Source organism: Autumnicola tepida, from assembly GCF_031846485.1.
In the GTDB taxonomy this organism is placed as follows: Bacteria; Bacteroidota; Bacteroidia; order Flavobacteriales; family Flavobacteriaceae; genus Autumnicola; species Autumnicola tepida.
This window is the reverse complement of sequence record NZ_JAVRHQ010000006.1, coordinates 1-57,671: the sequence shown is the minus strand read 5'-3', so window position 1 is coordinate 57,671 and position 57,671 is coordinate 1. Positions and strand designations below refer to the sequence as shown.

Annotated in this window: 55 protein-coding genes and 1 pseudogene (1 of these 56 running past the window's edge); 18 read left to right on the top strand and 38 right to left on the bottom strand. The window is 39.6% G+C overall.

Annotated elements, in window-relative coordinates; all coding sequences use genetic code 11:
* The 32 genes and pseudogenes from RM553_RS06945 to RM553_RS06800 form a co-directional block, all read right to left on the bottom strand.
* Positions 1 to 154 carry the start of a DUF2231 domain-containing protein gene (locus RM553_RS06945; protein ID WP_311534227.1) on the bottom strand. The gene continues 521 nt to the left of window position 1, outside the view, so only the first 154 of its 675 coding nucleotides appear in the window; the start codon lies at positions 152 to 154; its stop codon lies beyond the left edge, outside the window.
* Positions 155 to 487: 333 nt separating this feature from the next.
* Positions 488 to 940 (bottom strand): heme-binding domain-containing protein, encoded by a 453-nt coding sequence (locus RM553_RS06940; protein WP_311534226.1) that lies wholly within the window; start codon positions 938 to 940, stop codon positions 488 to 490.
* Positions 941 to 1,546 carry a DUF3347 domain-containing protein gene (locus tag RM553_RS06935; RefSeq protein ID WP_311534225.1) on the bottom strand — a complete coding sequence of 202 codons (606 nt, stop codon included), beginning with the start codon at positions 1,544 to 1,546 and terminating at the stop codon, positions 941 to 943.
* A 70-nt stretch (positions 1,547 to 1,616) separates the two neighbouring features.
* A complete protein-coding gene (locus RM553_RS06930) occupies positions 1,617 to 1,994 on the bottom strand; it encodes a hypothetical protein (protein ID WP_311534224.1) in 378 nt (125 codons plus the stop codon).
* An 80-nt stretch (positions 1,995 to 2,074) separates the two neighbouring features.
* Positions 2,075 to 2,164 (bottom strand): annotated as a pseudogene (locus RM553_RS19720) (four-helix bundle copper-binding protein); the annotation flags it as partial.
* Between the two features lie 86 nt (positions 2,165 to 2,250).
* Positions 2,251 to 2,442 carry an LPXTG cell wall anchor domain-containing protein gene (locus tag RM553_RS06925; protein WP_311534223.1) on the bottom strand — a complete coding sequence of 64 codons (192 nt, stop codon included), beginning with the start codon at positions 2,440 to 2,442 and terminating at the stop codon, positions 2,251 to 2,253.
* Positions 2,443 to 2,453: 11 nt separating this feature from the next.
* On the bottom strand, positions 2,454 to 4,847 hold the full coding sequence (locus tag RM553_RS06920) for a multicopper oxidase domain-containing protein (protein WP_311534222.1): 2,394 nt from the start codon (positions 4,845 to 4,847) through the stop codon (positions 2,454 to 2,456).
* Between the two features lie 337 nt (positions 4,848 to 5,184).
* Positions 5,185 to 5,616 carry an HYC_CC_PP family protein gene (locus tag RM553_RS06915; protein ID WP_432271452.1) on the bottom strand — a complete coding sequence of 144 codons (432 nt, stop codon included), beginning with the start codon at positions 5,614 to 5,616 and terminating at the stop codon, positions 5,185 to 5,187.
* A gap of 755 nt (positions 5,617 to 6,371) precedes the next feature.
* Positions 6,372 to 7,217 carry a universal stress protein gene (locus tag RM553_RS06910; protein ID WP_311534220.1) on the bottom strand — a complete coding sequence of 282 codons (846 nt, stop codon included), beginning with the start codon at positions 7,215 to 7,217 and terminating at the stop codon, positions 6,372 to 6,374.
* 116 nt (positions 7,218 to 7,333) lie between these two features.
* On the bottom strand, positions 7,334 to 7,537 hold the full coding sequence (locus RM553_RS06905; protein ID WP_311534219.1) for a hypothetical protein: 204 nt from the start codon (positions 7,535 to 7,537) through the stop codon (positions 7,334 to 7,336).
* Positions 7,534 to 7,704, bottom strand: coding sequence for a hypothetical protein (locus RM553_RS06900; protein ID WP_158091610.1), 171 nt, complete (start codon positions 7,702 to 7,704; stop codon positions 7,534 to 7,536). The genes RM553_RS06905 and RM553_RS06900 overlap by 4 nt, the downstream gene beginning before the upstream one ends.
* Positions 7,705 to 7,709: 5 nt before the next feature.
* A complete protein-coding gene (locus RM553_RS06895; RefSeq protein WP_311534218.1) occupies positions 7,710 to 8,708 on the bottom strand; it encodes a sodium:calcium antiporter in 999 nt (332 codons plus the stop codon).
* 53 nt (positions 8,709 to 8,761) lie between these two features.
* A complete protein-coding gene (locus tag RM553_RS06890; protein ID WP_432271451.1) occupies positions 8,762 to 9,433 on the bottom strand; it encodes a lipoprotein signal peptidase in 672 nt (223 codons plus the stop codon).
* Between the two features lies 1 nt (position 9,434).
* Positions 9,435 to 10,226, bottom strand: coding sequence for a cation efflux transmembrane domain-containing protein (locus tag RM553_RS06885; RefSeq protein WP_311534217.1), 792 nt, complete (start codon positions 10,224 to 10,226; stop codon positions 9,435 to 9,437).
* Positions 10,227 to 10,236: 10 nt separating this feature from the next.
* Positions 10,237 to 11,607 carry a Na+/H+ antiporter NhaA gene (gene nhaA / locus RM553_RS06880; protein ID WP_311534308.1) on the bottom strand — a complete coding sequence of 457 codons (1,371 nt, stop codon included), beginning with the start codon at positions 11,605 to 11,607 and terminating at the stop codon, positions 10,237 to 10,239.
* A gap of 35 nt (positions 11,608 to 11,642) precedes the next feature.
* Positions 11,643 to 13,046 (bottom strand): dihydrolipoyl dehydrogenase, encoded by a 1,404-nt coding sequence (gene lpdA, locus RM553_RS06875; RefSeq protein ID WP_311534216.1) that lies wholly within the window; start codon positions 13,044 to 13,046, stop codon positions 11,643 to 11,645.
* Between the two features lie 87 nt (positions 13,047 to 13,133).
* Positions 13,134 to 13,568, bottom strand: coding sequence for a Fur family transcriptional regulator (locus tag RM553_RS06870; RefSeq protein ID WP_311534215.1), 435 nt, complete (start codon positions 13,566 to 13,568; stop codon positions 13,134 to 13,136).
* 38 nt (positions 13,569 to 13,606) lie between these two features.
* Positions 13,607 to 15,595 carry a heavy metal translocating P-type ATPase gene (locus tag RM553_RS06865; RefSeq protein ID WP_311534214.1) on the bottom strand — a complete coding sequence of 663 codons (1,989 nt, stop codon included), beginning with the start codon at positions 15,593 to 15,595 and terminating at the stop codon, positions 13,607 to 13,609.
* 2 nt (positions 15,596 to 15,597) lie between these two features.
* Positions 15,598 to 15,972 (bottom strand): SpoIIAA family protein, encoded by a 375-nt coding sequence (locus tag RM553_RS06860; RefSeq protein ID WP_311534213.1) that lies wholly within the window; start codon positions 15,970 to 15,972, stop codon positions 15,598 to 15,600.
* Positions 15,973 to 16,129: 157 nt separating this feature from the next.
* Positions 16,130 to 16,552, bottom strand: coding sequence for an MgtC/SapB family protein (locus tag RM553_RS06855; protein ID WP_083645710.1), 423 nt, complete (start codon positions 16,550 to 16,552; stop codon positions 16,130 to 16,132).
* A 1-nt stretch (position 16,553) separates the two neighbouring features.
* Positions 16,554 to 17,444, bottom strand: coding sequence for a bestrophin family protein (locus RM553_RS06850; RefSeq protein ID WP_083645711.1), 891 nt, complete (start codon positions 17,442 to 17,444; stop codon positions 16,554 to 16,556).
* 199 nt (positions 17,445 to 17,643) lie between these two features.
* A complete protein-coding gene (locus tag RM553_RS06845) occupies positions 17,644 to 18,183 on the bottom strand; it encodes a hypothetical protein (RefSeq protein WP_083645712.1) in 540 nt (179 codons plus the stop codon).
* Positions 18,184 to 18,196: 13 nt separating this feature from the next.
* A complete protein-coding gene (locus tag RM553_RS19715) occupies positions 18,197 to 18,355 on the bottom strand; it encodes a double zinc ribbon domain-containing protein (protein ID WP_432271453.1) in 159 nt (52 codons plus the stop codon).
* 164 nt (positions 18,356 to 18,519) lie between these two features.
* Positions 18,520 to 18,879, bottom strand: a complete 360-nt coding sequence (locus RM553_RS06840; protein ID WP_311534212.1) for a SpoIIAA family protein — start codon at positions 18,877 to 18,879, stop codon at positions 18,520 to 18,522.
* A gap of 157 nt (positions 18,880 to 19,036) precedes the next feature.
* On the bottom strand, positions 19,037 to 19,255 hold the full coding sequence (locus RM553_RS06835; protein WP_083645715.1) for an SHOCT domain-containing protein: 219 nt from the start codon (positions 19,253 to 19,255) through the stop codon (positions 19,037 to 19,039).
* 27 nt (positions 19,256 to 19,282) lie between these two features.
* On the bottom strand, positions 19,283 to 19,657 hold the full coding sequence (locus RM553_RS06830) for a SpoIIAA family protein (protein WP_311534211.1): 375 nt from the start codon (positions 19,655 to 19,657) through the stop codon (positions 19,283 to 19,285).
* A gap of 18 nt (positions 19,658 to 19,675) precedes the next feature.
* Positions 19,676 to 20,113 (bottom strand): Fur family transcriptional regulator, encoded by a 438-nt coding sequence (locus tag RM553_RS06825; RefSeq protein ID WP_083646241.1) that lies wholly within the window; start codon positions 20,111 to 20,113, stop codon positions 19,676 to 19,678.
* Positions 20,106 to 20,462 carry a P-II family nitrogen regulator gene (locus RM553_RS06820; protein ID WP_083646243.1) on the bottom strand — a complete coding sequence of 119 codons (357 nt, stop codon included), beginning with the start codon at positions 20,460 to 20,462 and terminating at the stop codon, positions 20,106 to 20,108. Before RM553_RS06820 ends, RM553_RS06825 begins: the two co-directional genes overlap by 8 nt.
* Positions 20,463 to 20,558: 96 nt before the next feature.
* Positions 20,559 to 21,815: an efflux RND transporter periplasmic adaptor subunit gene (locus RM553_RS06815; RefSeq protein WP_236995831.1), complete on the bottom strand. Its 1,257-nt coding sequence runs from the start codon at positions 21,813 to 21,815 to the stop codon at positions 20,559 to 20,561.
* A gap of 21 nt (positions 21,816 to 21,836) precedes the next feature.
* On the bottom strand, positions 21,837 to 26,270 hold the full coding sequence (locus tag RM553_RS06810; protein WP_311534210.1) for a CusA/CzcA family heavy metal efflux RND transporter: 4,434 nt from the start codon (positions 26,268 to 26,270) through the stop codon (positions 21,837 to 21,839).
* 129 nt (positions 26,271 to 26,399) lie between these two features.
* Positions 26,400 to 26,726 (bottom strand): DUF6660 family protein, encoded by a 327-nt coding sequence (locus RM553_RS06805; protein WP_311534209.1) that lies wholly within the window; start codon positions 26,724 to 26,726, stop codon positions 26,400 to 26,402.
* A 299-nt stretch (positions 26,727 to 27,025) separates the two neighbouring features.
* Entirely contained in the window at positions 27,026 to 28,291 is a 1,266-nt protein-coding gene (locus RM553_RS06800) for a thiolase family protein (protein WP_311534208.1), read from the bottom strand.
* Positions 28,292 to 28,426: 135 nt separating this feature from the next.
* Here RM553_RS06800 and RM553_RS06795 point away from each other — a divergent pair, with 135 nt between their 5' ends.
* From RM553_RS06795 to RM553_RS06710, 18 genes are all read left to right on the top strand, one after another.
* Positions 28,427 to 28,843 (top strand): HYC_CC_PP family protein, encoded by a 417-nt coding sequence (locus tag RM553_RS06795; RefSeq protein WP_311534207.1) that lies wholly within the window; start codon positions 28,427 to 28,429, stop codon positions 28,841 to 28,843.
* A 108-nt stretch (positions 28,844 to 28,951) separates the two neighbouring features.
* Positions 28,952 to 32,692, top strand: coding sequence for an efflux RND transporter permease subunit (locus RM553_RS06790; RefSeq protein ID WP_311534206.1), 3,741 nt, complete (start codon positions 28,952 to 28,954; stop codon positions 32,690 to 32,692).
* A complete protein-coding gene (locus tag RM553_RS06785) occupies positions 32,689 to 33,909 on the top strand; it encodes a TolC family protein (protein WP_311534205.1) in 1,221 nt (406 codons plus the stop codon). Before RM553_RS06790 ends, RM553_RS06785 begins: the two co-directional genes overlap by 4 nt.
* 28 nt (positions 33,910 to 33,937) lie before the next feature.
* Positions 33,938 to 35,797, top strand: coding sequence for an efflux RND transporter periplasmic adaptor subunit (locus tag RM553_RS06780; RefSeq protein ID WP_311534204.1), 1,860 nt, complete (start codon positions 33,938 to 33,940; stop codon positions 35,795 to 35,797).
* A 25-nt stretch (positions 35,798 to 35,822) separates the two neighbouring features.
* A complete protein-coding gene (locus tag RM553_RS06775; protein WP_311534203.1) occupies positions 35,823 to 36,395 on the top strand; it encodes a helix-turn-helix domain-containing protein in 573 nt (190 codons plus the stop codon).
* A gap of 81 nt (positions 36,396 to 36,476) precedes the next feature.
* Positions 36,477 to 37,001: a DUF3347 domain-containing protein gene (locus tag RM553_RS06770; protein ID WP_311534202.1), complete on the top strand. Its 525-nt coding sequence runs from the start codon at positions 36,477 to 36,479 to the stop codon at positions 36,999 to 37,001.
* A gap of 78 nt (positions 37,002 to 37,079) precedes the next feature.
* On the top strand, positions 37,080 to 38,423 hold the full coding sequence (locus tag RM553_RS06765; RefSeq protein WP_311534201.1) for an MBL fold metallo-hydrolase: 1,344 nt from the start codon (positions 37,080 to 37,082) through the stop codon (positions 38,421 to 38,423).
* 68 nt (positions 38,424 to 38,491) lie between these two features.
* Positions 38,492 to 38,944: a hypothetical protein gene (locus RM553_RS06760; RefSeq protein WP_311534200.1), complete on the top strand. Its 453-nt coding sequence runs from the start codon at positions 38,492 to 38,494 to the stop codon at positions 38,942 to 38,944.
* Positions 38,945 to 39,128: 184 nt separating this feature from the next.
* Complete coding sequence (locus RM553_RS06755; protein WP_311534199.1) at positions 39,129 to 39,464, top strand: P-II family nitrogen regulator; 336 nt, start codon at positions 39,129 to 39,131, stop codon at positions 39,462 to 39,464.
* A 10-nt stretch (positions 39,465 to 39,474) separates the two neighbouring features.
* Entirely contained in the window at positions 39,475 to 40,563 is a 1,089-nt protein-coding gene (locus RM553_RS06750) for an NAD-dependent epimerase/dehydratase family protein (protein ID WP_311534198.1), read from the top strand.
* Positions 40,564 to 40,659: 96 nt separating this feature from the next.
* Positions 40,660 to 42,132 (top strand): vitamin K epoxide reductase family protein, encoded by a 1,473-nt coding sequence (locus RM553_RS06745; RefSeq protein WP_311534197.1) that lies wholly within the window; start codon positions 40,660 to 40,662, stop codon positions 42,130 to 42,132.
* A 21-nt stretch (positions 42,133 to 42,153) separates the two neighbouring features.
* Positions 42,154 to 43,773: a multicopper oxidase family protein gene (locus RM553_RS06740; RefSeq protein ID WP_311534196.1), complete on the top strand. Its 1,620-nt coding sequence runs from the start codon at positions 42,154 to 42,156 to the stop codon at positions 43,771 to 43,773.
* A 144-nt stretch (positions 43,774 to 43,917) separates the two neighbouring features.
* A complete protein-coding gene (locus RM553_RS06735) occupies positions 43,918 to 44,451 on the top strand; it encodes a hypothetical protein (RefSeq protein WP_311534195.1) in 534 nt (177 codons plus the stop codon).
* Positions 44,452 to 44,467: 16 nt separating this feature from the next.
* A complete protein-coding gene (locus RM553_RS06730) occupies positions 44,468 to 44,950 on the top strand; it encodes a hypothetical protein (RefSeq protein ID WP_311534194.1) in 483 nt (160 codons plus the stop codon).
* A 56-nt stretch (positions 44,951 to 45,006) separates the two neighbouring features.
* A complete protein-coding gene (locus tag RM553_RS06725) occupies positions 45,007 to 45,636 on the top strand; it encodes an SCO family protein (RefSeq protein WP_311534193.1) in 630 nt (209 codons plus the stop codon).
* 239 nt (positions 45,637 to 45,875) lie between these two features.
* Complete coding sequence (locus RM553_RS06720; RefSeq protein ID WP_311534192.1) at positions 45,876 to 46,406, top strand: PH domain-containing protein; 531 nt, start codon at positions 45,876 to 45,878, stop codon at positions 46,404 to 46,406.
* A gap of 112 nt (positions 46,407 to 46,518) precedes the next feature.
* Entirely contained in the window at positions 46,519 to 47,889 is a 1,371-nt protein-coding gene (locus RM553_RS06715) for a PH domain-containing protein (RefSeq protein WP_311534191.1), read from the top strand.
* An 81-nt stretch (positions 47,890 to 47,970) separates the two neighbouring features.
* Positions 47,971 to 50,484, top strand: a complete 2,514-nt coding sequence (locus tag RM553_RS06710) for a heavy metal translocating P-type ATPase (RefSeq protein ID WP_311534190.1) — start codon at positions 47,971 to 47,973, stop codon at positions 50,482 to 50,484.
* A 507-nt stretch (positions 50,485 to 50,991) separates the two neighbouring features.
* Here the strand turns inward: RM553_RS06710 and RM553_RS06705 are convergent.
* The 6 genes from RM553_RS06705 to RM553_RS06680 form a co-directional block, all read right to left on the bottom strand.
* Positions 50,992 to 51,999, bottom strand: a complete 1,008-nt coding sequence (locus RM553_RS06705; RefSeq protein WP_311534189.1) for an SDR family oxidoreductase — start codon at positions 51,997 to 51,999, stop codon at positions 50,992 to 50,994.
* A 7-nt stretch (positions 52,000 to 52,006) separates the two neighbouring features.
* Positions 52,007 to 52,627 (bottom strand): hypothetical protein, encoded by a 621-nt coding sequence (locus RM553_RS06700; protein WP_311534188.1) that lies wholly within the window; start codon positions 52,625 to 52,627, stop codon positions 52,007 to 52,009.
* The gene (locus tag RM553_RS06695; protein WP_311534187.1) at positions 52,628 to 53,905 is read right to left on the bottom strand and encodes an amylo-alpha-1,6-glucosidase; all 1,278 of its coding nucleotides are present in this window, start codon (positions 53,903 to 53,905) and stop codon (positions 52,628 to 52,630) included.
* A gap of 26 nt (positions 53,906 to 53,931) precedes the next feature.
* Positions 53,932 to 55,461: a vitamin K epoxide reductase family protein gene (locus RM553_RS06690; RefSeq protein WP_311534186.1), complete on the bottom strand. Its 1,530-nt coding sequence runs from the start codon at positions 55,459 to 55,461 to the stop codon at positions 53,932 to 53,934.
* A 135-nt stretch (positions 55,462 to 55,596) separates the two neighbouring features.
* A complete protein-coding gene (locus RM553_RS06685; RefSeq protein WP_311534185.1) occupies positions 55,597 to 55,917 on the bottom strand; it encodes a four-helix bundle copper-binding protein in 321 nt (106 codons plus the stop codon).
* Between the two features lie 222 nt (positions 55,918 to 56,139).
* Positions 56,140 to 57,393, bottom strand: coding sequence for a tyrosine-type recombinase/integrase (locus tag RM553_RS06680; RefSeq protein WP_311534184.1), 1,254 nt, complete (start codon positions 57,391 to 57,393; stop codon positions 56,140 to 56,142).
* Positions 57,394 to 57,671 lie beyond the last annotated feature (278 nt).

The following is a 57,671-nucleotide window of genomic DNA, read 5'->3' as shown; positions in this document are numbered from 1 at the left end:
CAGAGTTACTTGCAGCCACAGTTACATCGGCTTCCTCATTTTTTATTTCTGTCGTTGTATTAGAACTTGTAGAATTATTTGCGGCAAACGCAATCGATAAAATGCCAGTGTACGCAAAAATTAATAAAGTGAAAAATAGTTGTGTTGGTTTCATTCCTATAGTTTTTAATTAGTTTCCGGTTAATTGCAGCCATAAAGCCGCCATAATTATAAGGGCTATAATTCCATAAATGATATAGTTGAACCATTTTTTAAAACCACTTTTTTTTTGTTCTTTTTCATTTCTTATTTTGCAGCAATCTTTCATAGGCTTACTTTTTTTTGTGCCTGTCAAGGGAAGGGGTTTTTTCAACTAACTTAATTAAGAAGACCCTTCCCTTACAGGACTTTTATACTACCTTCAATTGGAAAAGATTAACCAACTAACCAATCAATGAAAAAAATTCCTTTCCTATTTTCAGGTAGGCATCTACATGGTAAAAGTTTCTTATAAACTTTTTTTAAGTTGGGTCATATATTCTATGATCTCTTTTTTTTCCGATTTTGAAAATTTTGCGTCCCTATGAATAAACGTATAGGAGGCCAGTGGCATTTGATCATCTTCTATCTGACTGATGATCGACCGCAGTTTGCTGGTTTTTCTTCGGTCGGAAAAATCTCCCCATTCATTGAAATTTAATTCCTTTTTTCCTTCTTCAATATGGTTTTCTAGAAACCAGGCCACTGGCTGTATTTTGTTGTACCAGGGATAATTGGTATTGTTACTATGACAATCATAGCAGGAAACCCGCAACGATTTTTCGACCGTTGCGGGTACATTGTTCACAAACATAAAATCGGTTGGCGGCACCGTTTCGCCCTGGTTGTAATCCACAGGAAAAAATTGAATAGCCAATAAAGCCACCAATGCTATCCACGCTATTGTCTTAAAGATTTTCAATTAGTTAATCTCTTTTTGCATTTTTCCACATCCCGGCATTCTGCTGCCCATATATGGGTTTTTGATTTCTTCGGTACTACTTAACCATTGTGCACCTTTATTATCGTTGTACATCGGACAATAATCCTGATATAATTTTATATTGGTACCAGTTATAGCAATCATATCTATCATATCTTTGCTTAAAATATCGAAATGCTCCCTTTGATGAGCTATAGGGCTTTCTGCTATATGTTCTGCGTGTTCCTTTGCATCCTCAATAATATCAGTTAATTCCTGTTGTTCTTCCGAGGAATAACCATTCTTATCGAAATTTTCAAAGTCGGTCACCAACATTCCTCCTGCTTCTGCAGCATCTTCTTGGTTGTCTGCTACAAGTGCATTTTTGATTTTAAGGTAGTTATTTATAATTGCGGATGACGCGTCCTTACCTGAATTCTCACCTCTCATTCTTTCTGATCCATTGTGATCCTGTTCATTTTCCTGATGCATTTCATTGCTCATTGGCTTTGACTTTTCGGGGTCGTTCTTGTTTGCGTCCTTACAGGAAACTGTTATCATCATTACGGCAGCGAGTGCGATTGTGTACATTGTGCTTTTAATCATTTCTGTTTTCATTTTATTGTGTTTTATTTTTTGGGTTATTTATTAATTTTTTTCTTTACCAATCCACATTTTAGCATTTTTTCGCCAAAATAATGGTTAAATTTCTTTGACATTGGCATACCAATAGGCAGTTCATTGCTAAAGGCCAACGGGCAGAATTTTTTGTAAATCGCACCTCCAGACAGGGCGTCTTCAAACATAGGCCCCTCCTTTTCCGTAAACTGAAAAACTTTCTGACTTCTTCTATATTTTCAGCTTCGGCTATCTGTTGTACGAGCTTTTTCATTTCCATTCGTTCCTCCCCAAACGATCCTGCCATATCCTTGCTAATAGATTTTGCTTGGCTCTTATCGCTTTCTGTCAATGCCATTTTTTCCAGATAGTTATGCCATGTTCTACCGGTCATCACATCTACAATAAAATCTTGGTCTGCAAAGTCGGTAGTCATTTTTTCTTCTTTCCTCACCTATTAAGGTGTATCAATTATGACAGTCTGCTTTTCCTTACATCCTCTAAATGCTATTAGCACATGTCATCTTCATCCAGACAGGCATCTGCACAATAATTGCAATGTAATACGCAGTTGTTCAATGCTTCAATCAATTTTGAACTTTTCATAGGTTCCATATTTAAATTAATAATAAATTACTTTGTTGAAATTAGAAAATGGTATTAGTTATAGACAAGCTTTGATACTTGCGCTCTTAGTGTTTTCCATCATATATCATTGTTTTACTTTTCTCATATTCTTCCTCTCTTATTTCTCCTTTGGCATATCTTTCATCCAAAATTTTAATAGCCTCCTTACGCTTTTTCTTCTTTCTGCCCGCGTAAATAAAAATAGAAAGAACTATAACCCCAATTAAAATCAGCCAATCCCATTTGTTGTAAACCATTCCCTTTACTTTTAAAATCTTAGAGAAAGCCCACCACCCGGACCAAAGCGGTTATCATAACTTCCCATTAGCGAAAAATTCTTGGATAAGAAATATTCTATACCGGTACTCCAGGTAATTTCTTTTTTAAAATTATCCCCTTGTGGCAACTCATCTACCCATCCAAAATCGGCCTGGTACTCGTAGGTTCCAAACAGAATGGTCCTTGGGAAGATCGCTATGGCACGACTTAAACTTATCTGTGGCCGCAACTTACTGTCCATACGAACATCAAGGGTAAAAAGGTAAGGGGTAAGGTAGCGTATACCTGCAATGGCGGTCGTATTTATTTCCTCCAGGCTGTCCTCCATTCCATTTTCAATATTCACACCACCAAAAACGGTCAAATAATCATATAGATACCTGTCATAAGCCGCTTCTACTTCCAAATTTTTGTTCCATCCGTATTCAGCTCTCAGGGAAAACTGGTTGCGTATGTTTGAACTTACCAAGTTCAATGCGGTCATATTGGATGCGGCATCCACCATCCCCCAAGAGTAGTACTGATCGGTCTCATCAATAAGTTTGGACACAGGATATTCTTCCATCCTAGGGTCACGTGGCGTACCATAGCTTACTATGCGGGACATTCCGCCCACCAAATGGTATAGAATATGGCAATGGAAAAACCAGTCGCCGTATTCATTGCCATAGAATTCAATGGTTATCCTTTGCATAGGCGGTACATTCACCGTGTGTTTCAGGGGGGAATATTCACCGTTCTCGTTGATGACCCTAAAGAAATGCCCATGCAGGTGCATAGGGTGGTGCATCATGGTCAGGTTATTGAAGGTAATCCGGGTTACCTCGTCCCCCTTTATCTTGATTTTATCCGCTTCGGAAAGGGGCACACCGTTCATACTCCAGACATACCGTTGCATATTCCCTGTAAGATTCAACAGGATTTCGGTTACCGGCACATCGGGATCATAGTTAGTCTTTTCAGGTGATTTTAGGTAATCATAGTTGTATTCTGAAAACATACCCATGCCCTGCATACCGTTCTTTTTATCCATTTTCATACCATCCATTCCAGTCTGTTTCTTCATTTCGGAATCCTTTTCCATATCCATTTTTGCCATTTTGGAATGGTCCATCTGCATGGAATCCTTTTCCATACCCATTATATTTGACTTCTCCCTGTTCATATTGCCCATACCTTCCGATCCGGCATTGGGAGCCATATCGTTCATACCTTCCATCTTCATGGTACCGTCCATTTGCATTCCCCAATCCTCGGCCATTTTATAGGGGTCTATCTTACCGGGCCTAAATTTTAATGCCGGGGCGCCCATTCTCATCTTCATCTTTGCCATTTGCTGCATCATCCCTATTTTATCCGGCTTGGGAACGTCCGGGGCAGCAACGATCGGGCCCTGACCCAGATAGGCGGTTGCGGTACCGGAACCATCCTGGGCCATAATCTTGAATTCCAACTTGCCAGTTTCCGGTATGGTCACGATATAATCGTAGGTTTCTGCAACCGCAATAAAAGTTTTGTTCTTTCTTAAGGGAACAACGTCCTTGCCATCGGCTGAAACCAATTGTGGGTCTTCCCCACCAAAGGTCATCCAGAACGAGGTGGATGCAGAACCATCGATAATGCGCAGACGGACTTTCTCCCCGGGCTTGAACTCGGGATATTCGACCTTTTCCTTTCCATTGATCAGAAACGCGGGATAGTAAATATCCGCTATATCCGCACTTTCCATGCGTTGCCTCCAGAAATTAAATTGGGCGCCCAGAGCACCTCTTTTGATGACCTGGTTCAACGGTGTGGCCGTTCCCTTCCTGATGTTGTACCATTCCGTGCCACGTTTTAAAAATCGCATTACATCCCTGGGTTTCTCATTGGTCCAATCTGAAAGAAGTAGTACCAGTTCCTTGTCATACTCCAAATCTGTTTCTTCCTTTGGCTGGATAACAATAGGGCCATAAACACCACTTTGTTCCTGAAGCATGGTATGGGAATGGTACCAATAAGTACCGTTTTGCTTAATTTCAAATTCATATTTCAGGGTTTCTCCGGCTTCAATGGGGGGTGTGGACAGATAAGGCACCCCATCGTAGAAATTGGGCAAAAGAAGGCCGTGCCAGTGTATCGATGATTCTACGCTCATCTCGTTCTTGACATAGATTACTGCGTATTCACCTTCATTAAATTCAAGTGTCGGCCCTGGTATCTGACCATTTATGGTCATTCCCATAACCTCTTTGCCCGCCTTGTTTACGGCTTCTTCCCGCAGTGTAAGGGTATATTCCCTTATGGGTAGGTTATCTACATTCCCTTCTAACGAAGGTTCAGTTTGGGCTATTCCTAAACTTGTAGTCAGAAACACAACAAGCAAAGTGATTTGTCTAATCATAAAGTGCATTTTTATTGATTTAGTAGCTTATTGTGATTAATCCTCATACATTTAAGTATTTTACATACTTTTTTTATACTGGTATATTGTGTTTTCATTTATTTGAATTTATCAAAGAATATTAATTAGAAAATCTTGGACAGCTTTTAGAATAATCCAAACCAAAAAAGGTGTGAATTGATTGGAGCGAGATTATCTCCTCTATGATATAATTAGATTGTTAAATAAAGAGATTGGTTTAGTGGATTCTATTACGAGAATACAGTAATATAAGCACATCCCGGAAATCCAGAAGTGCTTAAAAAACCCAGATAGTTTTCGGGCTCTTTTCTAAAAATCAAATTAAATAAGTCTCGTAGAGTATCTGAACGTCCCGTTCAATAAAGGGGGGCGAGTAATCCTTGAAGGGAACGATGTTTTCATCAAGTCCCTCGAAAAGATTTACATAAGTATAGAAGAATGTGGCAAAAAAGGTCTGTTGCTCAAAAATAAGGTTGTTGAATGCTATTTTAAGGTCATCGCTGCCTTCCTTCACGATTTTTTGGTCAGAGCAACATGATTTTTTATCAATAGAAGGGTTCTGACAAGGCTTACTAAGCTGGTTACGATAGCTATCGACCTCCATTCCACAGCTTTCCGCCTTGGAAAAGAAACTAAAATCAATCAAAGAGTTTCCGCAATAATGTATATTTAGCGTAAAGGACATTATAGTTGATACAACCACAAATGCCATCAAAACAGATATTATTTTGTAAAAAACTTTTTTCACAAATGTAAAATTACGAAATTTTAACAGTAACTACTCGGTTTAACAAAATTTTAATGGGACCTCACATCCTTCAGGAGACGAACATTTAGAAAACTCAAATAATACCCGGGTATTGTAACCTATTTCTTTACTAAGTATGACTAACTCATTAGAAACAACCTAAAACTGAAAATCATCGTTGATCGAGGTTTACCTAACCAATTTCCCTGTATCAAAACTTTAAGAAATTTCTCCCTTTGTTGTTTGAATCCGATTGCCAGGGTTGAACAAGATCCTGCTACAACAGAAATCTCAAAATCCTACATCTATCTACGAGAAAATTTTTTGCAAAGCATCCCTTATCCCTGGCGTAAATTCATAATAAATAGCGCTAACTTATAGGTAGAAAATTTTGCAAGTATCCCAATATCCCGGTTGTCTGTGACAATTTTAGTTTAGGTCTTAAAATTACTAAGATCGCGTTCTACACCATATCCAGGGTGCAGATAATTAAACTGTATTTAAATTTCTTTGTGGTTTCAATTCTATCATCTCGAAAAGGTTTGTAGTCCCTGCAAACACCTATTAAATTTATGCTTATAGTGTTCCTCTTCAAACTCTTCTGTACTTTGCCTGCAGGACTATTTACATTACAATGCTTAACTATCGAATCTCTTTCAGGCTCAGGCTTTAGTCATTACTTTTTCATTCAAATAGGGCAACAATTTAGCCTCTAAAAAGACTTGTGCTTACAGGTGTTTTAAAACGGTGCAATCTTACTTCAAAATTAACAGAGGAAGGTTTGAATGAAAAACCAACTCTTTCCTGAATCCTTTATTAAACAACTTTTCAAAAAATCCGTGGTCGCGATAAATCAGCGTCAAAACATCGATTGAATTTTGCCAATAAAATTTGGAAATCTTTTCTTGAGGATCAGCATCGTTAAAACAATGGAATGCAACGATCTCCGTATTGAGGATTTTCGAGTAATATTCATTAACTTCCTTTTCATTAATTTCCTTTTCATCGTTTTCTGAAAAATGAATCAGGGAAATACAGGCATCCAAAGTTTTTAAAAGTTTGGCAAAGAAATCCGGTTTAAAAGAAATTTCAAAAAAATTGTCCTTATCCAGGGCCAAGCCAATATTCTTAATATTATATGACTCTATCGTTTCAGGAATAACCAATACCGGACAAGGGGCATTACGACTAACTTTTTCACTAAGGGTGCCCATAAAAAATTCTTCAATGGAAGAATCAATACCTTCAGTGCCCATAAGTATCATATCGACATTTTCATCTTTTGCCGTTTGACAGATAAATTTTTCAATGGCACCTACTCCCATAATCAATTTATAATTTTCAGTTTGGAATTCCGGATAATTTTCAAGGAATTCTTTTATTTTATTACGATAATATTCTTCATACGAGGGAAAATTATCTGGTACCGGATAAGTCATGGTTCCCACCCCCACAAACCCGTTGGAAGGTATGGGAGCAGTGTAGGCATGAGCGATAATCATTTCTACATTAAGCTTGCGGGCTAACATCAACGCATAACTAATAGCTGTTGCAGCAGCCTGCGAAAAATCTATTGGAATTAAAATTTTGGTAAGTTTCATATTTCAAAGTTTTTGTATGTTAATAATTATAATGAATTTGGCATTCGATATTTATAGGGATTTTCTTATTGTTCAATGATGACATCGATTTATGTGATTTCTATGAGACCTTTTATTTATCCTCCAAGGTCATAGAACCATTCTTCGGCTTTCATAATTCCTTTTTTTATGGCGTCCTCCCTGGTGTAATCCTCTTCCATCACCAGATTTTTAGCAATTTCGAGAGCTTTCTTTTTTACTAAAGGATGGAGACCGTCCAAACGAGCATTAAATTCTTCAAACGTCCATTGCATAAATTTTATCCATTTGGGCTGAATCATATTTTTCTATTGTGCATTTCAGCCTTCGTTATACCTCGTTCAAGAGCTTCTTCTTTGGAGCAGTTTTTATTTGAATAAAAACCTACTGCATATTTTACTGCTGCTACCCTTATATTCTCATCCAATTGATTGAGCCTTTCCTGATAGTCTTTGAACAAATCTTCCATAATTTTTAAAACAATTTTAATACGAAAAAAACCATTACCATTAAATATACAATATATGCTGCATCAAAGGCGAAAATTTGCCAGCGGGTAAATCCGTGCTGTTCCTTGCTCTGATGAATAAATAATGAATATAACAAGGGCATTAAACCCACAAAAGCCAGGTTTACCCAATAAAGTTGAAAATCCTCAATCGGGGTGGTTACTAAAGCAAGCGGAAAAAAGGCCAGTGTCATAGTTACGGCATTATCTGCAATCACACTGGTGGTGCCCGCTGTCACCTCGCCCCCTTTTACCACGCTCCAGGTCTTAAAAATTTCCGGTGCCGTGGTCATTATGCCCGTGATAAAAAGGCCACCCACGATTTCAGAAATGCCCAAGACAGAAACGATATTTTCAGTTGCCTTAACAATAAAAAAGGCACCGGTCGCAATGGCAATGGCCCCGGCAATCGATAACAAGACCTGTTTTTTGTTCCATTCTACATTTTTGCCCTTTTCCTTGCCTTTTACTATGGCGTGGGCCAGGAATGCAATATATGCACCCAGCATAATCCACCCGTCTATTGGTTGTAGCCCGCGCCAGGGCTTTGGCAAGGTCAAAATGGCAACAAGGGCGATAATGCCCAGATAGGGAAGGGACAATACTGCAACCGAACGTTTGTTTAACGCCAAAATGTTTTTATCACGATGTTCTTGATGTTCCTTGTTGTTCTTGAACTGTTTCCTTGAAGCAAAATAAGCTATGGTCACCATCAAGGGAATGGAAATAATATTGGAACCCAACAAATTGCCCAGGCCAATATCGGAAACGTCCCGTGCCGCACTTGCAATGTTTATGGCAACTTCAGGGCTTGCCGTGACAATGGCAAGGAATGCGGCACCTGCAGAAGCGGTAAGGCCCCATTGCTTGCGGAGCAACTTCAAAGGGGTCAACAATCGGTCCGCACCCCAGTGGGCGGCCCAGGCCGCTAATCCCAATATTACTACCCAAAGCCAGACATTCATCGTATATAGTTGTTTAAAATTGTTCTGTTAGCATTCGTATATTCAAATGTTTATTATTTGAGTTTTTTTGTCTTGTGATGTTTTTTATGAAAAACCAGGAGTAAAAGAACTCCCGTACTGATCCAAACATCCGCTGTATTGAATACAGGGTCGAAAAACGTAAAATGATCCCCGCCCCAAAATGGCAACCATTCCGGAAGCCTGGTGTCTATAATCGGAAAGAACCACATATCGACCACATTACCGTTTAAAAATCCCGAATAACCACCGCCCGACGGGAATATTCCCGCAATATTTTGAAGTGCCGGGTCACTTTTTTCAAAAATCATTCCGTAGAAAGCTCCATCAATCAAATTGCCTAGCGCACCTGCGTATATAAATGCTGCACTGATTAAAAAAAACTGGGCATATCCCTTCTTAATCATCTTATGGATATAAAAAGTTCCCAATATGATCGCTGCCAACCGGAATAAAATTAAAACAACTTTGGCCAGATAACCATCGCCAAACTTGAATCCCCAGGCCATCCCGGAGTTTTCCAAAAAATGTAACCGAAACCAATCCTGGCCAAACACATAATATTCCTCTCCATAATAAAAATTAGTCTTAACCAATATTTTTATTGTCTGGTCTATGGCCAACAATAGTAAAATCAGCAGGATTATAGTTCTTTTCTCCACAATTGGTTTGTTGCCATTTGATACTATTTGATGTTGTACATTCAAATTATTTCGACAATTTTAAAATTCTAATGGCCCCGCGCATCACAAAGGCAAACACAACACCCCCTATGACCAAATCGGGCCATTTACTGTCCAAAAAATAAACCAGCACCCCTGCCAGTATTACCCCGCCGTTCACAATAATGTCGTTTGAGGTAAAGATGGCACTTGCCTGCATATGCGCCTCCTTACTCTTGGCCTTGTTTATTAGCCATAGAGAGACCAGATTACCAATAAGGGCGAAAATAGAAACGACAATCATCCACTGAAACAAAGGGGTCTCACTACTGCTCAAAAACCTTCTCAACACCTCAGAAAATCCCAGCAGGGCCAACGCCATCTGAAAATAGCCACTGAATTTCGCCACTTCCTTTTTTCTGGTAATAGCACCGCCTACGGCAAAAAGGCTCAAGGCATATACAATGGAATCAGCCAACATATCCAGTGAATCGGCAATAAGACCCATCGAGGAAGAAATCCAACCCGTGGTCATTTCGATAACGAAAAAACCAAAATTAATGTACAAGACCCACCAGAGTATCTTCTTTTGTTTGGTCTCGTCTTCGGCAATAGGTGTTTCCGCCTTTTCTGTTCCCAAAAGTTTTTCCCCCAGCTTTAATTCCCCCAATACGGTGTTTACTTCCTGAGCATTCCCCTTATGGTATACATCTAATTTCCTATTTGGAATGTCAAAATCCAGATATTTGATTTGAGGGTTTGACTCAAGTTTCATCCTTATCATCTGTTCTTCAGAAGGGCAGTCCATTTGGGTAACCTTAAAAGTGCTTTTATTCATATTTCCTTATTTACCGTATCCTATGCAGAGTTTTAATATTTTTATTTTTTTGTTTTACCGGCGAGCTTAAAAATAAAATAAGTACGCCTATTAAGGCCGCGATAGAGGAAGCGATCAAAATGCTTATTTTTGAAACCTTTACCAGCTCTGGATTGGTAAAAGCCAGGTTGGTTATAAACAGGGACATGGTAAAACCAATCCCGGCAATCATTCCAACCCCCAAAATATGTTTCCATTTTAAAGAACTATGAATGGAAGAAACACCTATTTTCTGTCCAAGCCAGGTGAAGAGACTAATACCAGTTACTTTCCCAACGGCAAGCCCGGCGATTACCCCTAAACCCAAGGAACTGGAAACAACTTCTAAAAAACTTACATCTAACTTTACCCCGGCGTTGGCAATCGCAAATATTGGGATAATAAAAAAAGCATTAAAGTCGATAAGGGAGTTCTCTAATTTTAGCAACGGAGGCCTTGAATTCTCAGTATCTTTTTTGATTGCTTTTAGAATTAGGCGTTGCTTTATATCCTGAAGGGGATTTTTAGTTTCAATATCTGCTTCTTCCAACTGACCCAGATTCCGGGTGGTTCTATCCTTAAGGTGTTTACTGTCCAGTTTAGGCCTTACGGGAATGGTAATAGCAAATAACACTCCCGCAATGGTGGGATGGACACCTGAATTCAGAAAAAAGTACCATAGTACAATTCCACCTGTAATATACCATAACAGGTTCTTAACCCTAATTTTATTTAGTACCAAAAGGCCAACAAATATTCCGAGGCCACCAACCAGATAAAACCAGCTTATTTGACTGCTGTAAAAAAGGGCTATAACCAGAATGGCACCCACATCATCTGCTATTGCCAATGCCACCAAAAATATTTTCAACTGAGAAGGTATTTTTTTTCCCAAAAGACCAATAATGCCAAGGGAATAGGCTATATCCGTAGCCATTGGTATTCCCCATCCCCTTATATAAGCTGTTCCTGAATTAAAACTTGCGAATATCAGGGCAGGAACTATCATACCTCCTAATGCTGCCAGAAGTGGAGAAGACGCTTTTTTAAAGGATGATAATTCCCCTACCAGGACTTCCCTTTTCAATTCCAAACCAGCAACCAGAAAGAAAATTGCCATCAGGCCATCATTGATCCATTCTTCAATAGTTAGCCCAAAATTAAAATGTTCTGAGAATTCAATTACAAACTCATCTTTAAGATAATGGTGGTACATCTCCGAAAATTGGGAATTGCCCAAAAAAAGGGCTACGATAGTAGCAATAATCAAAAGGATGCCGCCCGCCGTTTCCCTATCGAGAAACTTCTGTGCGGTTTCCCTCACATAAGCCAACGCTGACTGTGCTTTTTGGGGTTCATTCATAGTAACATCTTTTTCCTTATTCTCCATTCCAAAATTTATATATGCAACGCCCGGTCTTCGGTAGCGGCCAAGCAGGCTTCCTTAAAGGTTTCTGAAAATGTGGGGTGTCCGTGGGACATCCGTGCAATATCTTCTGCCGCTGCCCTGAATTCCATCGCTACGACAGCTTCCGTATAACTATCGGCTATGCGCGGACCTATCATATGAACGCCCAAAATCTCATCGGTTTCCTTGTCCGCAATCACTTTTATAAAGCCGTCCGTGTCCATACTTATCTTGGCCCTTGCATTGGCCTTGAAAGGAAATGAGCCCGTTTTTATTGCTCTACCTGCTTCCTTAAGTTCCTCCTCGGTAAGGCCCACGCCGGCCACTTCCGGTTGTGTATAGACAATGTTTGGTATGAGGGAATAATTGATATGCGGCTTTTGTCCCGCAATGCGTTCGGCTACAAAAACACCTTCTTCACTGGCCTTATGGGCGAGCATCGCCCCACGGACTACATCTCCTATGGCATAGACCCCTTTTATATTGGTTTCCAGGTTGTCATCTACCTTTATTTGTCCTTTGTCGTTGGTTGCCACTTCCAGGTTTTCGAGGCCCAGATTGTCGGTATATGGTTTTCTGCCTATGGCCATTAGGCAAAGGTCTCCTTCCAACTGCATTTCCTTGTCGTCTTTCCTGTTCTGTGCGGTAAGGCTTACTTTACCTTCTGCTGCCACAGCTTTTGTGACCTTGTGCTCCAGATAGAAATCAATATCCTGTTTCCTTAGGGACCTGTACAATTGATGCCCTACAGATTTGTCCATTGTATAGATAAGCCCATCGAAATACTCTACGATGGAAACCTTTGAGCCCAACCTGGCGAAGACCGAACCTATTTCGACCCCAATGACACCACCTCCAACGACCATCAATTGTTTGGGGATTTCTTTGAGGGCAAGGGCTTCCGTAGAGGAAATAATCCTTTTTTTATCTATTTCTATGTTGGGCAGTGATGCGGGTTTTGACCCCGTGGCGATGACCATCTTATCGGTTTCTATGGTTTGTGTTTCGTCCTCGCCCTTAATTTCAATGGTGTTCTTATCCTTGATAGTTCCGTGGCCTTCATAAACGGTAACCTTGTTCTTTTTCATCAGGTAGGCTACCCCGTTGATGATTTCCCCCACGACATCCTGAACCCTTTGGTTCATTTTTGCAATATCTATATTCGCCTCCTTGACACCAATGCCAAAATCCTCGAATTGGTGTTTGAGCTTGTGGTAATGTTCCGAGGCTTCCAGCCAGGCTTTTGAAGGGATGCAACCCACGTTAAGGCAAGTGCCGCCGAGGGTGCTGTACCTTTCGATTATAGCCACCTTAAAGCCCAGTTGTGCCGCACGTATGGCACACACATAGCCACCGGGACCGGAACCAATAATTGATATATCATATTTTTCCATTGTTATATTTTTTTGGTTAAATAAGGTGGAAGAACCTTGAACTTGACTCTTGGGAGCAAGGGTTCAAGGTTCTGGATCTCCCACCTCTTATTTTTCCTTACATTTTACACATATTCCTTTTAATACCAGGTTGACATCGTTTATTTTATAATCACTTGGTAAACTTTCTTCCGGTATTTTATTTGGCAAACAGATTGTTTTCTTACATTCGGTACAATGAAAGTGCAGATGTAAATCCGTACCGTATTTACTTTTTGTATTTTCACCGGAAATCGCAAATTTTGCTACTCCGGTTCCATCATTAATCTGATGAATTAGTCCTTTATCCTCATAGATTTTAAGGCTGCGATAAAAAGTCGTTCTGTTTGCTGTTTTATTGGTTTCGCTCTTTTTAGCAAAGACCTTTTTTAAATCGGAAAAGGACACGGCACTTTGCTTCCTTCTCAGATACCTGTATATCTTGGACCTCATTTGAGTAGGGCGAATACCGTGACTGGATAATATTTTTTCCGTTTTGTTCATTTTTAATGTTGATTCAAAGGTAGCCTCCTTTACTAAGTTTATTTCTTGAATGCTAAAAGCCGAAGCGCATTACCTACCACTACCAATGTAGAACCTTCGTGGATGGCCACCGCGATACCAATACTGGCCCAGCTCATTATCGTGGCCGGTATGAGCAACGCTACCACGCCAAGGCTTACCCACAGGTTCTGCCTAATAACGGACTTGGCTTTTCTGCTCAGCCCTATGGCAAAGGGTAGTGTTTCCAGTTTGTCCGCCATCAGCGCTATATCTGCAGTCTCCAGGGCTACGTCGCTGCCTGCAGCACCCATGGCGATACCTACCGTACTGTTTGCCATAGCCGGGGCATCGTTTACCCCATCCCCCACCATAGCCAGTTTGTTCTCCTGTTCAGATAATTTTTTGATGGCCTCCACTTTTTCTTCGGGCAGCAGGCTACCACGGGCTTCTGTCAGCCCGATTTCCTCCGCTACTGCATCGGCAACTTTCTGGTTGTCGCCCGTAAGCATGATCATCTTCTTGATACCTATTTCCTTTAGTTGCGAAAGGGTTTCTCTGGCCTTTTCCCGTGGGGTGTCCATAAGGCCCAACATTCCTATAAATTCATCGCCCCTTTTTATTAGCATCGTGGTCTTTCCTTGGCCTTCAAGGTTTCTTACCTTTTCTGAGACTTTATCGGGGACACCATCATCTATATCCTCAAAGAGTTCCAGATTGCCTATAAAGACCGGGCTTCCCTGATAGCTCGCCTTTATACCCTTGCCCTGTATGGCTTCCAGGTCATTGGCATCAGGTATCTTGTTGTCCTTTCCCAGCAGTTCCATACCGTCCCGTACCACGGCTTTCGCCAAGGGATGGTCGCTGAGTTCTTCCACCGCGACAGCAATTTCCAAAAACTCCTTTTCCTCAATGTTGCCTATAGTTTTCACATCGGTGAGTTTTGGTTTTCCCTCGGTAAGGGTACCCGTCTTGTCAAAAGCCAGTGCGGTAAGTACCCCTAGGTCTTCCAATGGGCGACCACCTTTTATCAAAACCCCGCCCTTTGCAGCCCTTGCCACACCACTCAATACTGCAGAAGGCGTAGAAATGGCCAGCGCGCACGGACTTGCAGCTACCAATACCGCCAGAGAACGGTAGAGGCTCTCGCTCCAGGTCTCATCGATGACCAAAAAGGCGAAGTTCAAGAGAATGACCAGTATGATGACCGCCGGCACATAGTACCGCTCAAATTTATCGGTCAACAACTGGGTAGGCGATTTTTGCTCTTGAGCCTCCTGCACCATCGTGACCAGGCGGTTAAGGGTCGAGTCCTTGGCCTCTTTGATTACCTTTATCTCCAGGGTATTGTTGCCGTTGATAGTCCCTGAGAACACACGGCTTTCATCGGGTATATCGCTCTTTGCGGTATATTCTTTACCGGTATTCTCTATCGGTGTTTTGTCCACCGGAACGCTCTCCCCGGTAATGGGCGACTGGTCCACACTACTTTTACCCTTTATGATGACTCCATCGGCGGAAATCTTGCTGTTAGGCCTCACCATGATAATGTCACCCACCTGTAGTTCTTCTATGCTCACCTCCACGGTATCGTCATCCTTTTTAAGCAGGGCCGTTTTGGGGGCGAGGTCCGTTAATGCGGCAATGGATTTTTGGGCTTTAGCCATCGCGTAGTGTTCCAGGGCGTGCCCTAGGCTGAACAGAAAGAGCAGCAAAGCCCCCTCTGCCCATTCGCCCAGATAGGCTGCACCCGCTGCCGCGACCAGCATTAGGAAATCGATTTCAAACTCGCCCTTGGCCACTTTGGTAACAGCCTCCTTCAAGGTGAAAAAGCCACCAAAAAAGTAGGCGGCCAGATACAGGCCAAAGGGAATATTGTCCGAAATTCCGGTGAATTTTTCCAACAGGAAACCTGTAATTAGCGTGGCCCCACTCAAAATGGCAAAATAGAGTTCTGTGTTTTTGCCGAGGATACCACCGTGGCTATGCCCGTGGCCGTCCTTTTTGCCTTGTTCGTTGTTTTCTTCCATAATTAAATACTTTTTTGATGAGGGCGTTTAATCCATTCAAGTGCATTTTCTTTATTGGTCTTTTCAAAAAATTTTACTTCCGAACCGGTAAAAAAATCAGTTGCCTTCGCGGCCCATTCCTGCCATTTTTTATTGCCCACAAAGGCCATCTTACCGTAATCTCCCAAGTGTGCTGAATCAATCTTTAGGTCTTCCCAGAATCCTTTAAGGGTATAACCTACAAAATCTTCTATTTCAAAATAAAAATCCACTTTATGGCCTTTTTCTATGATATTATGAATGAGCGGGTGCAGCTTGCGCATATCCTGTTCCGTAAGTTTTCCGCTGATTTTAGCGGCAATAAGATTTTCCTCTTCTAAGTTTATTATCTGTAGCATTTTTATAAATTTTAGTCAATCTAAATAAAATAACCGTGCAAAGGGTGTGCAATTATCCCGGTGCGAACGCCCCCACACACTGGACCACGTTTAATTGTATTGTGTCCCATTACAAGGTTGGCATAAAATACACCCCGTATGGTTTTTACTATTCATTTCATCGTTTTTTCTTTTTAAAAAATGGAAAATGATGGGAAACCAGCAGGAGTATAATCAGAAAGGCACCAGTTATGCCGATTAGGTACATTCCGTATCCTATTGCAATACCTATTCCGGCAGTGGCCCAGATGGTAGCTGCGGTTGTTAACCCCGATATAGAATGCTTGACGCTGTCCCTAAAAATGATACCTGCTCCCAAAAACCCAATCCCCGAAACAATATTTGCGACAATCCTGGTTTGGTCTGCCACTTCAATATGCGTATTGATGATGGTTAATAGTGCCGCTCCCAAACAAACGGAAGCATAGGTTCTTATGCCAGCGTCGTGACCATGAATTTCACGGTCAAGCCCAATCAAGAAACCTAGTAACAAGGCAACCAATAATCTGGGAATCAGCGTTATTTCAGTTTGCAAATCCATATCATAAAACGTAATATGTTTCAGGTTTCTTTTTCTCGGGTATATCCTTATCGCCCGTCATTTCCTTCAAATTAATTTCTATTGTTTGTGCCAGATCGGTCATAGGCGTATCCATTGGATTATTTTCGAAGGGGTCCTGCATTAAAATTGATGTTTTTTCAATAGCTATAAAGATCAAAGGGATAGCGATGGTAAGACCAATTTCCACAGAGAGGTAGTTGTCTGACAGGCCGAAAGGCAACATTGTTGCAAATACATAAATGATCAGGTGTATCAAAAGGCTATGTGCCTTAGGAAAAACTGTGTTTTTGATCCTTTCACATTTGCCCATTGAATCGCAGAGGCGCGCTATCGTGCTATCAATTTGCACCTGTTGGAATTTATTGATCACCTTATCGTTAAGGGCTCCTGATAAGGCTACAGAATGTTTTAGCAGAATGGCATTCGGCACATTTTGATCATTAATGTCCTGAACTTTTAGATAGCCAGCTACCTTAGGGGAAAAGTCCACTTTCCTTAAGGACTCACCCAGTGCATAGCACCACACAATTTGTCGTAAAACTATTTCTTTGATCCTAAATTCATACTGGTCATCCTTCTTATCATAAAAGGTAATGCTCTGTCGTACCAAAGTACGAGAGTCGTTAACAATGGCTCCCCAGATAATCCTGGCTTCCCACCAGCGTTCATAGGCCTGGTTTGTCCGAAACCCTAGTAACAAGGCTACGGCTGTCCCAAAAACCGCAGTTATACCTATTGGAATGGATATCCTGGATAAAAACCCATACTGGTCCAAAATGCCTACTGCAACGGCATAGATCACAATTAAGACAATGTCGAATTTTATATATTTTAAAAAGGAAAATATCGATATTCGTTTATTTAGGAGCATAACTGTTGGTTGAGGCTTGAATGCCAGTTCGATTGAAAATATTTTGATCGTATGTCGGCTTTTAAACCATATTCTATTCCCAGGAAAACTGAAAAATGGAAATACCTATAATCAATGAAGGTCCTTGTTCCCGTATTAGTTGAAATTTTATGGGAAAATAGTTTTTGTAGCATTTCCATGATTGGCATTTTTTTAAAAATTAATTATCCAGTTTGAGGACCATCTGTGCAAATTCAATTTGAAGCCCTCCCTCGATTCCTTTCAGCAAAACGTCCAGGCCGGTGCCCGCTGCGTCAATTTCACCCCTGGCGCTTATCAAACAAGACATTGCCATAGACTGGTCAATATGTGTTATAGTCCCCTTTAAATTGGATTTAAACGACCTATCCCTGTAATTAACCCTGATTGGCCAGTTAAATGAAATGGGATCGTGCCGCCTGGACAAAAAGTCTTCGGAAGGAACAGATCCTGTAAACTCTATCAATAAGGGTTCTTCCTGTCTTTCCAGCGTAGCTTTGATTATGGGGTTGTTGGTAACTAGCGTTTTTAGGTCAAGTACTCCATTCACCACTTTTGAACCATAGTCCAGGTTTAAAGCCAATTTATGGCTTTCGGCCTTATAGGTTTTGCCAGTTACCAGTGCCATCATCTCAATGTGGCCTTCTTTGGTCCTGTAAACGTTTTGGGCGTTCGCTTTTGGCATACCAAACAGCAGAATGAGTAAAACAAAAAATTTCATTTGTAGCTATTCATTAGTTTAATCCTGTCCCGCAGTTTGGGCAAAATTTTGCCCCGATCGGCACGCTCTCCTTACAGTTACTACACGTGGACTTGCCTAAAGGTGAACCGCATTTTTGACAAAAGGCTGCATTTTCATCGTTTTTTTCACCACAGGCAGTGCAACATATCATTACTTTTGAACCTGAATTATCTTCCCTATTTCCATAACCACGTTTATTGTGATGCCCAAGGGAATGATGGTCTCTATATCCGGAGCCTCGAAACAAATATTTTAATAATCCCATATCAATATATTTTTAGTTTAATCTTTGATTACTCATTCAATGACCTGTCATCAGTCACTTTCAATCCATTTTTCAGCTTCTTTCTTTTGGTTTAAAGTGAAGTATTTAATGTGGGCATTGCTAAAAGGACTCATAAACCAGACAGCCCAACTCTGCCACTTTTTTTCACCAACCAATGCTATTTTTTCATACTCCTTTTCGTGGTCAACATCTTTAGTAAAATCTTCCCATAGGCCTTCTATATGCCAGCCTTGAAAATCGTTCATCTCTAAATACCACCGAATCTTTAATCCTTTTTCAAGAATACTATGGATAAGGGGATGTATTTTTTCAAGATCGTGTTGATTTAATTTACCACTGGCGACCGTGACAACCACATTCTCTCTTTTTATATCTGTAATCTGCAACATATATTAAATGTAATTTGAACAAACGTGCAACGTAAGTGCCACAGTTATTCCCGAAAGCCCCCTATGAAGTTACTTTAAATTATACTGAGCCTTTATACTATGTATAAATCCCAGAGCTGCTAGCAGAGCGAGTTCTCCTAGGGCAAATAGATAAATTTTATTTTTTATCCTTTAGCAGGAACGCCCTGCGTTTTTCGAACTCCTTTTCGTCGATTTCGCCGCGGGCGTACCGCTCCCTCAGGGCTTCAATTGCCCTGTCCTTTCTGTTTTTCTGTCCCGGTGTGGGGTAGGGAATTAAAAATATCCAGAAGATGAGGATTATCCATAAACCCCACCATATCCAGTGCATTCCCCCAAAATACCAATCGTCCATCATAATTTTCTAGATTTAAAGATTCATGTTTCAGTTACTATTACTATTGCTATTGCTTGCTTGTTCGAGCCAGTTGCTGGCCATGTTTCCATCTTCAGGGCCGAAATATTTTATATGGGCTTCGCTAAACGGTAATAATAATTCGGTAAACCGTTCCTGCCATATTTTATCGCCCACCAGGGCAATTTTTTTTAGCCGGTTGCTTTCGGGGAATAAAAAATCAGGACTTCCATCCGTGTTTTTCACCTCTTTTTTGAAATCCCCCATTTCCATATACCATTTGGCCTGCTTGTTCTTTTTCGTATGGTCCCGCAGGGAGTTGACCAGAGTGGCTGCATCTTCTGCATTGAGCCCTGAGTCTGCAATGGTATATATGATTTGGTCTTTTTTATATATTGCTATCATTGACCATATTTTAAAAAGTTATTTATTTCCAGGACTATTTTTAAAACCATTACATTTATGGCACACTCCTTTTACCACCAGATTGATATCTTCCGCCAGGTACCCTTGGGGCAGATTAATTGACGGTATTTTATGATCAGTCAAACAAACAGTTTCATTACAGTGGTTACAATGAAAGTGGATGTGTAAATCCTGCTCTACCTCACAGTGACAATCACTTTCACAAAGCGCATATTTAGGTATCCCTGTCCCGTCATCTATCTGGTGGACAATCTCACCAGCTTCAAAGGTGCGCATGGTTCGGGAAATAGTAGTACGGTTTGCTTTGCCAAAATTGTTTTCAATTTCGGTAAGGGTTATTGCCCGGTTCATCCTCGCCATAAATTTATAGATTAGGATACGCATGGCTGTAGGCCGGATATTTTGAGCTTCTAAAATTATTTCTACATCATTCATTTTCATTATGACTTGGCCCGAAACGCTTCAGGGATTCTCCGTTTTTTATTCGAAAAGCATCTTCAACATCGGAAAGATAAATGATCCCGTCCCCTGGGTCAGGGGTCTTGCCGTTTTCCGTGATGATATCGATTGCGGATTGCGCCTCTTCGTTCTGGCAGACGAGTTCCAGTTTTACCACCGGGCTGTCAGTCACGTGAAAATCAAGAGAGGGTTTGGCCCCCTTGGCCTTGAACGCCCCGGTGCCTTCTGCCTGTGAAATGGTCATACTTTTAAATCCCATTTCACTTAAGGCTTCAATTACCTTCTGAACCCTTTTTGGTTTTATAAATGCTTTGATTTCTTTCATTTTTATATTATTTAGGTTCCGTATTAAGGATGAACCCTTTGTAATTTTAATCAAGACAAACATTTTACAAAGAGTCCATCCATCATATTTTATTTATTAATGTCCATGGGAAGTTTGGCTCTTTTGCATTTCAGAAATCAGGTAATAGGCATTGTTATAAGCAACCAAAGCCCCTTCTGGTAAGGGTTCCAGCAATTTAATTTCAACCCAGCCATCTTCGTTTATCCCAGTTCTTACCTGCACTGGTTTTAGTTCCCACTCGGTTTTACCGTCTTCCTGATGTTTTTCAGCTATAAAGATGTAAGGATTTCCCTCTTCTTCTATTAATGCGTCTTCAGGTAAGGCGGGTACTGCTGCTTCCCCGGTACGGATTTTCCCATTTATATACATTCCCGGAATAAGGTAATCTTCCTTATTATCGATTTCAGCATGTACATGAACGGCTTTTGGATTCTGTTCAAATTGTTTGCCTACTGAATAGATTTTACCGGTAAGGTCGCTATCGGGAACGGATTCCAGGCTAAAAGAAATCTTTTGCCCTTCTTTCACCTTGTAAATATCTTTTTCAAAAACCATTAGATCGGCATGTACGTGCTCATTATCTACTATCATAAACATTCCGGTTTGGGGTTCTACATATTGACCCACCTGAACTTTCACTTTTTCTACATACCCGGCAATAGGGCTGGTTACCGGGACCTTTTCATAAAGGTCCCCATTCCTTACCTGTGTCGGACTTAAGTTTAATTGCCGAATTTGGGACTCATAGCCGGTTACTTCCCCTTTAACCGATTGGTAATCTGACCGGGTTTGCTGAAAAGTCTTACCTGAACCCACTTCAGCTTCATATAACCGTTTTTGCCTGTTAAACTCATCTTCTAAAAATTGCATTCGGTTAAATGCATTAATATAATCTGTTTGAATCCTGGTTAGATCGGGATGGGAGAGGTAAGCCAGTACCTGCCCTTTATTTACCTTATCCCCTTCAATAACTTTTATAGAGGTAACATTACCGCCCAGAATAGCGGTAACGGTAGCTTCGTACTGCGGGGGAACTTCCAGCTGACCATTAGCCTCCACAATTCCCGAAAGCGCTTTTTTGGGTAAGGTATCCACCTTTATCCCCAAACTATTGAATTTCAATTCTGAAAGGTGAACCGAACGCATCCCTCCCTCTTCTTCCGAGTGGCCTTCTTCTCCTTCCTCTTCCTCGTTGTGATCTTCCCCTGTCTCAGTATTTGAAGATGCTGTATCCTGAGAAGTGACTTCGCCTGTATCTGGGTTTTCTTTACATGCATACACCATGCTTAGTATTAGGGCAAGCATTATAAATTTTACTGATCTTGTTTTCATATCGTTTTTCTTAGGTATTTTTTAGTTTGAATTTTTCAGGTAATATTCGAGTTGATAACGGCTATCGAGATAATCGTTAAAAGCACTCCAGGAGTTTACTTCAATACGGATTGCATCCCTTATGTTCTGCAGGAAGGTCACATAATCTATAGCCCCTTCCTTAAAGGCCAGCACAGCTCCATCCTGTTGTTCTTTAGCTAGGGGAAGTGCTTCCTCCTTATAGTAGTTCCACGAGTTTCGCCATTTAATATATTCTTCACGCATATTTTTATATGCCGTTTCCAATTCGAGTTTGTCCTGATAAAAATTTTGTTCTGCAATCCTGCGATTCACTTTTGCTTCCTGAGTGCGGCCCAATTCAGGACCAAAGAAGACGGGAATCTGTATTCCAAACTGATATTGGTAAAAACCAGGCTGCCCATTCACTTCCTGCCTGGAATATTGTCCCTGAAGTTTGGGCAGGAATTCTGATTTTCTTTCCCTGGTAACGGCTTTCGCCACTTCTACCCTTTGTTCCGATACTCTTAGCAAGGGATGGTTTTCCAGGGATTCCAGTAGGAAATTTAAGGGTGTATCCAATGCTTCGGCAGGTAAATTGGGTATATCGTACAAGGTGTCGGACACAAACCATAGATTTAAGCGTTGCAGAGCGGTCACGTAATCCCGAAAAGCCTGTTCCAGCTGGATCTTCACCTCATTTGCCTGGTTTGAGGTGGCCAGATATTCCAATTTAGAAGTGGCTTCTGTCTCATACCTGATCCGGGCAGCCCTTTCAATATCTTCAAAAATAGAATCCATCTTTTTATAGACCTGAAAGGTTCTCTTCTGAGCATAAACAGCAGCCCAGGCACGGCTTACTTCCCTTTCTATCCCAATACTGGTAAGGTCTAACGCATTTTCTGCCAGAGCTACCCGTTCCTCTTGTAATTTCAATCTGGGAACGATTCCGAAGATATCAATCCCCTGTTGTTGGACCCCTACTTTTGTATAAACACCATCAGATCCATTTCCAACTTCTTCCTTTCCGGTAAAAATCTGGGTATTTCCCAATTCATAGGCTGTTTTACGCAACACCTCTTCACTTTTTATTTCCAGTTGGGCTGCTTTCAATTGCGGATAGTTTTTAATAGCTAACTCTTTAGCTTCCTCCAAACTGATAGTTTGCAGGGTATCCTGTAGAGGGTATTCATAGGAAGTTGTATCAGTTTGTGCGTTAGCGGTAAGGGTTGCGCTTAGTACTAACCCTACCACTAAAATTGTAACAAATGATCGCGAATTGGAAGAACCGCTTTTGTTTTGTTCTTTCTTCTCCCTTCTTTTCTCTACAAAGGTATACAGTACAGGCAGTACAACGAGAGTGAGTAAAGTCGCTGTAAGCATTCCCCCAATTACCACTGTAGCCAAAGGTCGTTGAACCTCAGCCCCCGCAGATGATGAAAAGGCCATGGGCAAAAAGCCAAAAATATCTGTTGTCGCTGTTAACATAATAGGTCTAATTCGTTCTTTGGTTCCTGTAAAAATCCTCTCTCTTATACTGGTCACTCCTTCTTCTTTTAAGGAATTAAACCGGTTAATGAGTACCAAACCGTTTAAAACTGCTACACCAAATAAAACAATAAAGCCTACCCCTGCTGAAATACTAAAGGGCATATCCCTTAACCAAAGGGCAAATATTCCCCCAATTGCCGCTAATGGAATTGCTATATAAATCATGATGGACTGGGAAAAAGACTGAAGCGCAAAGTATAGCAGTACAAAAATTAGGAACAAGGCGATGGGTACTACGATTTGCAAACGACCTTTTGCCCTTTGAAGGTTCTCGAATTCTCCTCCATAGGTTATATAGTAGCCCGGAGGTAAATCTAATTCTTCATCCAGTTTTTGCTGAATGTCATTCACTACAGATTCCACATCCCTTCCCCGGGCATTTACCCCTACATAGGTCCTGCGGAAAGTATTGTCCCGGGAAATTTGCATAGGGCCGGGAACATAACTAATGTCTGCCACTTCCTTGATTGGTACCTGTGTACCATCAGGGAGGTCTATATAAAGTGTTCTTAAATCATCAATGTTTTGACGGTGGGCCTCATCAAAACGAATAACCATATCAAAACGTTTTTCCCCCTCAAAAATGACCCCTGCAGTACCTCCGGCAAAGGCAGCGCTTATGTAATCATTAATCTTTTCAATATCCAATCCGTATTGGGCAATTTTATCACGATTAAATCGGACCGTCATTTGCGGTAAGCCAGAAGTCCTTTCAGGGTTTACATCTCCCACACCGGGCACTGTTTGAATAATTTCGCCCATCTGATTGGCTTTTTCGGCAAGGACATCAAGGTCTTCGCCGTATAATTTTACCGCTACATCTTCCCGGACACCGGTGAGCAATTCATTGAATCGCAGTTCTACTGGCTGACTAAAAACAAGGTTTACCCCGGTAAGGTCATCATTGAGTTTTTCTTTTATCTTTTCAATCAATGCTTCCTTTGAATCAGCTGAAGTCCACTTATCCATATCCTTTTCCAAGACTATAAACATATCGGCAATATCCATAGGCATGGGGTCGGTAGGAATATCCGCAACTCCAATTCTGGCTACGGCAGTTTTAATTTCTGGAAAATTTTGCAGTAAGATATCTTCTATTTTTGTGGAAACATCGATTGTTTCACTCAACCCACTTCCAGGCCTGATTAACGCCTGCATAGCTATATCACCTTCATCGAGTTGTGGAACAAATTCCCCGCCCATTCTGGAAAAGATTAAACCAGCAACAATAAGTAAGACTACCGCAGCCCCTAATACTATGAACTTTAATCTTAAAGCTCCTTTTAACAAAGGCATATATCCTTTTTGAATACCTCCAATAATTTTATCACTAACTTTCTCCAACCACCGTTCGAACTTACCAAACCAATTCTTTTTATTTTGAATAGGTTTCATGAATAGTGCAGACATCATTGGCACATAGGTAAGGCATAAGAAAATTGCCCCAATCATCGCAAAACCAAAGGTAAAGGCCATTGGCCGGAACATTTTCCCTTCCACTCCTGTAAGAAAAAGAATTGGGGCAAAAACTATAAGGATAATAATTTGGCCGAAGAAGGCAGAACCCATCATCGTACTTCCGGCATCATAGGCCACCTCATCCATTACCCCCTGATTAAATTTTACTTTGCCGGATCGAATCCGTTTTTGTATTTCATACACCGTACCTTCAATTATAATAACTGCTCCATCGATAATTATTCCGAAGTCAATAGCACCCAGACTCATAAGATTGGCCCAGACATTGAATTGCTTCATTAATATAAATGCGAAAAGAAGTGATAAAGGAATGGTAGTTGCAGTAATGAGGCCTCCTCTTAAACTTCCCAATAATATGACTAGGGCAAAAATCACGATTAATGCGCCTTCTATCAGATTTTGAGTTACCGTACTGGTTGTCCTCTCAATTAAAACACTTCTATCCAAAAAGGGTTCTATAGATAATCCTTCCGGTAGGGATTGTTCTACCGTTTCCATGCGCTCCTGAACATTGGCAATTACTTTATTGGGATTGGCTCCTTTTAACATCAAAACCATTCCTCCAACAGCCTCGCGGCCATCCTGGGTAAAAGCCCCATAACGTACCTGACTACCAAACTGAACTTCTTCTGCTGCATCACCAATTGTTACTGGTACACCATTTTCAGTCTTGATTACAATTGTTCGTATATCATTAAGCGATCTAACCAAACCTTCACCGCGGATAAAATTAGCCATCTTATTTTTTTCAATATAAGCTCCACCGGTATTGACATTATTTCTTTGAAGGGCATCAAAAACCTGAGAAATAGAGACGTTCAGAGCATTTAACTTTTCCGGATTAATGGCTATTTCATATTGTTTAATATTACCCCCGAAAGAATTAACCTCTACTACACCATCCACGAGGGTCATTTGACGCTTTACAATCCAATCCTGAATGGTACGTAATTCTGTGGGTGAGTAAACTGTATCATACCCCATTTGAGGTTTAATGGTGTACTGATAAATCTCACCTAGTCCGGTAGTAATTGGGCCCATGGATGGACTTCCAAATTTTTCTGGGATCTGCCCTCTGACTTCGTTAAGTTTTTCCTGTACTAGTTGACGGGGTTTATATATCCCCATATCATCTTCAAAGACGATAGTAACTACCGAAAGGCCAAACCGGGAAACCGATCGTATTTCTGTAACTCCGGGTAAATTCCCCATGGAAAGTTCTACAGGATAGGTTACAAACTGTTCAATATCTTCGGTAGCCAGATTAGGGGATTGGGTAATCACCTGCACCTGATTGTTGGTAATATCTGGTACCGATCCCAGGTTTACGGTAGACATGGACCAGATACCCACGCCTATAAGTGCCAAAGTAAGTAGGCCAATAATAAATTTATTGTTAATGGAAAATGAAATGATTTTATTAATCATATAAGAAAAATTAATTCAGTTAAACATCTCGATAGTTCCTAGGAAGGAAAATCGATATTGCCTTTGTCTCTATAAAAACCGAGAATAAAGGCCAAAAAAAGGATATAGTTATCCTATTAAAAAACTGAATTAAACCCTTGGGGGATCTAAAAAGGAAAGAATAGGTTCATCTCCTAAATTATCGAAATGAACAAATGCTTTGGATGGAATGTCCGTAATCAAAGGTTCAAAATTTGAAGAACCAAAATCTACGGTGTGTACATGGCAGCAATGACAACTACAAAATGGTGGACATAAATCTGCTGTCTGATTGTGGGAGTGATCAACATCCATCTCCTGAAAACTAACAGCTGTTATTTCAGAATCTGAAGAGATTTCTGAAGAGTCGTTATCGTTACAGGCTAGTAAATTGAGCCCGAACACATATAATGATAATATGAATGCGATTATTTTCACACAACAAAGATAAGAAAATAGGGATGCACAGGGTGTGCAAAAGACTTGTGTGCTAATTCAATAAAAAAATTATGGGAATAAATTCAAATGAAATGGTAACATTATCGGTTTAAAACTTAAGTTAGGCTGCCATTGATGCAATACCAGTTTCAGGTTATTCAACAATTTGCAGAGATTAAGAAAAGTTGGAAAAATTTAATTTATAATAATAAATCGACTAAAATAGTGTAAAATCCAACCTTTAGTATGATAATACAAAGTGGTAAACCTAGTTTATAGTTATCACTCAGGAATTCCAGTTAAGATTCCAATAACATCACCGTTCCCAGTCCACCATCTGCACAGACACTGACGACTGCTTTCTTGCCGGGTCCCATTAATGTCAATTCCTTAATAGCCTGATTTATAATCCTTGCACCAGTCGCGCCGAAAGGATGGCCAATTGCAATACTCCCACCATTTGGATTGAGATGGTCCCAAGGGAACGCTCCAAAATCGAATGAAACCCCCACCTTCTTTAGGTGGTTTTTATCCTTAAGCAATTTAATGTTAGCCGCCACCTGGGCCCCAAAGGCTTCGTGAATTTCCCATAGGTCGATATCATCATAACGAAGTTGATGTCTTTCTAACAATCTGGGAATGGCAAAAGTAGTAGCCATCAAGAGTCCTTCTTTTTCAATATTTACCGCGGCAATTTCCCAGTCTATTAATTGAGCAGCATAGGAGTTGGCAGAAAATTTATCTTTTACCTTAGAACCACATACCCATAAGCCTGCGGCACCATCCGTCAACAAGGAAGAATTACCCGCAGTTATAGACCCTTTCCCTGATTCCTTATCAAATACGGGATTTAGTTTGGTTAACTGTTCTAAACTGGTATTTTCTCTGGGAATTTTATCATCTTCAATACCATTGAGGGGTAAAACCAAGTCATTAAAAAAACCTTTATTCCTTCCTTTTATATAATTTTGATGGCTTTTTAGGGCTATTTCGTCTTGTCGCTCTCTATCGATTTGAAGGCGTTTTGTAGTAATTTCGGAATGTTCACCCATACTCAAACCAGTTGTCCTATTGGTAACACTAGGAATAAACAATTTAATATCCCCAAAACTCAAATCTTTTAATTTTGAAAATTTATCTGCAAGGGTCCTGCTTTGGAAGAACCTCCGCAGCCAATCGGAAAAATTCTGGTTCAGTCCTAATTGGACCCGGCTCATACTTTCTACCCCTCCCACCAAGGCAACTTCCTCTTCGGTTATCAATCCGGCGGCTTCTATGGCTGCCATCATACTGGTACTACAGGCCATAATCGTGGTATATGCTGGAATACTTTGATCTAATTCAGCATCCATAAGAATCTCGCGGGCAAGATTGCTATAACCAAGATTCGGTGCTACAGAACCCCACACAAAAAAATCAGGAGATATAAGATCTCTCTTGACCATTTCCTGCACCACAGGAATTGACAACTGAAGGGCGTCCTTTTCTTTGAACTCTTTATCCACCTTAGCGAAAGGTGTTCTCAAACCGGCGATCAACCATATAGTATCATTTGTTTTTTTCATACAAGCCAGATTTAAAATTGTATGTATATATTACATCCTTTTCTGAAATTTGAAAATGTTTTTTGAAAGGTTTAACAAACCTGCTCGTCTGATCTTTTGTTTGAATACCTACTTTATGTATATTTGCATTTCATAATGAAAAAATTTTTTCAAAAAATATTATCCATTAGTCTGGCACTAATTGTATTTCTTTCCACTATGTCTTTTACTGTGGTAAGCAATTATTGTGCTGATAATTTAGTGGATTATTCTTTTTTTGATAATGCTTCATGGTGTAATGAAATGCCGGATGATTCCTTCTCTAAAATTTGTGAAATTTCAGAAGTTCCATGTTGCAGTAGTGATCAATTTGTTGTTGAAGGTCAGGATGATCTACAAATGAATTCTGTTGAATCTTTGACTTTTGATCAACAACTTTTTGTTGCAACTTTTACTTATTCTTTTGTAAACCTATTTGAAGTTGGGGATAAGGAGACTATTCCTTTTGCTAATTATACTCCACCACTTCTGGTGAGGGATATTCTTTTACTTGACCAGACTTTCCTAATTTGATTATTAAGTAATACTACATCATGCCCTTCAGAATTTTCTGCATTGGGCTAATCTTTTTTTGCTTATAATTTTAAGCGCGATTACCGTAATTACTTAACAATCAATAATATGCTCAATAAAAGTATTAAGTTTTTAATTGAGAATAAGCTTGTTGCTGTTTTGCTGCTAGCCTTATTCGTAGGTTGGGGAATTGTAAATTCTCCTTTTAATTGGGACACCGGAATATTGCCCAGTGATCCTGTAGCTGTCGATGCTATTCCAGATATTGGTGAAAATCAACAAATTGTTTATACAAAATGGGATGGTAGGTCACCCCAGGATATTGAAGACCAAATAACTTACCCTCTCACTACCTCCCTGCTGGGAATACCAGGCGTGAAAACCATTCGAAGTTCTTCCATGTTTGGCTTTTCAGCTATTTATATCATTTTTGAGGAAGATATAGAATTCTATTGGAGTCGTAGTCGAATTCTGGAAAAGCTAAATTCCCTTCCCAGTGGTTTATTGCCAGATGGCGTCAATCCTTCTCTAGGACCTGATGCTACCGGTTTAGGTCAAATATTCTGGTATACTCTGGAAGGTCGTGACCAGGATGGTAACGTAACCGGAGGTTGGGATTTAAATGAACTAAGAAATATACAGGATTTCTATGTTAAATATGCTCTTTCCGGTGCCAGCGGCGTATCAGAAGTTTCTTCAGTTGGGGGATTTGTACAGGAATACCAGATAGATGTAGATCCTGAACTAATGCGTCAATACAATATCAGCCTGGAGCAGGTTGTAAAAGCCACCAGACAGAGTAACGAAGATATTGGTGCCCAGACACTGGAAATAAATAAGGCTGAATATTTGGTTCGGGGATTGGGCTATATAAAATCCATTCAGGACATAGAGAATACTGTTATAACGTCTGAAGATTATGTCTCTGTTAGAATAAAGGACATCGCTAAGGTAAATTTAGGTCCTAAGACGCGTCGTGGGATTCTGGATAAAGAAGGAGCAGAAGTTGTAGGCGGGGTTGTGGTAGCCCGGTACGGAGCAAATCCCTTAGAGGTGATCAATAATGTTAAAGACCAAATTAATGAAATTAGCTCCGGATTGCCGACGAAGGAATTAGCTGACGGAAGGACATCCCAGGTAACTATAGTTCCTTTTTATGATCGTACCGAGCTAATTCAGGAGACCATTGGCACCTTAAATGAAGCTCTTACCATGGAAATCCTTATCACAGTGTTGGTGATCATTATCATGGTCTTTAATCTTCGTGCTTCTATACTAATATCGGGGCTTCTACCGGTAGCTGTATTAATGGTATTTATCTCAATGAAGCTTTTTGGCGTTCCGGCCAACATCGTTGCCTTATCGGGGATTGCAATTGCCATTGGTACTATGGTGGATGTCGGGGTTATTTTGTCGGAGAATATCATTCGGCATCTTGAGGAAGACAGGGAGAAACTGTCAATAAATGAAATTGTTTACAATGCCACCGCTGAAGTTTCAGGTGCTATACTGACAGCTGTTTTAACTACTATTATTAGTTTCATACCTGTTTTTACAATGATCGGTGCCGAAGGAAAATTATTTAGACCCCTGGCTTTTACCAAAACCATGGCATTGACGGCTTCACTTGTGGTTGCATTATTTTTAATTCCCCCTTTCGCCGCAGTATTTTATAAAAAGAGAAATGTTAAGAATATGGCAGGCTTAACCGTAAATGGCGTAATAATAGCCCTGGGAATAATAGCGCTTTTCTTTGGATATATGTTAGGGATAGTACTTATTGCGTTTGGTCTTACAGGCGTTCTACTATTAAAAAAGAAAATATCACCGAAACGTTCTAATCTGATAAATATAGTAATTTCTGCAACCGCTATTGTTTATTTACTGGCGGCATATTGGCGACCCTTAGGTGTAGAAAAAAGTATCTTTTGGAATCTCATTTTCGTAAGTGTTATTGCATTTGGATTACTGGGTACTTTCGCCCTCTTTAGAAGATTTTATACCCGTATTTTACGATGGGCATTGCGTAATAAAATTTTATTTCTTTCGGTACCAACGGTCATAGTTATTCTCGGAGTATTGATCATGCAGAATACAGGTAAGGAATTCATGCCTTCCCTCAATGAAGGATCTTTTCTGTTAATGCCCACATCAATGCCCCACGCCGGAGTGGAAGAAAACAAACGTATTCTGCAACAACTGGATATGGCTGTAGCCAACATCCCCGAGGTGAAAACAGCAGTTGGTAAGGCAGGAAGGACTGAATCTGCGCTGGATCCTGCACCACTTTCCATGTATGAAAATATTATTCAATACAAATCTGAATTTCTGCTGAATACGGAAAGGGAGCGCCAACGTTACAGGGTGGATGAAAATGGTGCTTTTATTTTAAAAAATAATCAGTTTGCAATTAATCCTAACTCTGAAGCCGAAATTGAAAATGAAAAATATTCTGAGGAGGACCTGGTTGATCCTTATAGTCTTTCTGCCGATGATTTAATTGAAGATGAAGATGGCGAATATTACAGAAACTGGAGACCGGAAATAGAATCTCCCGATGATATTTGGAATGAAATAGTCCGGGTTACAAAAATACCAGGAATTACTTCGGCCCCTAAACTACAACCCATTGAAACTAGGCTTGTAATGTTACAAACAGGAATGAGGGCACCAATGGGAATTAAGGTGAAAGGACAGGATTTAAGGGAGATTGAAGCATTTGGCCTCAAACTGGAGGAAATAATTAAAGAGGCTGATGGAGTCAAGGATGAAGCTGTATTTGCCGACCGGATTGTAGGGAAACCATATCTTCTTATTGACATAAAACGGGAGCGTTTAGATCGATACGGTATTTCCATAGAAGATGTTCAGCGAACTTTAAAAGTTGCAATTGGAGGAATGCAGATTACTGAAACTGTTGAGGGTCGGGAACGATACGGAGTAAGAGTAAGGTATCCTCGTGAACTCAGAGAAGATCCAGAGGATTTGGAAAAGATTTATGTACCTGTTGAAGGGGGAAATCCGGTTCCGCTTAATGAAGTGGTTGATATTCGATACGAACAGGGGCCACAAATAATTAAAAGTGAAGATACTTTTTTAATTGGTTACGTTTTATTTGATAAAATGGACGGTTTTGCCGAGGTAGATGTGGTAGAAAACGCCCAGGAAGTCATACAGGAAAAAATCGATTCGGGAGAACTTCAAGTGCCTAAAGGTATAACCTATCGTTTTACGGGTACTTATGAAAATCAGTTACGTGCTGAAAAGACACTTTCTATTGTAGTGCCTTTAGCTTTGATTATCATCTTTTTGATCCTGTATTTTCAGTTTAAATCTGTTTCCACCTCATTAATGGTTTTTACGGGTATTGCGGTGGCATTTGCCGGTGGTTTTCTAATGATCTGGTTCTATGGGCAGGATTGGTTCCTAAATTTCAGTTTATTTGGAGAAAATCTTCGAGATTTATTTCAGATCCATACCATTAATTTAAGTGTGGCGGTCTGGGTAGGTTTTATTGCCTTGTTTGGTATTGCCACCGATGATGGTGTGGTGATGGCAACATATCTTACTCAGACCTTTGATCGAAACAGTCCGGATAACAAAAAGGAGATACGGGATTCCATAGTGGAAGCCGGGGAAAAAAGGATACGTCCCTGTTTAATGACAACCGCAACCACCATTTTGGCGTTACTACCTGTACTTACTTCAACCGGTCGCGGTAGTGATATCATGATACCCATGGCTATACCAAGTTTTGGAGGAATGGCAATAGCGCTCATGACTTTATTTGTGGTTCCTGTTCTATTCAGCTGGAAAAAAGAATTTGCACTCAAAAGAAATAAGAAATGAAGAATTTAATTTTAATAAGCATATTATTACTATATGTTAAAACCAACGCCCAGGATTTGCAATCCTATCTACAGGAGGCAGAATCAAACAACCCTCTAATTCAGGCTTTTGAATTGAGATTTGATATCGCAAATGAGAAAGTAAACGAGGCAAACTGGTTGCCCGATACTGAGATTAGCGGCGGTTATTTTCTGAGTGAGCCCGAGACGCGTACGGGTGCCCAGACTGCCAGGTTTTCTGTAAGACAGATGATACCCTGGTTTGGGACCATTACAGCCAGGGAAAACTATGCGAGTTCTCTGGCGGATGCCGAATATGTGGAAATAACAATTGCCAAGAGAAAACTTGCCCTATCCGTATCCCAGTCCTATTACAGGTTATACTCCATTAGGGCAAAGCAACGGGTACTTCAGGATAATATTGATCTTTTGGAAACCTACGAAAAACTTGCGCTAACCTCTCTGGAGGTTGGCAATGCTTCCGCTGTTGATGTACTGCGCCTCCAAATAAGGCAAAATGAAATTGCAGAACGGAGGGAAGTCTTGGAACAGGATTTCATGGCTGAGCAAAGTACATTCAATAACCTTTTGAATCGTAATGAAAATATGGAGGTTAAGGTATATGATTCCCTCATACTTCCCATTGCAGATATTGTAGCATCCCCACAAGAACTGGGGGTGCACCCTGAATTGTTAAAGTATGATGAATTATATGAATCTGTAGAAGATGCAGAATCATTGAATCAAAAACAATCACTTCCCGACCTTGGTTTTGGACTGGATTATGTGGCTGTTACAAAACGGCCGAATATGGATTTCAGCGAGAACGGAAAGGATATTTTTATGCCCATGCTATCCCTATCCATTCCCATATTCAACAACAGGTATAAATCAATTTCCCGGCAGAACGACCTTAGGCAAAAGGAAATTACGTCTCAAAAGACAAATCGCAGAAATGAGCTGGAAACAATGCTGGAAACAGCGGTCAGTAACCGGGAAGCTGCAAGAATAGCCTACAGGATACAACTGGACAATTTAAAGCAGGCCAATGATGCTGAGGAAATTTTGATTAAAAGCTACGAAAGTGCCATTATTAATTTTAATGACGTACTGGATGTACAGGAGTTACAGTTGAAATTCCAGATCAGCAATATCGAATCTGTCAAGAATTATTATTTACAAATGGCCCTAATAAATTATCTAAGTAACACTAACTAATCTGTAAGGATTAAAAACATAAAATAAAATGAAAAAATATAGTATATATATCGGAGTATTAATCGTTGGATTGGTGCTGGGGTATTTCATATTCGGCGGAATTTCATCAGATAAAACAATAGAAAGTACAGAGATGGCAGAAATGCCAGACGGACACGATCACGGAACCGAAAATGGAGAAACTCAAATGTGGACCTGCTCAATGCACCCGCAAATTATGCTACCTGAACCGGGAGACTGCCCTATTTGTGGAATGGATCTTATTCCTGCTGAAGAGGGTTCTGGCGGATTGACAACTGATCAGTTTAAAATGACCAAAAACGCTATGGCCCTTGCCAATGTTCAAACAACCACTATTGGAGGGGGAACTATAGAAAATAATTCCCTTGTCCTTTCGGGCAAGATAGCGGAAAATGAAGAATTAAACGCTGTACAGGTTTCTCATTTTGGCGGGAGAATAGAAAAGCTTTATATAAATTTCACCGGGGAACAGGTGAACCGTGGAGAATTACTGGCGACTATTTATTCTCCGGAGCTGGTTTCCGCACAACAAGAATTACTAACAGCTGCGTCTTTAAAGGAGTCCCAGCCAGCACTGTACAAGGCTGTAAGAAATAAATTAAAGTACTGGAAACTTTCTGAATCACAAATAAATAGCATAGAAAACTCAGGTAAGATTAAGGAAAACTTTCCCGTTTATGCAACCGTATCAGGCACCGTAACCATGAAAATGGCTGAAGAGGGCGATTACGTCAAACAGGGACAGCCTATCTATGAGATAGCCAATCTAAGTTCGGTGTGGGCAATGTTCGATGCATATGAAAACCAGATCGCCGACCTTGAAGAAGGACAGGAGATTTCAATCACTACAAATGCTTACCCTGGTAAGGAATTTAATGCTAAAATAACCTTTATCGATCCCGTATTGAATACTGCATCAAGAACGGTAATGATTCGTGCTGTATTACCGAACAAAAAAGGCCTGTTTAAGCCTGGGATGTTCGTTCAAGGAAAGGTAATGGGAGTAAGCGAAGATGGAAACGAAACCATAACGGTACCAAAAAGCGCCGTACTTTGGACCGGGGAACGCTCTGTTGTTTATATCAGGGCTCAGGGTGAAGAGCCTGTATTTGAATTGCGGGAAGTGAAGCTGGGCAGGTCCCGCGGCGATCAATATGAAATATTGGGAGGTTTACAAAACGGAGATGAAATAGTAACCCAGGGAACTTTTACAGTGGATGCTGCCGCTCAACTGAAAGGTAAAAAATCCATGATGAGCCCTGAAGGTGGTACGCCAGGCGGATCAATGCCCGGGATGAATATGGGCGGTGATGCCAAAGGCCAATTGGATGACAAAGAAATGATCAAGAAGGGTCAAGTAAGCACGGAGAAGTTCCTAGAAGGTAAGGCTTATGATTTTCGTAAGGAAACACCCAAAGCCTTTAGACAGCAATTAGATGATGTTATTGAAGCCTATCTTGCCTTAAAGGAAGGTTTGGTTCTGGCAGATGCTAATGCAACCAAAAAGTACAGTTCAGAACTGATGGAATCCCTGAAAAAGTTGGACGGAAATCTACTTAAAGGAGATGCCAAAACATTTTGGGATGAAAAAAAGGATTTCCTCATGCAACATGCGAAACTTTGCCAGGAGGCCCCTTCCATAGATGGAAAACGGGAAAATTTCATCTACCTGTCACAGCCTTTAATTAAAATAGTTGAATCCTTTGGACCTGGCGATGAGACCCTGTATGTGGATTATTGCCCAATGGCCAATAATAATAAGGGTGCCTTCTGGTTAAGTCAAACCGAGGAAATAAGAAACCCTTTTATGAAAGAGGCAATGCGATCCTGTGGAGAAGTGAAACAGGTAATAGATTCAAATAATTAAACTCCTTACTAACACTCAAAAAATCATGGAAAAAGAATTCTATATAAAAAAGATGGTATGTAGGAGTTGTATAAAACTGATAAGGAAAAAACTGAATGATGAGGGTTTTAATATCGTATCACTGGAACTGGGAATTTTGGTAATTGAAACCGAAAACCCTGATGTGGTAAAACATCAACTACGAGAAATATTGAAAAACAATGATTTTGATTTAATAGAAAACCCTGAGGAGAAACTGGTGGAACAAATTAAAATTTTACTTATTCAATTAGTAGGGAATGTGCCTGAAAATCCTATTGAGATAAAAATGTCTAAATATTTATCGGATAAGCTGGCTCAGGATTACGCGAGTATGAGCAAAATTTTCTCTTATATCCAGGAAATTACCATCGAAAAATACTTTATAAAATTAAAGATCGAAAAAGTGAAAGAATTAATCCATAGTCAAAATTATAATTTTACAGAAATCGCCCATATACTTGGGTATAGCAACCTTGGCCATTTAAGTATGCAATTTAAAAATGAAACCGGTGAAAGCCTTTCGCACTATAAATCCAAGGGTTTAAATTTTAGGAATTCTTTAGACAGAATTTTATAAGAAAAATCCAAAATTTTGGAAATTGAAAATTCTGATTATCAGTATTTTGCAGTATAATTTTAAACATTAAACATTAACAAAATGAAATTTATAAAATTAAGTTTAGCAGCTGTTGCAGCATTTAGCCTTTTCAGTTTTACTACTGCCTGTGACGAAAACACCATGAATCAGATGGAAAATAATAGAATGAATAATATGATGAATGAAAATAATATGGAGAATCAATCCCAACAAAAAGACGTTCCTGCCCGAATAGGATATTATATGAAAATTAAGAATGCTTTGGTAGCAGATGATTTTCAAGCAACCCGGGATGCCGCCAAAATCATGGTGAAAAATGATAAAGAATTCGCCACCATGGCCAATGCCATAGCGAGTTCATCTGATTTAGTGGAACAGCGAAAAAATTTCAAAAAATTGTCGGCTGCAATTTATAAAGATGTCAATGATAATGAAATTAATACCACACTTTATTGGAATTGGTGCCCCATGGCAATGGGAGGCGAAGGTGCCAATTGGTTAAGTATGCAGGAAAAGATTCAAAACCCATATATGGGGCAGAAAATGCCCGGATGTGGTTCTGTAAAGGAAACTCTTAAAAAGTAATAGGAAGTCCTGTTGAAGGGTAAGAGGTTCATTAGGATTTCTTGCCCTTTCTTCAGGCACTATCTAAGTAGAGTAATTATGAATGCTATAATAGAAAGATTTTACGATGAAGATTTAGCCCACGCATCCTACGCCGTTTTAAGCGATGATGAAATAGTATTGATCGACCCCGCAAGAAACCCTCAACCCTACTATAATTTTGCGAAAAAGAACAAAGCTAACATTATTGCGGTTATCGAAACTCACTTGCATGCCGATTTTGTAAGTTGTCACTTGCAAATTCAGAAAGAGAAGGAAGCAGTTATTTACGCCAGTAGGTTTGCTGAAGCCAAATACCCCCACATTAGCTTCGACCAGGATGATATTCTGGCAGTAGGAAAGATTGAATTGAAAGCTCTGAACACCCCGGGACATTCGCCCGACAGCATTTGCATTTTACTTTTAGATGCAAAGGATACTCAACAGGCCGTTTTTACAGGAGATACATTATTCGTTGGGGACGTAGGCCGGCCTGACCTTCGCGAAGAAGATGGGGATTTGGCCACACAGGAAAAAGAAATGGCCCGTCAAATGTATTTCTCAACTCGTAACGTTTTGATGAAATTAGGTAAAGACGTGGAAGTATATCCTGCTCATGGTGCCGGGTCGCTTTGTGGCAAAAATATAAGTAGTGACTTATCCAGTACGATTGGACGGGAATTGGAGGAAAACTCTGCATTACAGCCTATGGATGAAGTTACTTTCGTTGATTTTCTACTGGAAGATCAGCCTTTCATCCCAAAATATTTCAAACATGATGTTTCCTTAAATAGAAATGGTGCTGATTCATTTGAAGAAAGCATAAATTCCATACCCTTAGCTGAAAATGAATCATTTCAGGGTGGTATCGCGATCATCGATGCCCGTTCCCAGCAAGAGTTCAAATCAGGTCATCACCAGGGCGCAGTAAATATAGCCGCCGGTGGTAAGTTTGAAACTTGGTTGGGTACAATTATGCCGCCCAATGAACCTTTCTACCTGGTGGCCGAAAACAAAGATACCCTGAAGGAACTATTGAAGAGGGCCGCGAAGATTGGATATGAAAAAAACATTCAAGGGACTTTGATAAAGTCTGCAAAGACAACAATCAGGGAACCGCAACTGGATATGAATCATTTCAAATCAAACAAACGGGATTATCAGATCCTGGACGTACGAAATGAATCGGAACTGGAAAACGGAAAAATCTTCACAGATGCTATTCACATCCCTCTTCCCGAACTGGAAGATCGTTTTCGTGAGATTGTCCCTAAAACACCCGTAGTAGTTCATTGTTCTAGTGGCTATCGATCTGCCATAGCCGCAAGCCTGATAAAAAACCTGCTTCCGGACACTCAAGTATATGATCTTGGGTTGAATGTAAAAGATTTTAAATCAGATTAATTTAATCTGGGAAAACTCAAATAATTCAATATGAACACTTAATAAATTATAACAAAATGAAAAATTTAATGAAGAACATCATCACAGTACTGGTTTTGGCGGTAACGACGTCAACAAGCCTGTATGCACAGGACAATAAAAAAATCTCCAAAATGATGGAGAACGAAGAAAAGAAAGAACAAGTGTTTACTGCAATCATGCAGGACCCAGAATTAAAAAAGGAAATGATGCAACATATGATGAAGGACGCAAAGAAGGATTCCACATCCTGTAATATGATGGGTGAGATGATGATGAAGGACGGTCATATGCAGGAGATGATGATGGGAAAAATGATGGACGGAGCTGCAAAAGATGACGGTATGTGTAAAAAGATGTGTATGATGATGATGGATAATGATAAGATGATGAATATGATGGATAAAATGAAAGATAAGAAATCAATGGACTCTATGAATAAGAATGAAAAGTCGGTTGAGAAGGATCATAATATGGAGATGCATCAAAACAATAATCAATGAAAATGAACCGGATGATGAAATGGATGATCTTGGGCTGCTTGCTCGCCATAATTTTCTATTTTATTTGGCCATTTTTAGATATCCGGGGCTACGGTGACTGGCTCTTCTTTGGGAGTATTTTTTTATTGGTTGTTTGTATTTTACCAATGCTTACTATGAATAAAAATAATCAAGATAAATAATCATGAGGGAAGTTAAAGCATTTATACGTGAAAAAAGGGCAAACGAAGTCATGCAGGCTTTGCGGGCCGAGGGATTTAAAAGCTTAACGGTTTCTGAGGCAGAAGGTACCGGGCGCTATACCAAAAAAGAGGATTCGCCTTCACTTCGCTTTCCATTGGCCCACAGTAAAATGTCCAAACTGGAAATCGTATGTAAGAAAGAAGACGTGAAAAGCATCATTCAGGTGATTCATGAACATGGTGGGAATGGCGAGAAGGGCGAAGGCCTTATTTATGTATCCGAAGTGCTTGAAATTTACAAAGTAAGAACGGGTGAGTTAAGTAAAGAGGATATTTAACAATAAATATATGGACGGACCCGCTATAAAAACCACCAAAGATATTATTGTAGTAAGTGGCAGCAGTGGACTAATAGGCACCACACTTATAAATGAACTAGCAAAGAAATATCTATTAATAGGGTTGGATAACATAGGATACCCCTTTCCCCCTATTACAGCCGAATGTGTTTGTATCGATATTACTTCCGAGGAAAGTATGGAGAACGCATTTGAGCGTATCCGCTTCGCTTATGGAAATAGGATTGCATCCGTAGTGCACCTTGCGGCGTACTATGATTTTTCCGGAGAACCGAGTCCTCTCTACCAGAAAATAACCGTAGAAGGTACTGAACGTTTATTAAGGGTATTGCAGAATTTTGAGGTCGAACAGTTTATATTTTCCAGTAGCCTATTGGTTTACAAGCCCACCACCCCTGGGGTGAAAATAGATGAAGATTCCCCCGTGGAACCTAAATGGGACTATCCTCAATCAAAAGTAGATACTGAAAAGATCCTGCATAATAAAAAAGGGGATATTCCTATTATGAACCTTCGTATTGCAGGAGTTTATAATGATGAAGGTCATTCGATACCGGTAACCAACCAGATTCAGCGAATTTATGAAAACCAGTTGACCAGTCACCTCTACCCTGGCAAATTCGAGCATGGCAATCCTTATATCCATCTGGATGATTTGTTAGATGCCATGATAAAAGCCATCGAAAAACGAAAGGATGTCCCGGAGGAAATAACGATTAATCTGGGTGAACCCGATACCATGGGTTTTATCGAGTTGCAGCAGCAAATCTCCCAACTGCTTTTTGATAAAGAATGGAAAACGTACAAGATCCCTAAATTTGTTGCAAAATTTGGGGCGTGGGTACAGGGAATTTTTGGGGATTCCTTTATCAAACCCTGGATGGTCGATTTGACCGATGATCACATGGAACTGGATATCTCCCGTGCCAAAAAATTGCTGGATTGGGAGCCACAACATCGTCTGCGAACCACACTTCCCAAGATAATCGATAACTTAAAATCTGATCCTAAAAAATGGTACAAGGAAAACGACCTTAAACCTCCTTCCGGTTTAAAAGAAAAGGACTCCAAAAAATGATATAAAATTAACCCACCAAAATAAATCATTATGCCAACTGACGAACAAAACCCCAAACATAAGAATTTCCAAAAAGGCGAAAAGAAACATGGACAAATGGGAAAACGCGGGGTCTCACGGCCCATGGCGGATATGGAAATGGATGAGGGGGATGAAATGAAGATGGATTCAGGGCAGCGTAAGCAAATGTTGATCGACCACCATAAACAAACCCTTTGGGTATATTGGGCGGTTATACTTTTAGGGGTATGGATGATTTTTTCCCCACTTACCTTTGATTACGGAAGCAATATGGTATCGCCCAGCGGCGGCAGAGATGTGTGGCTTTCCCTTGCAGACCGTATTGCCGCAATGCACTGGAGTGACATCATAAGCGGGTTGTTATTGGTCCTTTTTGGCTGGCGTTCTCTAAAACCGAATAGACCTTACAGCGTCTGGATCGCGTGTTTCATAGGAATTTGGATAAGCATGGCACCATTGATTTTTTGGGCCCCTACGGCCGTAGCTTATTATAATGGCACTATGGTTGGTGCTTTGGTGATCGCCCTGACCATACTTATCCCGGGAATGCCCAATATGATTATGTATATGAAAATGGGTGGTGATTTGCCACCGGGGTGGTCTTACAATCCTTCCAGTTGGCCCCAGCGATGGATCATGATCGTTCTTGCATTTATGGGATGGATAGGTTCCCGTTATTTGGCAGCATTTCAGTTAGGCTACGTTGACTATGCCTGGGACCCATTCTTCGGGGATGGCACCTTAAATGTTTTAAACTCGGATATGTCACATTCCTGGCCGATATCCGATGCTGCTTTAGGATCTTTCGCATACACTTTAGAATTTTTAATGGGCTTTATGGGAGCAACGTCGCGGTGGCGAACCATGCCGTGGATGGTCACTTTTTTTGGCTTTCTGGTCATTCCCCTGGGATTTGTAAGTATCTTTTTGGTGATATCACAACCCCTGACCGTGGGTGCTTGGTGTACGCTCTGTCTCTTTACCGCAGCCGTAATGTTGCCCATGATACCTTTGCAGATCGATGAAGTGATTGCCATGGGGCAACATATGGTACAAAGAAAACGCAAGGGAGATTCTATGTGGAAAGTATTTTGGAAAGGTGGTGATGCCATAACCACTAAAATGGATCAACGTTCCCCCGAACTTGTCGAACTTCATGAAAGTCCCTGGAAAGTATTCAAATCTTCTATTTGGGGGATGACCGCTCCCTGGCAATTGACACTTGCCACACTACTGGGATTATGGCTAATGTTCTCCCCCACTGTGTTTGGTGTGGGAATAGAAACCCAAGCGGCAGATCTGAATCATTTAGGGGGAGCCTTGGTGGTAGTAATTGCCGTAGTAGCAATGGCTGAGGTTTTGAGATCTTTCCGTTATCTAAATGTGTTGGTGGGCTTATTCCTTATGGTTTTGCCCTGGTTTATTGATGACGGAAATATATCCCTAAGTATGAGCAGTAGCATAAATGGACTTATCATAATGCTGCTTTCATTCCCTAAAGGCACTATTAGAGAAAGATATGGCTTATGGGATAAGTATATTAAGTAGAAAAGTTAAACAAATATAGATATGAAAGGGCTTGATCGCAGAAAGTTTATAAGGTTGGGAAGCACGGGTTCTGCTGTTCTCCTGTCATGGCCATTTCTCAACGCTTGCGAAGGCCTTTCATCCAAAAAAAATGAAAGTTCAGATCCTGATTTTGAACCGGACCTGGATATTGATCTTACCGCAAAGGAAAGTCAAATACCCCTATTTCAAGGGAGTTCTACTAAGGTTTGGATGTTTGAGACGAAAATAAATACCGGTGCCGACGATGCAATACAACAATTAAATGATAGTTATTTTGGCCCCACATTGCGTGTGCGCAAAGGTCAAAAAGTAAGGATCCGTTTTAAAAACCAGTTGCCTGAAAAAAGTATTGTGCACTGGCACGGGATGCACGTGCCGGAAGAATATGACGGCCATCCCAAAGATGTTATAGAAAACGGGGAGACTTACATCTATGAGTTTGAGATCATGAACCGCGCCGGCACCTATTGGTTTCATCCCCATCCTCACGGACGCACAGGCCCACAGGTTTACAACGGACTGGCGGGAATGCTCATAGTTACTGACGATGAGGAAGAGAGACTGAACCTGCCCAAAGGTGAATTTGATATCCCTGTTGTAATACAGGACAGGGCGTTTGATCAGGAAAATCAGCTGCTTTATCTGAACAGGGGGAGAATGGATAAAATGATGGGCTTTTTGGGCAACCAGATTTTTATCAATGGCAAGCCTGAGAAAAATTTAAACTTAAAAGCCGTTGCTACTTATCGGTTAAGGTTCCTCAATGCTTCGAATTCACGTTTTTATAAACTTGGTTGGTCTGATGGCACTCCCCTTACCGTTATTGGGATGGACGGCAGTCTTTTGGAAAAGCCTCGTTCAGTGCCCTATATAATGTTGGGAGTAGCCGAACGTGTGGATATATGGCTTGATTTAAAAGATATGCCCAAAGGAACCGAACTGACCTTGAAAAGCCTTCCCTTCTCCGCAGGGATGATGAATACGGGGATGATGGGCAACATGGGAACTACGCTTCCTCTGGGAAGTGAATATGATGTGCTAAAGATTACTTTGGACACATTAGGAAACAACAACATTGAACTTCCGGAAAAACTTCTTACTCTCAATAAGATAGACCCTTCAGAAGCCATAAACAAAAATAATCCAAGGACCTTCAAATTTTTTATGCGGCGCATGCAATGGACGATCAATGGCAGGACCTGGGAAGAGACAGGAATCGTAGATGAAGAAACCGTAAAATTAAATACCACCGAAATATGGCAATTGGTGAATAGTGGCGGTGGAATGATGGGTGATGGTGGTATGATGGGCGGAAAAGGAATGATGGGAAATGGCGGAATGATGAAGGGTGGTATGATGCAAATGCCGCATCCCATTCATATACACCAGGTCCAGTTTAATATTCTGGAAAGGGATGTATCTGATATGGATCCCGACGTGTGGAATTCCGTAAAGGAAGGATTTATAGATGACGGCTGGCAGGATACGGTATTGCTCATGCCCGGAATGAAAATAAAGATAATTATGCGCTTTGAGAACTTTAAGGGCTTGTTCCTGTATCACTGCCACAATCTGGAACACGAGGACATGGGGATGATGCGGAACTATAAAATAGAGTAATAACTAAAATAAAAATTATGGGAGATATGGAAATGGATGGTTTTTGCTGGATGTGCTGGGCAGTATGGATAGGCGGAATACTATTGGTCGCCTTGATAATTTATCTAATTATTAAACTGCTCAGAAAAAACAGGAAAGCCTAATATGGAGCAGTTTCAATGGGTGATACTTATTTTACCTGTTATCTCAATACTTGGTGTTGGTTTAATGTATTTCTATTTTAGAAATGAGTTAGATAATAAGTTTGGTTATACGGCCTTTGTGGTGAACATAGCCTTAACTGCACTAGTAATCAACACTACATGGGAACTGCTACATGGTCCTTTATATGAAGGGTATGAATATACCTGGGATCACATTTCGATGTGCCTGATAGCAGCAGTTACAGATATGTTAACCACGTTAATTATGCTCTTTGGACTCGGATTGTTTTATCGGAATATATTTTGGCCTCTCAAATTAAATTTAAGTAAGATATTACTGATAATTGTTACGGGAGGAACCGGGACCATTTTACTGGAAAGATGGCACATAGCAACGGGACATTGGGAATATGCTCAAAGTATGCCCATCGTGCCATGGTTAGAGGTAGGGCTTACACCGCTATTACAGTTTACCGTTTTACCCATTTTTGTTTTTGTAATTGGACGAACGCTTACTGTCACTAAGCTTAAATAATATAAAACTTTTTGATGTGTATAAAAAAAAACCAAATAGAAAAAGAATAAAAGAGAAACATAAACCTCAAAAGAACAGGATTACAAAAAAGGATAAGATTATTGCTTTACTATCTTTTATTGGAATTTTCTCAGCAGCAGTTTTTTTAGCTTTTTACATGCTCTTCTTTGGCCATTCGGACGTTCACGAAAAAAGTGACATTGATTATGAATTTGTGGCAAATGAAGAGGTCTGTATGCGAAATAATAGCTATAGAGCTGAACTAATACCATCGATTTCAATTGAAAATAGATCCTATTATGGATGTTGTGAAAGTTGTACCGATTATATACAAAAACATCCAGAAGAGCGGTATGCGGTAGACCCTGTAAGTGAAACAAAAGTCGATAAAGCTTTAGCTTATATTCTTCATCCCACAGAGAACGAAATTACAGAGGTGTATTATTTCGCTTCCAAGGAAAACGCAAAGGTTTTTATCAATGAAAATACGCGACTATGATGGGGTTAAATTCTACATATTCGGCTACCTATAATAATCTTTGAAACTTAGAAGAAATGAAATTAAAATTTACAATTATTATTATTTTAATACTGGCAGGTCTTTATAGTTCTTGTGAAAATAGCGGTAAAAAACTACCAATTCTAGGCAATAAAGAGATTTCCAGTAATGAAAAAGATACTCTTTATCAAACCATACCTGATTTTAGTTTCATCAATCAGGACAGCCTTTTAATTACGTCAAATACATTTGCAAATAAAATTTATATAGCAGATTTTTTCTTTACCTCCTGTACAACCATATGTCCTATTATGAAGAACGAGATGCAAAAGGTTTATAATAAATATAAAGGAAATCCCAAGGTGGCATTTTTATCCCACAGTATTGATCCCAGTCATGACAGCGTTCCTGTTCTAAAAGCATATGCCAAAAATCTGGAAATAAACAATGATCAATGGCATTTTGTAACAGGAGATCAAGAAGCAATTTTTGAAATGGCCCAAAAGCATTATATGGTTTCCGCCTTGGAAGATTCGACGGTTCCAGATGGGGTGCTTCACAGTGGAGCCTTTATTTTAATTGATGAACAAAAAAGGATCAGGGGATATTACGATGGTACTAACCCGGAAGAAGTCGATAAACTAATCCAGGATATTCCCCTGTTGCTTCATGATAAAGAATTATAAGTCCTGAGGGAGGAAGGGTGTCTTTTCATTGATGTGATTAGTTAGTTAAAAACCCTTCCCCTATTCAGGCACAAAAACATAAATGCATAAATAATAGACAAATATCATATACAAAAATTACCTGCAACGGTGGGTAAAGACACTTCGAAAAACATTTTCCAATATAGAAATGTAACCAGTACATTGGTCAATTCGAAGAAGGTACAAGCCAATATTAATGGAAACTAAATTTCAATAAAATGGCCTTTATTAATCCAGTAAATTTTGAAAACAGGCAATTGGATATAGATTCACTCCCAAGGTACAGAGGGGTAGAGCTTTCATCACTTAATCAGAAGTATTTAATTAAACTAAATATAATCACAAGTGCTGGCGCAATACTATTTTTTATTGGGCTTGGTATTACATATTCGCTTATGGAAACCTACAAGGATTTATTTCCATTTTTGGCGATTTTGGTTTTGCTAATATTTTTGGGTTCCTACTATCGCAACTTTCAAGTACAAAAAAGAAATGGTTATGCTATACGGGAGAGGGATATTATCTTTAAACGTGGATTTATATACAAAAAAACTACTATAGTTCCTTTTAACCGTGTACAACATGTTTCTATTGAAAGAGATTTCCCGGATAAAATTTTAGGAATTTCAACTTTAAGGCTTTTTACCGCCGGTGGCTCTGGAAGTGACATTTCGATTCCCGGTTTGATCCCGCAAATTGCAAACAATATGAAGGAAGAAATTTCGAAAAGAATATCCTCCGATGAATAGCAGTAACTTCTATAAACCGCACCGACAATCAAAAGCAGGGATGATACTAGTTTTCGGTAACAGCCTCTATAAGTTGGTTAAAAATTTATGGTTTCTGGGAATTTACTTTTTCATGAAAGAACAGACCCCTCAAACAATCATGCTATCTATAGTTGGAGCCTTGATCCTTCTTGTCCTTGCTCTTGGTTATAGCATTCTTTACTACTTAAAATTTACGTTTTTCATTGACCCAGAAAGAGAAGAATTTGTACTCCAAAAAGGGGTTCTTAGTTCAGAAACTATAAGTCTCCCTTTTGATAAAATCCAGCGGGTAAATTTTAAGAGAAATCTGCTCCAGCGAATAATTGGTGTTTATAGTATTTTAATTGATACTGCCGGGAGTAAAGAAGAGGAAGTAGAGATTAAAGCGCTATCTAAGGCTAAGGCAGAAGAGCTCTCTGAAATCCTCATGAACCACACCAAAACAGAAGATAAAGTAGATCAAAAAATCTCTCAGGATAATAAAGAGGAGGCTGCCCTCAATTGGCAATATTCTTTAAATATTTCCCAGCTTTTAAAACTAGGCATAAGTAGCAATTACATTCGCGGCCTACTATTGTTGATGACATTTTATCTCACTCTGAAGGATCAGCTTTTTTTAGAACAGTTTTTTCCATCCGAAATGGATGTAGTGAGGAATAATGATTTTGGCATTACTCCGTGGACAATTTTACTATTACTGTTAGCGGTTGTGATTGTTACTGTAGCAGATACTTTTATAAAATATTTTAAGCTTAATTTAATAAAAACAGATCTGGGGCTGCAGGTGGAAATGGGGCTCAGAAAGAATAAAAAGGTAAGTCTGAAAGGGAAAAGAGTACAATCTATGGAAATTTTGAGCAACCCAATTCAAAAACGTCTTGACCTTAACAAGGTAAAAATATTATTAGCTACGAGCGCAGATGATCCTGGTAAAAGTGTAATTACAATTCCCGGGATTTCACAAACAATTGTTTCAAGAATTAAACAATACGTATATAATGACCAAATCAGACAAATCTTTCAGATCGTTCCAAATAGAATGTTTTTATTTAGAAAAATTATCCGTGGTCTTTTTCCCTTAGTGCCCATTCCTTTTATCATAGAATATTATGATTTAAATTTCAGGTTAGAATGGATAATTATGGGGATAACAGGATACCTTATCCTGTTGGGAGGGTATCAATTCCTCTTTTTTCGTTCCTTAAAATTGTCTATCTCAAAAGAAATTATCGTAAAATATTCCGGGGTATGGAGAAGGAAGAAACAATATTTGGAAATGTGGAAATTACAATCTGTTTCAATATCACAGCCACTCTGGCATGAAAAACAAGGTCTGGCAAACCTAATTTTCCATTCTGCGGGAGGCGATATTTTTTTTGAAGTAATAGATAAAAATCAAGCAGAAATACTAATGGATTATTTACTTTTTAAAATAGAAAGCACCTCCGGGGAATGGATGTAGTTGAAAAACCAAATTAAATAATTAACTGAGGTTTTGTTTAGCACACTCACCAAAGAATGATTAACAGAAATTATAAATAAAATGAAACATACCTACCACATACACGGAATGACCTGCAAAGGTTGCCAGAATCACGTCAAAAAAACACTTGCCAATGTTGAGGGAGTAACCAGTGCATCGGTCAATTTGGAGAAGGGAGAAGCCACCATAGAAATGGAATCACATATTCCTATGCAAAAGTTCCAGGATGCCCTTAAAAACGATGGGGACACTTATTCCATCCACAAACCGGGCGAGCATCATCATAAAAATGATTCCGCTTCCGCGAAAAAGCAAAAACCCAAAGGAAAGGGAGCAGGAACGTTCTATTGCCCGATGCACTGTGAGGGCGACAAGACTTACGAGCAGCCAGGCGATTGCCCAGTCTGCGGAATGGATTTGGTTGAGGAACAAAAACTCGTTGCTACAACGTCCGAACAATGGACCTGCCCAATGCACCCTGAAATTGTTAAGGACGGGCCAGGAGACTGCCCTATTTGCGGAATGGACCTGGTGCCGATGGAACCCGATATTTCCTCAGAAGAAAAAACCTATAAGAAACTGCTCAAAAAGTTCTGGATAGCTGTCGCATTTACACTGCCCATTTTCCTCATAGCAATGAGTGAATTTCTTTCTGATAATCCCCTTTTCAACTTGATGCCACAAAGATATTGGAATTGGGTTCAACTGGCTCTTTCACTGCCGGTTGTTTTCTATGCCACCTGGATGTTCTTTGTACGTGCCTATCGCAGTATTGTAACTTGGAACCTGAATATGTTCACCCTAATTGGTATAGGTACTGGGGTGGCATGGCTATTTAGTGTGTTTGGAATGCTTCTTCCCGATATTTTTCCTGAACAATTTAGGACAGAAACAGGTACCGTCTTTGTTTATTATGAAGCTACTACCGTAATTCTTACCCTGGTAATGCTGGGTCAAGTTTTGGAAGCCCGGGCACATAGTAAAACCAATTCTGCGGTCAAGGAACTCTTAAAACTTGCTCCTAATAAAGCAATTAAGGTGGTAGATGGAACTGAAGAGGAAGTTTCTATCGACCAAATAGGGAAAGGAGATATTCTTAGAGTGAAACCTGGCGATAAAATTCCCGTGGACGGTAAGATTACAGAAGGTGAAACTACCGTAGATGAATCGATGATCACTGGCGAGCCCATACCCGTGAACAAATCCGCCGATGATAAGGTCAGTAGCGGAACGATTAATGGTAACCAGTCTTTCTTGATGAAAGCGGAAAAAGTGGGTGCCGATACTTTACTTTCTCAAATCATCCAGATGGTCAACGATGCTAGCCGTAGCCGTGCGCCAATCCAAAAACTGGCAGATAAAGTTTCTGGATATTTTGTCCCCATTGTTGTTATTATATCGATAATAACTTTTGGTGTTTGGTCCATCTGGGGCCCGGACCCAGCTTATGTTTATGCTTTGGTCAATGCCATTGCTGTATTGATTATAGCTTGCCCGTGTGCGTTGGGTTTGGCCACACCAATGTCTATTATGGTCGGTGTTGGTAAGGGTGCACAAAATGGCGTACTTATCAAGAATGCCGAAGCCCTGGAAAAAATGGACAAGGTAGATACTCTTATTGTTGATAAAACTGGAACGATTACGGAAGGAAAACCCACGGTGGAGAAGGTAGGGTCTTTTGATGATAAACAATTTAGCGAAAGCGAAATTCTACATTTTATTGCATCCCTAAACAGTGCCAGCGAGCATCCACTTGCTGAAGCTACAGTGAAATACGGAAAACAGCAGAAAACCGAAATTTCCAAAACCGAAAACTTCAGCGCAGTAACTGGAAAAGGGGTAGAAGGGACAGTAAACGGGAAAAGACTTGACTTGGGAAATGCGAAAATGATGGAATATGCTAACGCATTTATTTCATCTGAAATGGAACGAGAAGCCCAATCTTTTCAAAAGCAAGGGAAAACAGTTTCATACTTATCTATTGACGGGATGGTTTCAGGCTATGTCGTGATAGGCGACAAGATTAAAAAAACTAGCGCCAATGCTATCAAGGAATTGCAGGAGAAAGGAATCGACGTCATAATGCTTACGGGTGATAACCACGATACGGCACAGGCCGTGGCGAGCGAACTCAATCTTGCCGATTTTAAGGCGAGTATGCTGCCAGAAGATAAATTAAAAGCGGTAGAAAAGTTACAATCTGAGGGTAAATCCATTGCAATGGCTGGAGATGGAATTAATGATGCCCCGGCTTTGGCAAAAAGCGATGTGGGCATCGCAATGGGAACGGGGACGGACGTCGCAATTGAAAGTGCGGCGATTACACTGGTCAAAGGGGATTTGCAAGGCATAGTCAAAGCTCGAAACCTAAGCGATGCTGTAATGGTCAATATTAAACAGAATTTATTCTTTGCGTTTATCTATAACACTTTGGGAGTTCCAATAGCGGCAGGTGTGCTATACCCTGTATTCGGATTGTTACTCTCACCCATGATAGCTGCCTTGGCTATGAGTTTTAGTTCGGTATCGGTAATTGCGAATGCTTTACGATTACGAACAAAAAGAATTGATTAAATAAATAAATTACAGAAACAGTAAAACATAAAATGATACTATGCAATTTAGAAGAAAATTCAAAAAGGTTGTTTTATTAGACTACCAATAAATAGAATCAGATTGAAAATACTGCGATAGAATAAAATTGTTCAAGGATTTTCATTAGCCTCCTGAACTTAGTAGATGAAAGAATAATTTAACATCCGTGAGGCATCTACTATCTCAAACGAACTAATTTTGAAGTATATATCCAGTAAAATCTATCGAATTCTTTATTTAAAATTTTTAAACAAAACTTTGAAGGTAGTACTGAGTACATATAAAAGAAAAGGCCTCCAAGTAAGAAGAGTTGCTGGTTGAGATCTAAAGGAGATTATAGCATTTATCGCCAATAGACCTATTCTACTGGAAGATATCGAATATTTTTATTTTTATTATCTCATTATGTTTATATCCGAGTACGATATCTTCTTGGATTATATTTTTTCCCTGTAAATTAAATTATTTTCAATTCTAGAAGATTAGTTATAGAAAAATTAAAACAAAAACTACTATTATTACAATTAATGCAATCCAAATAATTAATTTTCCATGCATTCTTAACCGTAATACTATACTTGAAACTACTGCTTGGTCATTAAAGGTCCCATGCGCCCCATGATCGCCAGGTATGGGCTTCCACAGATTGTTGGACCTATTAGGATCTTCAGGCTCATTAGTTTGCTGTCCCTCAATTCCACTTTTGGCTAATACACGATCAGCGTACCACGGCGCAATCTTATTACCAATAATGGTTTTTATGGTTGATACTCCAACCTTAATTTCCCTGGGAGTATTTTCAGCGGCATATAAAATAGCTTCGGCTGCTACTTCAGGCTGATAAATTTTTCCCATAGGTCTGGGCTTTTTAGGTAATCTGGTTTTAACAAACCCGAACTGAGTAGTATTTAGAGCCGGAAGCTGTACCATGGAAATATTTATATTACTTTTATCATGCAATAGTTCCGTACGCAAAGAATCCACAAAGCCTTTAGTGGCATGTTTAGCAGCGCAATAAGCAGATTGAAGGGGTATACCTCGATAAGCTAATGCCGATCCTACAAATACAATAGAACCTTTATTCTGCTCATTCATCAATTTAAGTGCTACTAGAGCTCCATGTACCTGTCCCAAATAAGTCACGTCGGTAACTCTTTTATATTCCTGAGGTTCCATTTTACGAACTGGACTAAAAACACTCGTCATAGCATTATTAACCCAAAATTTTACCAGTCCAAGTTTTTCCTGAAAAAATAAGGCTGCAGATTCAACTTCTTCATAATTTGCAACATCTGCCTCGTAATAAGCAGCATTCACCCCGAACTCTAAAGCTTCTTTAACTGCAGCTTCAAGTCCCTCCTTCCCCCGCGCAATAAGACCTACGTCGTAACCATCCTTGGCGAAGCGTCTAGCACAGGCTCTTCCCACACCTGCAGAGGCCCCTGTTATTATCACACAACCTTTGGATTTCTTTTTAGCATTTTCTGAGCTCATTACTTGCTTATTTTATTTCGATTTTGTGAACCAAATATTTTGTCAATTTCTGCCATTGTAGTTTCTGAAACCCAGCCCAGGCACCGTTAGCCAAAAGGGTATTGATTAATTTTCGTTTACCCGCAGAAACACCTTCATTATTTATTCCTTCATTTTTACCAATTTCATAACCTTTTATAGTCAGTCCTTTTATAGATACTCTAAAAGTACTTGTAGCCTCATCTATAAAAAAATGTTTTATTTCCTTGTTTAATTTATCTTTTACAAGTGGACTTTCACTAGGACTCACAGTAAATTCTGCAAACTCTTCTTCATTACGTAAATCAGTAATATATACCCAATTCTTAGGAGACGGAATCGGTAAATTTATATTTATATAATTATGAACCGCCAGCTGATCGGTTTTATCTCCATTCGAATTATAGAGTTGGAATTCCGCAGACAGCTCAGGTAGCATGGACCATTGATTTACGTTAAAAAGTTTTTCTTTTGAGCGTTTGAAATTCACTTTGGCTATTTCATTCGTTGAAAACTTATTTTTACTACAATATGTTTTATCTTTTAATTCTTGATGTGAATCCTGCTTACTACCTCTCCATAGATTTTTAAACCAGATTTTTAAATTCATTTAAATTAGGTTTTTATCATTCGTATTCATCATATCTAAAACTAAACCTGCCCAGGTAAAATCTTTTGCTCCATAACCTTCCCCGGTAAAAGGATTATAGTACTCTCTAAATCCGCTTTTTTCGATTAACTGAATTATAATCCGAGTTAATTTTTGTGAACTTTCTGTATAATTATTTTTCTCCAGTATTTGATGAAGAAACCAATTATTAACGATCCAGGTAGGGCCTCTCCATATATAGATCGATTCTTTAGGATTAAAGGCCGATGAATCTTTTGCTACTGAGGGTATGGGATAATAGGTATCAAATTTCTCACTACTGAGAAAATGTCTTTCCAGGACCTTAACTTTTATAACTTCCGGAACAGAAGATAATGCCAGCGGATAAAAGATCGTGGGAGTTTCTACCTTAATTTTTAAATTCTCCTTTCCATATACGTCATAAAAGGCAGCATCCTGTTCATCATATAGAACCTTCACAATATTTCTACTTACTTCTTTTGCTCGGGAATAGTATACTTTTGCATCCTGATCCTGCAACATCTCGCATAATTCACCAAGACAAAAAAGGTTTTGTGCATAGAAAGTATTTAATCCGGCATCCTTTACCAGGAAATGTCCTTTCCTGTATATCTTCTTCAAATTATAGTTGTTTATGAAATTGAGAAAGTCTGTCCAGATCACTTTATAATAAAGCTTGGTATTGGCTTTCCCTTCTGTAAATCCCAAAGGAACATCGTAAGTAGGTTTCCAGTCCATTCCCGATTCAAACGGAGAAATTATCGTTAGTAAACCGTCGCCATCAAAATCTCTGTTCTTATCTAACCAGTCATAATAAGCCTTTAAATTTGGCAGTACCTCTTTTAGAAAATTTAGATTCTCAGAATTCTTTACAATTCTGCTCACTGCTTGAGCAAGTAAAGGTGGCTGGATGAGAGAACTCATATGACTTCTATATAGATTCTTATAGTAGAATTTAGACTGAAAAAAGTCAGCCCATCTACCAGGTTTTAACCGATCCCAATAAATCATATGTCCTATAAACCCATCCTCTCTTTGAAGACGAAGTAAACTCTTAATATGCTCTTTGGCCATTTCAATTTCACCTAAGGAAACCAGAATGAAAACATGAAAACACGTATCCCAGAAAAATTGATACGGATATCGTTCGGGCGCAGGTCGGGTATAATGATAAGGAGGACTACCATCTTTACTGGCTTTTTCCATATTCTCATAGATAATTTCTCTAACTTTTTTAAAAAGTTCCTCGTCTGTCATTCCTTAATTAAATAGAAGGCTCTACTTTATTTAACATATTTATCCCATAATCCATATTCTTCCTTTTTCGGTCCTCGTGGGAAAGAAAGCGCTGCTACAGCCAGACCCACTATTGTTCCAACAATACTTAAACCTAAGCTTCCATCCCCTGCAATCCATGGTATAATGGCCACGCCTAACCCGAGCAGTATGTTCAAATATCTACCTCGTCGTACAATCTCACCCATACAAATAACGGAGGTAACCACAATTAACGATCCGCCCAAATGAAATGCGTGAGCAGACATGGTTGTGATATCAACCCCAAACGTTGCAGGAGCAAACATGGCGAAAACACCCAGTGCCGTAGACACTCCTAAAGTCCATGGTACGCTCATACCCCAGACCGAAGATTTAAAAACGCCCATAGGCTTTTTCGGGAATTCTATAAGTTCGGTAGTACGCTCATCTTTATTTTCTTCGAATGCCTCACCACCCTTCCAAAATACTTTCCACATATTATCACCACGCTTTTTAGCCTGAACCATATGTTGTCCCATCGCTATAACCTCATCAAACTCTAAGGGAATCATGGGCAGCATTATTGCAGCTGCAAGAAGACAAAAGGTACACCATTCTCCTACTACAATGGGTTGAGATATTACGAGGAAAATATGTACTAATCCCAAAGGAATCACCAGGATACCAAAAAATGTGACCATCCACGGCATGGTTCGCCATCGTGAAGGACTTCCCATCCAACCCATTAGGAATTCGAACGTATAAGCTAGCGCGCCAAAAGCACCATCTGAAATTGGAAGAGAATGAGACATATTAGAATTAAGTACCTTCATTGTACTTTCTCCAAAAAACGGATCCCAAGCATAATCGGTGTAACCCAGCTGAAACGTTCCCAGATAACGAGAAACTATCCAGCCAAAAAATGCAAGAACGATCATGATCCATCGCTGTGGCCAACTAGACGGATTATAACTCCATCCCGGAGGAACCACCGATCCCATCTTCATATATGTGATCATGTTAGGCATACCCGGGATTAAAATGGTTAAGGCTATAACCATGACTCCTACAATGGTATCATTATTATATATATAGGCATTTGGTGCCCAGAAGATCACGGGTGCGAAGTTCAACCAGATCCCTATAAAACAGGCTATCCAAAGGCTTACCGGCCGGTTGGGTGTAAGAGATCTCCACCCAAAGAACATAAGAAGCAAACCACTAATAATATCGCTCCACTTCATCACCAGTACCCTCATTGAATCACTTATCCATAGGGACCTGCCCCCTGAAGGTTGAACGATATCCTTCCCATAATCAAAAGTAAATGGAGAAATCACTAACCAGGCACCCAGAATTATCAGCATCCAGTAAATCCAAAGCGTCTGTTTATGGTGCATATAAAGCATTTTCATGCGGTCCATCCCACCATTATCATCACCATGATCATGTGAATGACCTTTTACTTCTTTTTCCGCCATGGGCCGAGTAACTCCCCGACTACCCATTCCTCCATTCTCATGTTCCTCGTTGTGATCTTTATGGTTATTTTCCATAATCTACTTATTTTGGTTGGGTTAGTTTTTAAAAAGGAGTTTTTTAAAAAACCTGTATGTACAAAAGAAAAACCATCTGAAGGGTCAAATAGATTAATTTTGAATAACTAAAGATTCTTCAGATGCTTTTTTAAATTATGCCAAATAGGCTTCACATGCTTTTACGCATTCTTGGCAGGCCTTTGCACAGTCTTTACAATGCTGAGCGTCATGCTTTCCGCATTCATCTGCACAGGCCTGGCAAACTTTTTTACAATATTTTACCAGATCCCTCACATCTGAATAACTGGTAGCCATAACCTGGCTCAACGCTGAACACACCTCAGCGCAAACTTTATCGGTTCTAATGCAGTCTACCATTTTCTTCACATCGTCTTCATCCAGACAAGAATCTGCACAATAATTACAATGATTAATGCAATTGCCGAGTGCATGAATCAATTTTTCATTTCTCATAACTTATTGATTTTTATGGTTATATGATAAATATAGAAATGAGATGAAAAGATGACTTATAAAATTCTGCTAAGTTCTTACAGTTTTAATTTTTTTTAACCTGAAATACCAGAAATTAAGATTTTATAAAGATTTCTATATTAGATTCCAGTTCCAACTGTCCTGCCTTGGAAGTGTTTGAAAAATTGAAAAAGATTATGTTTTTTTGACTTATAATAATTATTAAGCTACAACTAAATCATTTGCATCATCCAACACTCTGTTATCAAAACTTCTGAGATAGATTTCGGTTGTTTTCAAAGAATGATGCCCCAAGCCTTCACTAATAATCTCCGTTGGTATTCCCATATTTTTAGCAATCGTTGCCCAGGAATGCCTGACATAATATGAAGTCAATGGAACATTCAGTTTAGCATCTTTCGCTATAATTTTGCAAAGCTTATTAACTAATCTTCGATCCGAACGATATTTCTTAAAATTTGTAACCGAGCCATCATAGCCTATAGGAAATATAAAATCACAAGGCTCTTTCCCAGAAACATAATAAACCAAAATATCGTGGAATTCCTTCGTGATTTTGACCGAAAGCGGGTCATCGGTTTTGCTTCTTCCATAAAAAATTCTATCGTTTTGTATATCCTTAACGCGCAACTTAGCGAGATCAATCAAATTCATCCCCCGACAGTTGAACATACTCAATAAATAGTTTTTTACGTGAAAAAGATTGCTTCCAACTGGATAATTAAGCTTACGAATCGTTGTAAAATTTTCTTTCGGTAGAGCTTTTTTCTTGGTTCTTTTTGAAGATGGAATTTTGTAAAAATGAAAAGGATTTTTTTCAGGCTCAAACTTATCTTCCTTAATAGCGCTATTATAGACTGCACTTAAGCCACGCAAATATGCACTAATAGTATTATTCGAATTGCCCTTGGCCCTATGCTCCGCTTCAAATTCTTTCAAAAAAGTAACATTTAGGTGGAAAAACTTGATTGGCTGCTCATTATTAAATTTTGTAACAGCCCGAATCGAATCTGCATACCATTTGGCAGTACCAGGTTCCTGTTCTTTTAGTTTCCGCTCAACAAGTACTTTACACCAGTCATTTATGGTTAATGAATTAGAAAAATTTTTCTTTAACTCTGATTCAAGAATATCATCCCAAGCTTTTTTGATATTTTCGATGAGTATATCAACCGTAATATCGTTAAGGGTTTTCCCGAGACCGTGGATAATGGATTTTGCAATATGCAACTTGTCATATAGTTCAAGATTTATTGCAGTGATATCAAGTTCCTTATTAGCGACTGCGGATTTTTTTAATTCCATTCTGGAATCATCCCAACCATCTTTTGATGTATATTTATCCATACGAACCATTCGAGGTTTCCTGTGAAAAATTCGTAAGATGATGGGATAAAGTCCATTAGAATTTTTTGACTTTTCTCGAGTGTCTAATGTGAGTCTTGCACGTGCCATAGCTTAAGATTTGCTTTTAAAGTTAGGTAATTTTACGCACACTTTGCGCACACTTTTTGTTGAACTCAGATAAAATCAATTGAAATCAAATTTCATTATAATGCTGATTTATAGTACGATATAAAATTTAATACGATTACTTGGTGTACTTTTTTTCGCCTTCTAAGCAGACGGTCACAGGTTCGAATCCTGTCGCGATCACCGGAGCAACAAAAAGCCCTGTTTTACGGGGCTTTTTTATTTCTTGAACAGGTAATTGGAGCGTTGATCCTAAAAAA

Excerpts from the sequence above, each read along its gene's own strand:
- RM553_RS06840 (WP_311534212.1), bottom strand. The coding sequence starts at position 18,879 with ATGTTGCAGATTACAGATATAAAAAGAGAGAATGTGGTTGTCACGGTC.
- RM553_RS06680 (WP_311534184.1), bottom strand. The coding sequence starts at position 57,393 with ATGGCACGTGCAAGACTCACATTAGACACTCGAGAAAAGTCAAAAAAT.
- RM553_RS06775 (WP_311534203.1), top strand. The coding sequence starts at position 35,823 with ATGGAAAAAGAATTCTATATAAAAAAGATGGTATGTAGGAGTTGTATA.
- RM553_RS06885 (WP_311534217.1), bottom strand. The coding sequence starts at position 10,226 with ATGAATAAAAGCACTTTTAAGGTTACCCAAATGGACTGCCCTTCTGAA.
- lpdA (WP_311534216.1), bottom strand. The coding sequence starts at position 13,046 with ATGGAAAAATATGATATATCAATTATTGGTTCCGGTCCCGGTGGCTAT.
- RM553_RS06830 (WP_311534211.1), bottom strand. The coding sequence starts at position 19,657 with ATGATAGCAATATATAAAAAAGACCAAATCATATATACCATTGCAGAC.
- RM553_RS06740 (WP_311534196.1), top strand. The coding sequence starts at position 42,154 with ATGAAAGGGCTTGATCGCAGAAAGTTTATAAGGTTGGGAAGCACGGGT.
- RM553_RS06690 (WP_311534186.1), bottom strand. The coding sequence starts at position 55,461 with ATGGAAAATAACCATAAAGATCACAACGAGGAACATGAGAATGGAGGA.
- RM553_RS06705 (WP_311534189.1), bottom strand. The coding sequence starts at position 51,999 with ATGAGCTCAGAAAATGCTAAAAAGAAATCCAAAGGTTGTGTGATAATA.
- RM553_RS06935 (WP_311534225.1), bottom strand. The coding sequence starts at position 1,546 with ATGATTAAAAGCACAATGTACACAATCGCACTCGCTGCCGTAATGATG.
- RM553_RS06790 (WP_311534206.1), top strand. The coding sequence starts at position 28,952 with ATGCTCAATAAAAGTATTAAGTTTTTAATTGAGAATAAGCTTGTTGCT.
- RM553_RS06930 (WP_311534224.1), bottom strand. The coding sequence starts at position 1,994 with ATGACTACCGACTTTGCAGACCAAGATTTTATTGTAGATGTGATGACC.
- RM553_RS06715 (WP_311534191.1), top strand. The coding sequence starts at position 46,519 with ATGAAAGAACAGACCCCTCAAACAATCATGCTATCTATAGTTGGAGCC.
- RM553_RS06765 (WP_311534201.1), top strand. The coding sequence starts at position 37,080 with ATGAATGCTATAATAGAAAGATTTTACGATGAAGATTTAGCCCACGCA.
- RM553_RS06800 (WP_311534208.1), bottom strand. The coding sequence starts at position 28,291 with ATGAAAAAAACAAATGATACTATATGGTTGATCGCCGGTTTGAGAACA.
- RM553_RS06820 (WP_083646243.1), bottom strand. The coding sequence starts at position 20,462 with ATGAAAGAAATCAAAGCATTTATAAAACCAAAAAGGGTTCAGAAGGTA.
- RM553_RS06855 (WP_083645710.1), bottom strand. The coding sequence starts at position 16,552 with ATGGATTTGCAAACTGAAATAACGCTGATTCCCAGATTATTGGTTGCC.
- RM553_RS06770 (WP_311534202.1), top strand. The coding sequence starts at position 36,477 with ATGAAATTTATAAAATTAAGTTTAGCAGCTGTTGCAGCATTTAGCCTT.
- RM553_RS06755 (WP_311534199.1), top strand. The coding sequence starts at position 39,129 with ATGAGGGAAGTTAAAGCATTTATACGTGAAAAAAGGGCAAACGAAGTC.
- RM553_RS06850 (WP_083645711.1), bottom strand. The coding sequence starts at position 17,444 with ATGCTCCTAAATAAACGAATATCGATATTTTCCTTTTTAAAATATATA.
- RM553_RS06685 (WP_311534185.1), bottom strand. The coding sequence starts at position 55,917 with ATGAGAAATGAAAAATTGATTCATGCACTCGGCAATTGCATTAATCAT.
- RM553_RS06750 (WP_311534198.1), top strand. The coding sequence starts at position 39,475 with ATGGACGGACCCGCTATAAAAACCACCAAAGATATTATTGTAGTAAGT.
- RM553_RS06835 (WP_083645715.1), bottom strand. The coding sequence starts at position 19,255 with ATGATGGACGATTGGTATTTTGGGGGAATGCACTGGATATGGTGGGGT.
- RM553_RS06795 (WP_311534207.1), top strand. The coding sequence starts at position 28,427 with ATGAAAAAATTTTTTCAAAAAATATTATCCATTAGTCTGGCACTAATT.
- RM553_RS06905 (WP_311534219.1), bottom strand. The coding sequence starts at position 7,537 with ATGATTCAGCCCAAATGGATAAAATTTATGCAATGGACGTTTGAAGAA.
- RM553_RS06810 (WP_311534210.1), bottom strand. The coding sequence starts at position 26,270 with ATGATTAATAAAATCATTTCATTTTCCATTAACAATAAATTTATTATT.
- RM553_RS06745 (WP_311534197.1), top strand. The coding sequence starts at position 40,660 with ATGGGAAAACGCGGGGTCTCACGGCCCATGGCGGATATGGAAATGGAT.
- RM553_RS06815 (WP_236995831.1), bottom strand. The coding sequence starts at position 21,815 with ATGAAAACAAGATCAGTAAAATTTATAATGCTTGCCCTAATACTAAGC.
- RM553_RS06910 (WP_311534220.1), bottom strand. The coding sequence starts at position 7,217 with ATGAAACTTACCAAAATTTTAATTCCAATAGATTTTTCGCAGGCTGCT.
- RM553_RS06695 (WP_311534187.1), bottom strand. The coding sequence starts at position 53,905 with ATGACAGACGAGGAACTTTTTAAAAAAGTTAGAGAAATTATCTATGAG.
- nhaA (WP_311534308.1), bottom strand. The coding sequence starts at position 11,607 with ATGAATGAACCCCAAAAAGCACAGTCAGCGTTGGCTTATGTGAGGGAA.
- RM553_RS19715 (WP_432271453.1), bottom strand. The coding sequence starts at position 18,355 with ATGATATGTTGCACTGCCTGTGGTGAAAAAAACGATGAAAATGCAGCC.
- RM553_RS06845 (WP_083645712.1), bottom strand. The coding sequence starts at position 18,183 with ATGAAATTTTTTGTTTTACTCATTCTGCTGTTTGGTATGCCAAAAGCG.
- RM553_RS06725 (WP_311534193.1), top strand. The coding sequence starts at position 45,007 with ATGAAATTAAAATTTACAATTATTATTATTTTAATACTGGCAGGTCTT.
- RM553_RS06710 (WP_311534190.1), top strand. The coding sequence starts at position 47,971 with ATGAAACATACCTACCACATACACGGAATGACCTGCAAAGGTTGCCAG.
- RM553_RS06870 (WP_311534215.1), bottom strand. The coding sequence starts at position 13,568 with ATGAACAAAACGGAAAAAATATTATCCAGTCACGGTATTCGCCCTACT.
- RM553_RS06780 (WP_311534204.1), top strand. The coding sequence starts at position 33,938 with ATGAAAAAATATAGTATATATATCGGAGTATTAATCGTTGGATTGGTG.
- RM553_RS06860 (WP_311534213.1), bottom strand. The coding sequence starts at position 15,972 with ATGCTACAGATAATAAACTTAGAAGAGGAAAATCTTATTGCCGCTAAA.
- RM553_RS06920 (WP_311534222.1), bottom strand. The coding sequence starts at position 4,847 with ATGATTAGACAAATCACTTTGCTTGTTGTGTTTCTGACTACAAGTTTA.
- RM553_RS06825 (WP_083646241.1), bottom strand. The coding sequence starts at position 20,113 with ATGAATGATGTAGAAATAATTTTAGAAGCTCAAAATATCCGGCCTACA.
- RM553_RS06925 (WP_311534223.1), bottom strand. The coding sequence starts at position 2,442 with ATGGTTTACAACAAATGGGATTGGCTGATTTTAATTGGGGTTATAGTT.
- RM553_RS06865 (WP_311534214.1), bottom strand. The coding sequence starts at position 15,595 with ATGGAAGAAAACAACGAACAAGGCAAAAAGGACGGCCACGGGCATAGC.
- RM553_RS06735 (WP_311534195.1), top strand. The coding sequence starts at position 43,918 with ATGGAGCAGTTTCAATGGGTGATACTTATTTTACCTGTTATCTCAATA.
- RM553_RS06720 (WP_311534192.1), top strand. The coding sequence starts at position 45,876 with ATGGCCTTTATTAATCCAGTAAATTTTGAAAACAGGCAATTGGATATA.
- RM553_RS06900 (WP_158091610.1), bottom strand. The coding sequence starts at position 7,704 with ATGGAAGATTTGTTCAAAGACTATCAGGAAAGGCTCAATCAATTGGAT.
- RM553_RS06700 (WP_311534188.1), bottom strand. The coding sequence starts at position 52,627 with ATGAATTTAAAAATCTGGTTTAAAAATCTATGGAGAGGTAGTAAGCAG.
- RM553_RS06760 (WP_311534200.1), top strand. The coding sequence starts at position 38,492 with ATGAAGAACATCATCACAGTACTGGTTTTGGCGGTAACGACGTCAACA.
- RM553_RS06785 (WP_311534205.1), top strand. The coding sequence starts at position 32,689 with ATGAAGAATTTAATTTTAATAAGCATATTATTACTATATGTTAAAACC.
- RM553_RS06895 (WP_311534218.1), bottom strand. The coding sequence starts at position 8,708 with ATGAATGTCTGGCTTTGGGTAGTAATATTGGGATTAGCGGCCTGGGCC.